Annotated in this window: 54 protein-coding genes and 2 pseudogenes (1 of these 56 cut by a window edge); 42 read left to right on the top strand and 14 right to left on the bottom strand. The window is 65.9% G+C overall.

What is annotated here, in order from left to right:
- From murF to tatC, 22 genes and pseudogenes are all read left to right on the top strand, one after another.
- Positions 1-600, top strand: partial view of a UDP-N-acetylmuramoyl-tripeptide--D-alanyl-D-alanine ligase gene (gene murF / locus Q0R27_RS06475; protein WP_293942503.1) — the final stretch only. Its footprint begins 786 nt before the window's first position; the window shows 600 of its 1,386 coding nt (coding positions 787-1,386); the start codon falls outside the window, past its left edge; the stop codon is at positions 598-600.
- Positions 588-1,658, top strand: coding sequence for a phospho-N-acetylmuramoyl-pentapeptide-transferase (gene mraY, locus Q0R27_RS06470; protein ID WP_293942500.1), 1,071 nt, complete (start codon positions 588-590; stop codon positions 1,656-1,658). The genes murF and mraY overlap by 13 nt, the downstream gene beginning before the upstream one ends.
- Positions 1,655-2,953, top strand: a complete 1,299-nt coding sequence (gene murD, locus Q0R27_RS06465; protein WP_293942498.1) for a UDP-N-acetylmuramoyl-L-alanine--D-glutamate ligase — start codon at positions 1,655-1,657, stop codon at positions 2,951-2,953. The genes mraY and murD overlap by 4 nt, the downstream gene beginning before the upstream one ends.
- Positions 2,950-4,170, top strand: a complete 1,221-nt coding sequence (locus Q0R27_RS06460; RefSeq protein ID WP_293942496.1) for a putative peptidoglycan glycosyltransferase FtsW — start codon at positions 2,950-2,952, stop codon at positions 4,168-4,170. The genes murD and Q0R27_RS06460 overlap by 4 nt, the downstream gene beginning before the upstream one ends.
- Positions 4,170-5,327 carry an undecaprenyldiphospho-muramoylpentapeptide beta-N-acetylglucosaminyltransferase gene (murG, locus tag Q0R27_RS06455; RefSeq protein ID WP_293942540.1) on the top strand — a complete coding sequence of 386 codons (1,158 nt, stop codon included), beginning with the start codon at positions 4,170-4,172 and terminating at the stop codon, positions 5,325-5,327. The genes Q0R27_RS06460 and murG overlap by 1 nt, the downstream gene beginning before the upstream one ends.
- Complete coding sequence (murC, locus tag Q0R27_RS06450; protein ID WP_293942494.1) at positions 5,324-6,736, top strand: UDP-N-acetylmuramate--L-alanine ligase; 1,413 nt, start codon at positions 5,324-5,326, stop codon at positions 6,734-6,736. Before murG ends, murC begins: the two co-directional genes overlap by 4 nt.
- Positions 6,733-7,623, top strand: coding sequence for a UDP-N-acetylmuramate dehydrogenase (gene murB / locus Q0R27_RS06445; RefSeq protein ID WP_293942492.1), 891 nt, complete (start codon positions 6,733-6,735; stop codon positions 7,621-7,623). Before murC ends, murB begins: the two co-directional genes overlap by 4 nt.
- 23 nt (positions 7,624-7,646) lie before the next feature.
- On the top strand, positions 7,647-8,621 hold the full coding sequence (locus Q0R27_RS06440) for a D-alanine--D-alanine ligase (protein ID WP_293942538.1): 975 nt from the start codon (positions 7,647-7,649) through the stop codon (positions 8,619-8,621).
- Positions 8,618-9,592 (top strand): cell division protein FtsQ/DivIB, encoded by a 975-nt coding sequence (locus Q0R27_RS06435; RefSeq protein ID WP_293942490.1) that lies wholly within the window; start codon positions 8,618-8,620, stop codon positions 9,590-9,592. Before Q0R27_RS06440 ends, Q0R27_RS06435 begins: the two co-directional genes overlap by 4 nt.
- 2 nt (positions 9,593-9,594) lie before the next feature.
- Positions 9,595-10,848, top strand: coding sequence for a cell division protein FtsA (ftsA, locus tag Q0R27_RS06430; RefSeq protein ID WP_293942488.1), 1,254 nt, complete (start codon positions 9,595-9,597; stop codon positions 10,846-10,848).
- Between the two features lie 168 nt (positions 10,849-11,016).
- Positions 11,017-12,360 carry a cell division protein FtsZ gene (gene ftsZ, locus Q0R27_RS06425; RefSeq protein WP_293942486.1) on the top strand — a complete coding sequence of 448 codons (1,344 nt, stop codon included), beginning with the start codon at positions 11,017-11,019 and terminating at the stop codon, positions 12,358-12,360.
- Between the two features lie 155 nt (positions 12,361-12,515).
- Positions 12,516-13,778: an SPOR domain-containing protein gene (locus Q0R27_RS06420; protein WP_293942484.1), complete on the top strand. Its 1,263-nt coding sequence runs from the start codon at positions 12,516-12,518 to the stop codon at positions 13,776-13,778.
- Complete coding sequence (locus Q0R27_RS06415; RefSeq protein ID WP_293942482.1) at positions 13,775-14,935, top strand: deoxyguanosinetriphosphate triphosphohydrolase; 1,161 nt, start codon at positions 13,775-13,777, stop codon at positions 14,933-14,935. The genes Q0R27_RS06420 and Q0R27_RS06415 overlap by 4 nt, the downstream gene beginning before the upstream one ends.
- Before the next feature lie 100 nt (positions 14,936-15,035).
- Entirely contained in the window at positions 15,036-16,766 is a 1,731-nt protein-coding gene (argS, locus tag Q0R27_RS06410; RefSeq protein ID WP_293942480.1) for an arginine--tRNA ligase, read from the top strand.
- Positions 16,766-17,506 carry an SPOR domain-containing protein gene (locus tag Q0R27_RS06405; RefSeq protein WP_293942478.1) on the top strand — a complete coding sequence of 247 codons (741 nt, stop codon included), beginning with the start codon at positions 16,766-16,768 and terminating at the stop codon, positions 17,504-17,506. The genes argS and Q0R27_RS06405 overlap by 1 nt, the downstream gene beginning before the upstream one ends.
- A gap of 27 nt (positions 17,507-17,533) precedes the next feature.
- Positions 17,534-18,253: an SPOR domain-containing protein gene (locus Q0R27_RS06400; RefSeq protein WP_293942476.1), complete on the top strand. Its 720-nt coding sequence runs from the start codon at positions 17,534-17,536 to the stop codon at positions 18,251-18,253.
- On the top strand, positions 18,253-19,260 hold the full coding sequence (gene nagZ / locus Q0R27_RS06395) for a beta-N-acetylhexosaminidase (RefSeq protein WP_293942474.1): 1,008 nt from the start codon (positions 18,253-18,255) through the stop codon (positions 19,258-19,260). The genes Q0R27_RS06400 and nagZ overlap by 1 nt, the downstream gene beginning before the upstream one ends.
- An 11-nt stretch (positions 19,261-19,271) precedes the next feature.
- On the top strand, positions 19,272-20,021 hold the full coding sequence (locus Q0R27_RS06390; RefSeq protein WP_293942472.1) for a ScpA family protein: 750 nt from the start codon (positions 19,272-19,274) through the stop codon (positions 20,019-20,021).
- A complete protein-coding gene (gene scpB, locus Q0R27_RS06385) occupies positions 20,021-20,587 on the top strand; it encodes an SMC-Scp complex subunit ScpB (RefSeq protein WP_293942470.1) in 567 nt (188 codons plus the stop codon). The genes Q0R27_RS06390 and scpB overlap by 1 nt, the downstream gene beginning before the upstream one ends.
- 35 nt (positions 20,588-20,622) lie before the next feature.
- Positions 20,623-20,829 (top strand): annotated as a pseudogene (locus tag Q0R27_RS06380) (twin-arginine translocase TatA/TatE family subunit); the annotation flags it as partial.
- 200 nt (positions 20,830-21,029) lie between these two features.
- Positions 21,030-21,440, top strand: a complete 411-nt coding sequence (locus tag Q0R27_RS06375; RefSeq protein ID WP_293942468.1) for a twin-arginine translocase subunit TatB — start codon at positions 21,030-21,032, stop codon at positions 21,438-21,440.
- The gene (gene tatC / locus Q0R27_RS06370; RefSeq protein ID WP_293942466.1) at positions 21,437-22,240 is read left to right on the top strand and encodes a twin-arginine translocase subunit TatC; all 804 of its coding nucleotides are present in this window, start codon (positions 21,437-21,439) and stop codon (positions 22,238-22,240) included. Before Q0R27_RS06375 ends, tatC begins: the two co-directional genes overlap by 4 nt.
- Before the next feature lie 231 nt (positions 22,241-22,471).
- Here tatC and Q0R27_RS06365 read toward each other — a convergent pair whose 3' ends face one another.
- On the bottom strand, positions 22,472-23,998 hold the full coding sequence (locus Q0R27_RS06365; protein ID WP_293942464.1) for a histidine kinase dimerization/phosphoacceptor domain -containing protein: 1,527 nt from the start codon (positions 23,996-23,998) through the stop codon (positions 22,472-22,474).
- A 36-nt stretch (positions 23,999-24,034) separates the two neighbouring features.
- Positions 24,035-24,322: a NepR family anti-sigma factor gene (locus Q0R27_RS06360; RefSeq protein ID WP_293942461.1), complete on the bottom strand. Its 288-nt coding sequence runs from the start codon at positions 24,320-24,322 to the stop codon at positions 24,035-24,037.
- A 267-nt stretch (positions 24,323-24,589) separates the two neighbouring features.
- On the opposite strand from Q0R27_RS06360, the gene Q0R27_RS06355 reads away from it, so the two are divergent.
- The 3 genes from Q0R27_RS06355 to Q0R27_RS06345 all read left to right on the top strand — a co-directional run bounded on the left by Q0R27_RS06355 (position 24,590) and on the right by Q0R27_RS06345 (position 26,479).
- Positions 24,590-25,390, top strand: a complete 801-nt coding sequence (locus Q0R27_RS06355; RefSeq protein ID WP_293942459.1) for a response regulator — start codon at positions 24,590-24,592, stop codon at positions 25,388-25,390.
- Between the two features lie 207 nt (positions 25,391-25,597).
- Positions 25,598-25,735, top strand: a complete 138-nt coding sequence (locus Q0R27_RS06350; protein ID WP_293942457.1) for a hypothetical protein — start codon at positions 25,598-25,600, stop codon at positions 25,733-25,735.
- A 135-nt stretch (positions 25,736-25,870) separates the two neighbouring features.
- Positions 25,871-26,479 (top strand): sigma-70 family RNA polymerase sigma factor, encoded by a 609-nt coding sequence (locus tag Q0R27_RS06345; protein WP_293942536.1) that lies wholly within the window; start codon positions 25,871-25,873, stop codon positions 26,477-26,479.
- An 80-nt stretch (positions 26,480-26,559) separates the two neighbouring features.
- Here the strand turns inward: Q0R27_RS06345 and Q0R27_RS06340 are convergent, their stop codons facing one another.
- Entirely contained in the window at positions 26,560-26,703 is a 144-nt protein-coding gene (locus Q0R27_RS06340) for a hypothetical protein (protein WP_293942455.1), read from the bottom strand.
- Positions 26,704-26,815: 112 nt separating this feature from the next.
- Between Q0R27_RS06340 and Q0R27_RS06335 the strand changes: the two genes are divergently transcribed.
- Together Q0R27_RS06335 and Q0R27_RS06330 are read left to right on the top strand one after the other, a co-directional pair.
- On the top strand, positions 26,816-29,497 hold the full coding sequence (locus Q0R27_RS06335; protein ID WP_293942453.1) for a bifunctional [glutamine synthetase] adenylyltransferase/[glutamine synthetase]-adenylyl-L-tyrosine phosphorylase: 2,682 nt from the start codon (positions 26,816-26,818) through the stop codon (positions 29,495-29,497).
- Complete coding sequence (locus tag Q0R27_RS06330) at positions 29,494-29,937, top strand: peroxiredoxin (RefSeq protein WP_293942451.1); 444 nt, start codon at positions 29,494-29,496, stop codon at positions 29,935-29,937. Before Q0R27_RS06335 ends, Q0R27_RS06330 begins: the two co-directional genes overlap by 4 nt.
- Here the strand turns inward: Q0R27_RS06330 and Q0R27_RS06325 are convergent.
- Positions 29,934-32,150 carry a TonB-dependent receptor gene (locus tag Q0R27_RS06325; RefSeq protein WP_293942448.1) on the bottom strand — a complete coding sequence of 739 codons (2,217 nt, stop codon included), beginning with the start codon at positions 32,148-32,150 and terminating at the stop codon, positions 29,934-29,936. The genes Q0R27_RS06330 and Q0R27_RS06325 overlap by 4 nt on opposite strands.
- Before the next feature lie 252 nt (positions 32,151-32,402).
- On the opposite strand from Q0R27_RS06325, the gene Q0R27_RS06320 reads away from it, so the two are divergent.
- Positions 32,403-32,864, top strand: a complete 462-nt coding sequence (locus tag Q0R27_RS06320) for a hypothetical protein (protein WP_293942446.1) — start codon at positions 32,403-32,405, stop codon at positions 32,862-32,864.
- Between the two features lie 148 nt (positions 32,865-33,012).
- On the opposite strand, the gene Q0R27_RS06315 is transcribed toward Q0R27_RS06320, so the two are convergent.
- From Q0R27_RS06315 to aroQ, 5 genes are all read right to left on the bottom strand, one after another.
- Complete coding sequence (locus tag Q0R27_RS06315; protein ID WP_293942444.1) at positions 33,013-33,435, bottom strand: JAB domain-containing protein; 423 nt, start codon at positions 33,433-33,435, stop codon at positions 33,013-33,015.
- 108 nt (positions 33,436-33,543) lie between these two features.
- On the bottom strand, positions 33,544-34,788 hold the full coding sequence (locus tag Q0R27_RS06310) for an MFS transporter (protein ID WP_293942442.1): 1,245 nt from the start codon (positions 34,786-34,788) through the stop codon (positions 33,544-33,546).
- A 95-nt stretch (positions 34,789-34,883) separates the two neighbouring features.
- Complete coding sequence (gene accC, locus Q0R27_RS06305; protein ID WP_293942440.1) at positions 34,884-36,245, bottom strand: acetyl-CoA carboxylase biotin carboxylase subunit; 1,362 nt, start codon at positions 36,243-36,245, stop codon at positions 34,884-34,886.
- A gap of 1 nt (position 36,246) precedes the next feature.
- Entirely contained in the window at positions 36,247-36,750 is a 504-nt protein-coding gene (accB, locus tag Q0R27_RS06300; protein ID WP_293942438.1) for an acetyl-CoA carboxylase biotin carboxyl carrier protein, read from the bottom strand.
- A gap of 35 nt (positions 36,751-36,785) precedes the next feature.
- The gene (aroQ, locus tag Q0R27_RS06295) at positions 36,786-37,220 is read right to left on the bottom strand and encodes a type II 3-dehydroquinate dehydratase (RefSeq protein ID WP_293942436.1); all 435 of its coding nucleotides are present in this window, start codon (positions 37,218-37,220) and stop codon (positions 36,786-36,788) included.
- A 57-nt stretch (positions 37,221-37,277) separates the two neighbouring features.
- Between aroQ and thiS the strand changes: the two are divergent.
- Positions 37,278-38,289, top strand: a pseudogene (gene thiS, locus Q0R27_RS06290) (sulfur carrier protein ThiS).
- Positions 38,290-38,378: 89 nt separating this feature from the next.
- The gene (locus Q0R27_RS06285; protein ID WP_293942434.1) at positions 38,379-39,023 is read left to right on the top strand and encodes a LuxR C-terminal-related transcriptional regulator; all 645 of its coding nucleotides are present in this window, start codon (positions 38,379-38,381) and stop codon (positions 39,021-39,023) included.
- A gap of 105 nt (positions 39,024-39,128) precedes the next feature.
- On the opposite strand, the gene Q0R27_RS06280 is transcribed toward Q0R27_RS06285, so the two are convergent.
- Both Q0R27_RS06280 and Q0R27_RS06275 read right to left on the bottom strand, forming a co-directional pair.
- Positions 39,129-39,554, bottom strand: a complete 426-nt coding sequence (locus tag Q0R27_RS06280; protein WP_293942432.1) for a fasciclin domain-containing protein — start codon at positions 39,552-39,554, stop codon at positions 39,129-39,131.
- 338 nt (positions 39,555-39,892) lie between these two features.
- Positions 39,893-40,465, bottom strand: a complete 573-nt coding sequence (locus tag Q0R27_RS06275) for a hypothetical protein (protein WP_293942430.1) — start codon at positions 40,463-40,465, stop codon at positions 39,893-39,895.
- A gap of 145 nt (positions 40,466-40,610) precedes the next feature.
- On the opposite strand from Q0R27_RS06275, the gene Q0R27_RS06270 reads away from it, so the two are divergent.
- The 11 genes from Q0R27_RS06270 (at position 40,611) to Q0R27_RS06220 (ending at position 49,074) form a co-directional block, all read left to right on the top strand.
- Complete coding sequence (locus tag Q0R27_RS06270; protein ID WP_293942428.1) at positions 40,611-41,147, top strand: hypothetical protein; 537 nt, start codon at positions 40,611-40,613, stop codon at positions 41,145-41,147.
- A 225-nt stretch (positions 41,148-41,372) separates the two neighbouring features.
- Positions 41,373-41,540 carry a CsbD family protein gene (locus tag Q0R27_RS06265; protein WP_293942425.1) on the top strand — a complete coding sequence of 56 codons (168 nt, stop codon included), beginning with the start codon at positions 41,373-41,375 and terminating at the stop codon, positions 41,538-41,540.
- 77 nt (positions 41,541-41,617) lie between these two features.
- Positions 41,618-42,616 (top strand): NADPH:quinone oxidoreductase family protein, encoded by a 999-nt coding sequence (locus tag Q0R27_RS06260; protein ID WP_293942534.1) that lies wholly within the window; start codon positions 41,618-41,620, stop codon positions 42,614-42,616.
- Between the two features lie 45 nt (positions 42,617-42,661).
- Entirely contained in the window at positions 42,662-42,988 is a 327-nt protein-coding gene (locus Q0R27_RS06255; protein WP_293942422.1) for a DUF1476 domain-containing protein, read from the top strand.
- 2 nt (positions 42,989-42,990) lie between these two features.
- Complete coding sequence (locus Q0R27_RS06250) at positions 42,991-43,236, top strand: BolA family transcriptional regulator (RefSeq protein ID WP_293942419.1); 246 nt, start codon at positions 42,991-42,993, stop codon at positions 43,234-43,236.
- Entirely contained in the window at positions 43,233-43,559 is a 327-nt protein-coding gene (gene grxD, locus Q0R27_RS06245) for a Grx4 family monothiol glutaredoxin (RefSeq protein WP_293942415.1), read from the top strand. The genes Q0R27_RS06250 and grxD overlap by 4 nt, the downstream gene beginning before the upstream one ends.
- A 265-nt stretch (positions 43,560-43,824) precedes the next feature.
- Positions 43,825-45,024, top strand: a complete 1,200-nt coding sequence (locus Q0R27_RS06240) for a glycosyltransferase (protein WP_293942412.1) — start codon at positions 43,825-43,827, stop codon at positions 45,022-45,024.
- The gene (locus Q0R27_RS06235) at positions 45,021-45,899 is read left to right on the top strand and encodes an MBL fold metallo-hydrolase (protein WP_293942409.1); all 879 of its coding nucleotides are present in this window, start codon (positions 45,021-45,023) and stop codon (positions 45,897-45,899) included. The genes Q0R27_RS06240 and Q0R27_RS06235 overlap by 4 nt, the downstream gene beginning before the upstream one ends.
- A complete protein-coding gene (locus Q0R27_RS06230; protein WP_293942406.1) occupies positions 45,881-46,570 on the top strand; it encodes a DUF4230 domain-containing protein in 690 nt (229 codons plus the stop codon). Before Q0R27_RS06235 ends, Q0R27_RS06230 begins: the two co-directional genes overlap by 19 nt.
- A 10-nt stretch (positions 46,571-46,580) precedes the next feature.
- On the top strand, positions 46,581-47,579 hold the full coding sequence (nadA, locus tag Q0R27_RS06225; RefSeq protein WP_293942403.1) for a quinolinate synthase NadA: 999 nt from the start codon (positions 46,581-46,583) through the stop codon (positions 47,577-47,579).
- On the top strand, positions 47,572-49,074 hold the full coding sequence (locus Q0R27_RS06220; protein WP_293942400.1) for a hypothetical protein: 1,503 nt from the start codon (positions 47,572-47,574) through the stop codon (positions 49,072-49,074). The genes nadA and Q0R27_RS06220 overlap by 8 nt, the downstream gene beginning before the upstream one ends.
- Before the next feature lie 20 nt (positions 49,075-49,094).
- Here Q0R27_RS06220 and Q0R27_RS06215 read toward each other — a convergent pair whose 3' ends face one another.
- Entirely contained in the window at positions 49,095-49,490 is a 396-nt protein-coding gene (locus Q0R27_RS06215) for a DUF4112 domain-containing protein (protein ID WP_293942397.1), read from the bottom strand.
- Between the two features lies 1 nt (position 49,491).
- Positions 49,492-50,979, bottom strand: coding sequence for an ABC transporter substrate-binding protein (locus Q0R27_RS06210; RefSeq protein WP_293942394.1), 1,488 nt, complete (start codon positions 50,977-50,979; stop codon positions 49,492-49,494).
- A 114-nt stretch (positions 50,980-51,093) separates the two neighbouring features.
- Between Q0R27_RS06210 and Q0R27_RS06205 the strand changes: the two genes are divergently transcribed.
- The gene (locus Q0R27_RS06205; protein ID WP_293942391.1) at positions 51,094-53,100 is read left to right on the top strand and encodes a transglycosylase domain-containing protein; all 2,007 of its coding nucleotides are present in this window, start codon (positions 51,094-51,096) and stop codon (positions 53,098-53,100) included.
- 107 nt (positions 53,101-53,207) lie between these two features.
- On the opposite strand, the gene Q0R27_RS06200 is transcribed toward Q0R27_RS06205, so the two are convergent.
- A complete protein-coding gene (locus tag Q0R27_RS06200; protein WP_293942388.1) occupies positions 53,208-56,294 on the bottom strand; it encodes an EAL domain-containing protein in 3,087 nt (1,028 codons plus the stop codon).
- Between the last annotated feature and the right edge of the window lie 86 nt (positions 56,295-56,380).

Raw genomic sequence — 56,380 nt, 5'->3', positions numbered from 1 at the left:
ATCACGGCGCGGCTGATGGAAAGTGAGCTGACCTACACCATCAGCCAGCGCGGCGATCATTGGGTGTCGAACTCGCTCGCCGTCCTCGCTGCGGTCGAGGCGGCCGGCGCAGACCTTGCCATCGCCGGGCTGGCGCTGGCCGACATGGGCGGGCTCAAGGGCCGCGGCGAGCGCCACCAGATCAGGCTCGCCGGCGGATCGGCGCTGCTGATCGACGAAAGCTACAATGCCAACTCGGCTTCGATGGAAGCAACGCTGAAGAGTCTCGGCGAGGAGCACGGCGTCCAGCGACGGATCGCGGTGCTTGGCCCGATGCGCGAACTGGGTGGGCAAAGCGAGGCGCTCCACGCCGCGCTTGCCCCCGCGGTAACCGCCGCGAAGGTCGACCGTTTGATCCTCATCGGCGATGAGATGCTTGCCCTCGAGGAAGCGCTCGGCGGCACGATCCCGCTCGAGCGCGTCGCCGATGCCGATGCCGCGACCGCGCTTCTCCTGGCGATCATCGCCCCCGGCGACGCGGTCCTCATCAAGGCATCGAACTCGGTCGGGCTTGCGACACTGGTCGAACGAGTGGCAGGAGAGCAGCCATGCTTTACCTGATCGCCGAACATCTGGGCTTCCCCGGCGCCCTCAACCTCATCCGCTACATCAGCTTCCGCGCCGGCGCGGCCAGCGTCACCTCGCTGGCGATCGGGCTGCTGTTCGGCCCGATGTTCATCCGCTGGCTGCGCTCGAAGCAGGGCAAGGGCCAGCCGATCCGCGCCGACGGACCGCAAAGCCACCTCGCCAAGCGCGGCACCCCGACGATGGGCGGCCTGCTCATCCTCGTCTCGATGATGGTCTCGGTCCTGCTGTGGATGGACCTCGCCAACCCCTATGTCTGGGCGTGCCTGCTGGTGACGGCCGGCTTCGGGCTGATCGGGTTCCTCGACGATTATGACAAGGTCAAGAAGGCGAGCCACAAGGGCCTGTCGGGCAAGACCCGGCTGCTGTTCGAATTCCTCATCGCCGGTTTCGCCACCTGGCTGATGGTCCGCCACCACGGCACGCACCTTTACGTGCCGTTCTACAACGGCCCGGTGATTGATATCGGCTGGGCCTATATCGCGTTCGGGGCGTTCGTGATCGTCGCGTTCGGCAATTCGGTCAATTTGACCGACGGGCTCGACGGGCTGGCAACGATGCCGGTGATCATTGCCGCGCTGGCCTTCTTCCTGATCAGCTACCTTGTCGGCAACGCGAAGTTTGCGGCCTATCTCGGCATTCCGCATGTACCGGGGGCAGGCGACCTCAGCGTGCTGACGCTGGCGATCGTCGGCTCGGGGCTGGCCTTCCTGTGGTTCAATGCGCCGCCTGCGGCGGTGTTCATGGGCGACACCGGAAGCCTCGCGCTGGGCGGGGCATTGGGCGCGATCGCGGTGGCGACGCATCACGAGTTCGTCCTGGCGATCATCGGCGGGCTGTTCGTACTCGAAGCGGTGAGCGTCATCGTCCAGGTGTTCTGGTTCAAGCGAACCGGCAAGCGCGTGTTTCGCATGGCGCCGATCCACCATCATTTCGAACATCTCGGCTGGAGCGAGCCGACGGTGGTGATCCGCTTCTGGATCATCAGCTTCGTCCTCGCGCTGGCCGGGCTTTCGACGCTCAAGCTCAGGTGATCACGGCCAAGGCCTTCGCGGGCAAGCATTACGCGGTGTACGGGCTTGCGCGCAGCGGGCTGGCGACGGTCGAGGCGCTGCTGGCGAGCGGGGCGCGGGTCACGGCGTGGGACGGCAAGGAGGAGGCGCGGGCGGCGTTGCCAGAAGGTGCCAAGCTGGCCGATCTCGATGCGGTCGACCTCGCGCAATTCCACAGCCTCGTTGTGACCCCCGGGCTCCCGCTTAACCGCCACCCCATCGCGGCGCGGGCTCGCGAGGCCGGGGTCGAGATCATCGGCGATATAGAGCTGTTCGCCCGCGCCCGCGCCGAGCTTCCGCCGCACAAGGTCGTCGGAATCACCGGCACCAACGGCAAGTCGACCACTACCGCGCTGGTCCACCACATCCTTGCAACGGCGGGGGTGCCGAGCCTGATGGGCGGCAACTTCGGCCTGCCAATCCTGTCGCGCGATCCGCTGCCGACAGGTGGCGTTTATGTGCTCGAACTGTCGAGCTACCAGATCGACCTGACCTTCAGCCTCGACTGCGATATCGCGGTGCTGCTCAACATCACACCGGATCATCTCGATCGGTATGACGGGTTCGAGGCGTATGTGGCGTCGAAGGCGCGATTATTCGAGATGCAGAACGACCCTGATCATCGCGCAATAATCATCGACGAAGACGATTCCACCCGCGCCATTGCCCTTCGCCTCGACAGACTGGCCCAACATTCGGTCACTGCACGGTCGTACGATATAGATGATCAGGGATTCGGGGACGCGCTTTCGCCTGCCTTGGCTGGCCCGCACAATCGACAAAATGCGTCCGCTGCCTTGTGGGCAGTGGGCACGCTGTTTGACGATGAAGCAGCGCTTGCTGAAGGTTTCCGCACCTACCCCGGCCTTCCCCACCGCATGGAGCGAATTCGCGAGAAGGACGGGGTCGTTTTCGTCAACGACAGCAAGGCCACCAACGCCACCGCCACCGCCCCGGCGCTCGCCGCCTTCCCCGCGATCCGCTGGATCTGCGGGGGGCAGGCCAAGGCCGACCACCTCGACGAATGCGCGCCTTTCTTCAAGAACGTCCGCGAGGCCTACACCATCGGCGAGGCTTCGGATCTGTTCGCCCGCATCCTCGCGCCGCACATCAAGGTCGCCGAGTGCGGCGACCTCGCCCACGCAGTGCTCCGCGCTGCGCATGACGCACAGTCGGGGGAGACGGTCCTGCTCTCGCCCGGCTGCGCCAGTTTCGACCAGTTCAAGGATTATGAAGCGCGCGGCGACGCGTTCCGGACATTAGTGGGGGCGCTATGAACAGCATCATCGCAGGCACGATCAAGGCGCGAAACCTGGTCGATCCCAACCGCTACGGCCGTTCCGACCGCTCGGCGATGGGGCGCTGGTTCTGGGAGATCGACCGGGTCCTGTTGCTGCTCGTCGCGGTGCTGATCGGGATCGGGCTGGTCGCGGTCGCCGCCGCCTCGCCGGCGGTCGCGCAGCGCTATTCGGGCGGCACGTTGCAGCTGTCCTCGCTGCATTATTTTTACCGCCAACTGCTGTGGATCACGATCTCGATGCCGGTCATGATCATCATTTCGATGATGCCGCGCGAGCGTGCACGGCGGCTGTCGCTGGTCGGCGCATTCGTGTGCCTTGTCCTGCTGGTGTTCGTGCCGATCATTGGCCCCGAAGTGAATGGCGCCAGACGCTGGATCGGGGTCGGCATCGCCCAGGTCCAGCCGTCGGAGTTCCTGAAACCGTTCTTCGTCGTCGCGCTCGGCTGGCTCCTGTCGCTGCGCGAAACCGACAAGAGCCTGCCGGTCTTTCCGCTCAGCGCGATCCTCACCGCCGGGGTCGCTGTGATGCTGATGCGCCAGCCCGACTTCGGCTCGACGATCATCTTCGGCGCGGTGTGGGTGGCGATGCTCGCCTTGGGCGGGGTCAAGCTGCGCACGCTCGGCATCCTCGCCGCCGGGGCAGTCGTCGCGGTGGTCATGGCCTACCTGTTCTACTCGGTCGCGACGACGCGGATCGACGCCTTCCTGTTCGGCGAGGGCGACACCTTCCAGGTCGACAATGCGATGCGCACGCTTACCGCCGGCGGATTGTTCGGGATGGGGCCGGGCGGCGGCACCCGCAAGTTCGGGCTGCCCGAGCCGCACACCGACTATATCTTCTCGGTCATCGGCGAGGAGTTCGGGCTGATCGCCTGCCTCGTTATCGCCTGCCTTTACCTCGCGATCGTCGTGCGCGTGCTGGTCAAGCTGCTCGACGAGGAAAATACGTTCGCGATCCTCGCCGCCGCCGGGCTCGTCATCGAGTTCGGACTGCAGGCGCTGATCAACATGGCGGTCAACGTCCAGCTCGCGCCATCGAAGGGGATGACCCTGCCGTTCATCAGCTATGGCGGATCGTCGATGCTGGCCTTGTCGATCGGGATGGGATTGCTGCTCGCCTTCACGCGGCGAAATCCCTATCTGGCGCGCTCCCCCTATGTCGTGAAATGGAGCGGCGATTGCCTTCCGGCCTGATGATATTCCTCGCTGCCGGTGGAACTGGCGGCCACATGATGCCGGCCCATGCGCTGGCGAACGAGCTCCGCGCGCGGGGCCATGCGGTCAAGCTGATCACCGACGAGCGCGGCATGAAGATCCCCGGCCTGTTCGAAGGGATCGAGAAGCACGTCCTTCCCGCCGGGCGGCTCGACGGCGGGTTGTTCGGGATGCTCAAGGCGGGGCGCTCGATCCTTGCCGGACGGCGCCAGGCACGCGCGCTGTACCGCGAATATGATGCCATGGCGGTGGTCGGCTTCGGCGGCTATCCCGCGCTCCCGGCGATGCTCGCGGCGAGCGCGATGCGCGTGCCGACCGTCCTCCATGAACAGAATGCGCTGCTCGGCCGGGTCAACCGGATGATCGCCGGCGATGCGAAGGCGATCGCGACTTCCTACGCCAACGTCGAGCGGTTGAAATCCGCCTATGCCGCGAAGACCGTCCTCGTCGGCAATCCGGTGCGCGAATCGATCTCGCGGCTCGGCGAGGCGCCGTTCCCGCTGTTCGACGAAACCGCGCCGCTCAAGATCCTCGTCACCGGCGGCAGCCAGGGCGCCAGCGTGCTCGGCACCGTCGTGCCCGCCGGCCTAGGCGCGCTGTCGCCGTCGCTCAGGATGCGGCTTCAGGTCGTCCAGCAGTGCCGCCCCGATGACATCGAAGCGGTCCGCGCCCAGTATCGCGAACTCGGCATCCCGGCCGAACTGATGACCTACATCGGCGATATGCCCGACAAGCTCGCCGACGCGCACCTCGTCATTGCCCGCGCCGGCGCATCGACGATTGCCGAACTGACCGCCGCCGGTCGCCCGGCGATCCTCGTCCCCCTGCCGAGCGCCGCCGACGATCACCAGACCGCCAATGCCCGCGAAATGGCGGCGGCAGGCGGCGCGCGGATGGTCGCCCAGGCCGATTTCACTCCCGACACGCTCGCCCGCCAGATCGAGGCGCTCGCCGCCGATCCGCAGGCGCTGGCGAACGCCGCCGCGCGCTCGTTGTCGGTCGGTCGGCCGCACGCCGCGCGCGACCTCGCCGACCTCGTCGAGCGGATTGCCAACGGCGGCGCGCCACTGCTCGTCGGATCGTCGCTTGAAGCGCGCAAGACCTCGCCCGCCCCCACGCAAGGGATGCCGGCATGAAGGCGATGGGCACCGAAATCGGTGTGATCCACTTCGTCGGCATTGGCGGCATCGGCATGTCGGGTATCGCCGAGGTGATGCACCAGCTGGGCTACAAGGTGCAGGGCTCCGACCAGTCCGACGGCTATGTCGTCGAAGGACTGCGCAAGGCCGGAATCCCGGTCACGATCGGCCATTCGCCGGACAATCTCGGCGATGCCAGCGTGGTCGTCTGCTCGACCGCCATCGCGCGCGGCAATCCCGAGGTCGAGGCGGCGATCGAGCGCCGCCTGCCGCTCGTCCGCCGCGCCGAAATGCTCGCCGAATTGATGCGGATGGGGTCGACCATCGCGGTCGCCGGGACCCACGGCAAGACCACGACGACCTCGATGATCGCGGCGATGCTCGATGCTGGCGGGATCGACCCGACGGTGATCAACGGCGGCGTCATCAACGCCTACGGCTCGAACGCGCGATTGGGCAAATCCGACTGGATGGTGGTCGAGGCGGACGAGAGCGACGGCAGCTTCCTGCGGCTCGACGGGACGATCGCGGTCGTCACCAACATCGATCCCGAGCATCTCGACCATTATGGCGACTTCGACGTGGTCAAGGATGCGTTCGTCGAGTTCGTCGAGAATGTGCCGTTCTACGGGCTCGCGGTGCTGTGCGTCGATCATCCCGAGGTGCAGAATCTGCTCAGCCGGATCCGCGACCGGCGGGTCGTGACCTACGGCTTCTCCGCGCTTGCTGACCTGCGCGCCGATAATCTCACGACGGGGCCGGACGGCACGCGGTTCGACGTGATCGTGCTGCAACGCGACGGCTCGCGGCGGACGATTCGCGCGGTCCATATGCCGATGCCCGGGCGTCACAATGTCCAGAACTCGCTCGCCGCGATCGCGGTCGGGCTCGAGCTCGGCATGCCCGACGCGACCATCGCCAACGGCTTCGCGCGATTCCAGGGGGTCAAGCGCCGCTTCACCCGCGTCGGCGAGATCGACGGCACGACGTTCATCGACGATTATGCGCATCACCCGGTCGAGATCCGCGCCGTGCTGTCGGCGGCTCGAGAAGCGACTACGGGCAGGGTGATCGCGGTCGTTCAGCCGCACCGCTACACCCGCCTTCGCGACCTGATGGAGGACTTCCAGAACGCCTTCAACGAGGCCGACGTGGTGTTCGTCGCACCGGTTTATGCAGCGGGCGAGCAGCCGATCGAGGGGGTCGATGCCGCCGCGCTAGCCGAAGGGCTGCGTGCCCACGGCCACCGCGCGGTGCGCACCGTCGCTGATCTCGACGACCTGTGCGGGAGCTTGCGCGACTTGGCCGCGGCGGGCGATCTCGTGATCTGCATGGGGGCCGGCGACATCACCAAATGGGCCGCGTCGCTCGCCGACGGCATTTGCGCGGCGAGGGCGCGGAAATGAGCGTCGCGACCCTGACCATGCGCGGCAAGCTGACTCCGCAGGCGCCCCTCGCGCCGCTGGTGTGGTTCAAGTCGGGCGGTGCGGCGGAGACGCTGTTCGAACCCGCCGACCGCGATGACCTCACCGCTTTCCTTGCCGACCTCGACCCCGCCGTGCCGGTCATGGCGCTTGGCCTCGGCTCGAACATGATCGTCCGCGATGGCGGCGTTCCGGGGGTAACGATCCGGCTCGGCAAGCCGTTCGCCCGGGTCGAGCGGCTCGACGGCACCATCCTGCGCTGCGGCGGCGGAGCGTCGGGCATCCTCGTCTCGTCGACCGCGCGCGACGCCGGCATCGCCGGGCTCGAGTTCCTCCGCGGTATCCCCGGTACGGTCGGCGGCTTCGTCCGCATGAACGGCGGCGCCTATGGCCGCGAGGTCGCCGACATCCTCGTCAGCTCGACGATCGTCCGCCGCGATGGGACGGTCGAGGAATGGCCGCTCGATCGGCTTGGCTACACCTACCGCCACAGCGAGTTGCCCGACGGCGTAGTGGTCATCGCCGCGACCCTGCGCGGCACGCCTGGTGATCCCGCCACGATCGGCGCCGAGATGGAGCGCATCGCCCAAGCGCGCGAAGACTCGCAGCCGCTGCGCAGCCGCACCGGCGGATCGACCTTCAAGAACCCGCCAGGGTACAAGGCATGGGCCTTGATCGACGCCGCCGGGTGCCGCGGGCTCACCGTTGGCGACGCGCAAGTGTCGGAGAAGCATTGCAACTTCCTGCTCAACCTCGGTAGTGCCTCGTCGCAGGAGATCGAGGCGCTGGGCGAGGAAGTCCGGCGCCGCGTGCTCGCCCGGTCGGGCGTCCAGCTCGATTGGGAAATTCAGCGGATCGGGGTGGAGTGAACGTGGCGATACTCGACGGCAACATGGTCGACCGGGATCTTCACATCGTCGTGCTGATGGGCGGCCGGTCGGCCGAACGCACCATTTCACTGATGAGCGGGCAGGGGGTTGCGGCTGCTCTTCGCGAGCGCGGCTTCACCCGCGTGACCGAGCTCGACATGGACCGCGAGGTCGGCGTCCGGCTGTTCGACCTCGACCCCGACGTGGTGTTCAACGCGCTCCACGGCACGCCCGGCGAGGACGGCACGGTGCAGGGCCTGCTCGACCTGATGGCCGTCCCCTACACCCATTCGGGCTGCACCACCTCGGCGATCGCGATCGACAAGCAGCTGACCAAGGCGGTGCTCGTCCCCCACGGCATCCGCATGCCGGCGGGAAAGGTCGTCGACAGCGAGAGCCTCTACACGGGCGACCCGATCGCTCGGCCTTATGTGCTGAAACCGGTCAACGAAGGCTCGTCGGTCGGGGTCGCGATCGTCACCGATGGCGGCAATATGGGCCAGCCCATCGGCCGCGACAGCGAAGGCCCGTGGAAGCATTTCGAACGATTGCTCGCCGAACCGTTCGTACGCGGCAAGGAGCTGACCGTCGCGGTGCTCGGCGGTAAGCCGCTGTGCGTGACCGAGTTGAAACCTCACAATGACTTCTATGATTTCGAGGCCAAATATACCGACGGCGTGACCGAGCACGTCTGCCCGGCCGAGATTCCCGCCGACATCGCCGCGTCGATGATGGACATGGCCGCGCGGAGCCATGCCCTGCTCGGCTGCAAGGGCGCGTCGCGGTCGGACTTCCGCTGGGACGACGAACAGGGCGAGGCGGGGGTCTTCCTGCTGGAGGTCAACACCCAGCCCGGGATGACTCCGCTCAGCCTCGTCCCCGAGCAGGCACGCCATTGCGGCATTTCCTACGGCGAACTGGTCGAGCAGCTGATCGCCGAAGCGCTTGCCGGAGGCGACACCAAGCGCGCCGAAGCAATCGAAGAGACCCGCGCATGAGCGCCGCCGACCGCCGCAGTTCCGGCGCGCGCGGCCGCAAGCCCGTGTCGAAAAGCGTGACGAAGCGGATCGCCGCGCACCTCCCGGTCAAGGAGGCGCAGGCCAATCGGCTCGCGCGCATTGTTTTCGGACTGTTCGTCGTCGCCATCGCCGCGTTGGCAATCGTCGCGATGGGGCTCCCCGCCAGTGCCGGCAATGCGATCGGCCAGGCGCTCGGTCAGGCCGGATTCGCGGTCGATGGCTACCAGATCATCGGCCTCAACAAGATGGAGCGTTCGCTGGTCGATGCGGTCGTCACCGACGAGCTCCACCGCGCCGCCGAAATCGGCTCCGTCAGCGGCAAGCCGGCCGAGGCGCTGGTCGACGTGTCCGCGATCCGCGATCGGTTGCTTCAGTATGGCTGGGTCAAGGATGCGCGCGTGTCGCGGCGGCTACCCAACGGGCTGGTCATCGACATCGTCGAGCGCAAGCCCGCCGCGCTGTGGCAGGACAACCAGCAGCTGTCGCTGATCGACCAGACCGGGGTGGTGCTCGACCGCGTGCCGGTGTCGCAGATGCCCGACCTGCCATTGCTGATCGGCCCCGGCGCGAACCAGCAGGCTGGCGCGCTCGACCGTCTGCTCGCCGACCAGCCGACGTTGAAGCCGCAACTCGCCGCCGCGAGCTGGGTCGGCCGGCGCCGCTGGGACCTGTCGTTCCAGTCGGGCGAGACCGTCGTCCTCCCCGAGGGCGAGGCCGCCGCGAAGGACGCGCTCGAAAAATTCGCCAGGCTCGACAAGTCGGCCGGCCTTCTGGGGCGCGGGCTGAAGCGGTTCGACCTGCGCTTGCCGGGCAAGATGACCGTCCGCCTGGCGCGCGCGCCGGGTGAGGCGATCGCCGTCTCCGAAACCGCGACCAACGCCGCCGGCGCATCGGCCACTTCGTCCGCCCCACCGCCCCCCGCGCCGCCCACCGCCGCAACGAAAGACTGATCTTGTCCGCGACCGACGACCAGCCCCTGTTTACCGCGCTCGACATCGGCTCGTCGAAGGTCAGCGCGATGATCGTGACGCGCGATCCCGACGGACGGCTGCGCGTGCTCGGCACCGGCCAGCGCGAAAGCCGCGGGGTCAAGCGCGGCTACATCACCGACATGGAGGCGAGCGAAGTCGCGGTGCGCGAGGCGGTCGAGCTCGCCGAGCGCATGTCGGGCGTGACGGTCGACGACGTCTGGGCGAGTTTCGGGGCCAAGTCGCTGATCAGCGATCTCGCCAATGTCGAGGTCGAGCTCGGCGGCCATCAGGTCGAGCAGGCCGACATCGATCAATTGCTCGTCGCCGGCCGCAACGCCATCGACCGCACCGGCCAGCTCGTGCTCCACGCCCATCCCGCGCTGTTCACGATTGACCGCAACCAGGGCGTCAAGCAGCCGATCGGGCTGTTCGCCGACCGGCTGGGGGTCGACATCCACGTCGTTGCCGCCGACGCCGCGCCCTTGAAGAACATCGACTATGTCATTCGCTCGGCGCACCTTGGCGTCAACGCGATCATCGCCTCCCCCGTCGCCGCGGCGGTCGCCTGCCTGACCGAGGAAGAGCGCGAGATCGGCGTCGCGCTGATCGAACTGGGCGCCGATGTGACCAACGTCTCGCTCCACCTTGGCGGAATGCTCGTCGGGCTGCGCTCGATCGAGCTTGGCGCGCGGGACATCACCGACGACATCGCCTGCGCCTTCGGCATCCAGCGGCGCGACGCCGAGCGGCTCAAGACCTTTTACGGATCGGCGATGACGTCCCCACGCGACAATCACGAGATGATCGACGCGCGCTCGGTCGGTTCCGACGACCATGCCGAGCCGCTGCGGCTGACCCGGGCGCAGCTGATGACCGTCATCCGCGCGCGGATCGAGACGCTGACCGGCGAGATCGAGCTCGCCCTGAAGGCATTGGGCTTTACCGGCCCGGTCGGGCGCCAGGTGGTGGTGACCGGCGGCGGGTCCGAGCTCAAGAACATCGCCGACTATATGCAGGGCGTGCTCGGCCGTGCGGTCCGGGTCGGGCGGCCGCGCGGGATTACCGGGCTGCCTGAAGCGCACAGCGGTCCGGCCTTCGCGACACTCGTCGGCCTTGCCAACCTTGCTGCCAGCGGCACCGGTGACATCCGCGACATCGCGGTCGGCATGCGCGAGAAAAGGCCCGCGACCGGCCTGGTCGGCAAGCTGATCAGCGCGCTCAAGCAGGGCTATTGATGCAGCCGGGACTCACCAGTGATGCATCGCGGACTCACTAATGTCTCATAATGAATCAGTTGCTTATCTTTTTTGCGTCGCGGACCATTTTTCGCTTGGGGGTGGGAGTCGGTTAGTGCAAGATTCCCGCCCAGAGTTCAATGTGCTGGCAATTTGGGGGTTGATCCTATGAGCATCGATTTCATCCGACCGGAAGTCGACGAGCTTCGTCCGCGGATCACCGTGATCGGCGTCGGCGGAGCCGGCGGCAACGCCATCGCCAACATGATCAAGTCGGACGTGCAGGGGGTCGAGTTCCTCGTCGCCAACACCGACGCGCAGGCGCTCAATGCCAGCGCCGCCGACCGCCGCATCCAGCTTGGCCTCAAGATTACCCAGGGCCTCGGCGCCGGGTCGCGGCCCGAGATCGGCCGCGCCGCCGCCGAAGAGACGCTCGAGGACATCGAACGCGCACTGGACGGCGCGCACATGTGCTTCATCGCCGCGGGCATGGGCGGGGGCACCGGCACCGGTGCTGCCCCGGTCATCGCCAAGGCCGCGCGTGATCGCGGCATCCTGACCGTCGGCGTGGTGACCAAGCCGTTCGCGTTCGAAGGCTCGCGCCGCGGCCGCGCGGCCGACGCCGGGATCGAGGAACTGCAGAAGCATGTCGACACGCTGATTGTCATCCCAAACCAGAACCTGTTCCGCCTTGCCAATGCCGACACGACCTTCAAGCAGGCGTTCGAAATGGCCGACGAAGTGCTCCAGCAGGGCGTGCGCGGGATCACCGACCTGATGGTCATGCCGGGCCTCATCAACCTCGACTTCGCCGACGTCCGCTCGGTGATGGGCGAGATGGGCAAGGCAATGATGGGCACCGGCGAGGCGTCGGGCGACAATCGCGCGATCGAGGCGGCCGAAAAGGCGATCTCGAACCCGCTGCTCGACGGCGTCTCGATGAAGGGTGCCAAGGGCGTCATCATCTCGATCACCGGCGGCGAGGACATGCGTCTGATGGAGGTCGACGAGGCCGCCAGCCACATCAAGGAACTGGTCGACCCCGACGCCAACATCATCTGGGGGTCGGCGTTCAACAATAACATGGAAGGCCGCATCCGCGTCTCGGTCGTCGCCACCGGGATCGAGGCCGACGCCCAAGCCGCGCCCGCGCCGGGCAAGGTGTTCTCCTTCCCGACAAGCCGCGCGCCGGCCGCCGCTCCGGCGTCGGTCGTCGCTGCCGCCAAGCCGCCTGTCGCCGACGAGGCGCCGCTCGATCTGACCGACGAAGCCGGCGACGACGAACTGCTGCTCGACAGCGACGACATCCTGACCAGCCCGGTCGGCGCCGCGCCGATTGCGCCACCGGCCGACGACGGCGAGGCCAAGCGTGAAAGCGGCACCTTGTTCGAGCGCATGTCGAACATCGCTCGCGGCGCGCCCAAGGCGCAAATCGACGAGGGAGAAGCCCCCGGCTTCCGCCGCGATCCGATCGACATCCCGCGCTTCCTCAATCGCCAGAACAACCAGTAGGGGTTCAGGCCACGGATCGATTGAAGGGCGGGGGGCAACCTCCGCCCTTTGTCGTGGGGATCTCTTCCAACCATTCATCCCCTTCACGCAACGCCTTGCCGCTAGGGGCTTTTCAGCAAGGCTCCAGCAAGCTCGGGTACGGCATGGGGAGGATCATGTTGCACCACAATCTCGCGTGGCGGACGTCGCTTGCCGCCGCCGCGCTCCTGTTGGCCGGTCCGGGGCATGCGCAATATATCGACGGGGCTGCGCCGCCACTGCCGGTCGCGCCGCTCGGCGCCGAGGGCCCCGCCGACGCTTTGGCCCGCAATGTCCGGATCCTCGCCCAGAGCCCCCGCGATTACAAAGCGCTGGTCGGCGCTGGCCTGGCCGCACTGGCGACCGGCGATGCCGAGGCGGCAGTCGGCTTTTTTGGGCGTGCCGCCGACGTCTGGCCGACCGCGCCCGCGCCCAAGGCGGGGATGGGCGCCGCGCTCGCGGCGATGGGCGAAGCGGCCCAGGCGCTGCCCGAATTCGACAAGGCCCAACGCGCTGGCGCGGCGGTGGAGAGCTTCGCCGCCGACCGCGGCCTCGCCCGCGACTTGCTCGGCCAGCAGGCGCTTGCCCAAGCCGATTACCGCCTCGGCCTCAACGGCCCCGACGCCGCCGAAGCGCGCCGCCGCCTCGCGCTCAGCCTCGCCATCTCCGGCGACCGCGCGGGCGCGCAGACCGCGCTCGCGCCGCTCCTCCTGCGTCCCGACACCGCCACCAGCCGTACTCGCGCTTTCGTCCTCGCGCTCGGCGGCGATCCCGACGGCGCCGACCGGGCGCTCGATGCTGCCATGCCCGGTCTTTCGAGCCGGCTCGATCCCTTCTTCCGCCGCCTGTCGACGCTTTCTCCCGCGCAAAAAGCGGCCGCGGTCCACCTCGGCATCTTCCCCGGCGATGGCAGTGCCACGCAGGTCGCCGGCGTTACCCCGCCGCCAGCCGCGCCCAGCTATCGCCTCGAGATCCAGCCGGTCACCGGCGATCGCCTCGCCGGGATCGACGCGCTGCTCCGCCAGCCGAGTCAGGCGGCGTCAGCCAGCAGGCCGCCAGCTCCGCCCCCGGCAACCGTCGCGGTCGCCGCTCCGCCACCGACCCAACCAACGCCCCGACCATTCGCGATCAGGCGCGTCTGGGTGCAGCTCGCCAGCGGGACCGACGAGGCCGCGCTCGGCGCGCAGTTCAGCCGCATCGTCGCGCGCAAGCCCGAGCTGTTCACCGGCATCCGCCCGTTCGTTTCCCAGGTCGACGGCAAGACGAAGCTGCTGATCGGTCCGTTCCACAATAGCGACGACAGCGCGACCTTCATCGAGGATCTCGCCGACGCGCGTATTGACGGCTTCACCTGGACCAGCCCAGAGGGGCAACCCGTCAGGAAACTCGATACTCCATGAAACTCGCCGAAACGCTCGCTGCGCACCCATCACGATCGCGCGGCCGGCGTTTCGCCGAACCTGACAGCGCCCCGCGTGGACCGCGGGATGCCTTCCAGCGCGACCGCGACCGGATCGTCCACTCGGTCGCCTTCCGCCGCCTGCGCCACAAGACGCAGGTGTTCATCGCCCCCGACGGCGATCATTTCCGGGTCCGCCTGACCCATTCGATCGAGGTCGCGCAGATCGGCCGCACCATCGCGCGCGTACTCGGCCTCAACGAGGATCTGACCGAGGCGCTGTGCCTTGCCCACGACCTTGGCCACCCGCCGTTCGGGCATGGCGGCGAGGACGCGCTCCAGCGTACCATGGCCGACGCCGGCGGGTTCGACCACAACGCCCATACGCTGCGGCTCGTGACCTGCCTCGAAAGCGTGTATCCCGATTTCGACGGTTTGAACCTGACGTGGGAAACGCTCGAGGGCCTCGCCAAGCACAACGGCCCGGTCGCGTCCGCGCCGTGGGCGCTGGAAGAAGCCAACGCCGGGTTCGACCTCGACCTCGCCAGCTGGCCCAGCCTCGAGGCGCAGGTCGCCGCCATCGCCGACGACATCGCCTACGACAATCACGACATCGACGACGGGCTGCGCTCGGGTATCCTGACGATGGCCGAGTTGCTCGATGTGCCGATCGTCGAGCGCCACTGGGCGGCGATCGCCTCGCGCCATCCCGGCCTCGCTCCCGAGCGCCGCCAGCGCGCCTTGGTCCGCGACATGATCGGGACGATGGTCGGCGATGTCCTCGACGAGACCCGCCGCCGCGTCGCGGAAGCTGGCGTGACGACGATCGACGAGGTCCGGGCCGCCGGCTTCCAGCTGGTCGGCTTCTCGCCTGCCTTTTCCGCCGAGGAGCGCGAGCTCAAACGCTTCCTCTACGACCGCCTCTACAACAGCGCTGCGTTAACCCCAATCCGGATCGAAGCGCAGCGCATCGTCACCGACCTCGCGATCGCTTACCGCGACGGCGGCGTCCAACTCCCGCCCGGCTGGCGGCGCGGCGAGGGGGAGACCGCCCGGCTGCGCGGCATCGCCGACTTCATCGCCGGGATGACCGACCGCTTCGCCATCGCCCGCCACGAGGAGCTGGTCGGCCCGGTGAACCTGCCGGATCGGTTCTGAGAGGCTTCTGCCCGATCAGTGCGGGATGACGAGCGCCCGTGACGTAGCCGCGATGCTGCGCTAGACGCCCGGCCTCCCGCACTTGAACCGGTGATCGATCTTGTCCCTCTATGCCCGCTATTCGCACCTGCTCGATGAGGCGCTGTCCGCGCTCGAAGCCGAGGGCGCGCTGCCCGCCGGGCTCGACCGCAAGAACGTCGCGGTGGAGCCGCCGCGTGACGCGAGCCACGGCGACCTTGCGACCAATGCCGCGATGGTGCTCGCCAAGCCGGCCGGGACCAATCCGCGTAGCCTTGCCGCGCTGATCGCGCCGAAGATCGAGGCGATGCCCGGAGTGACCGCGGTCGAGGTCGCTGGCCCCGGCTTCATCAATCTCCGTTTGACCGAGGCGGCATGGCGCGAAGAACTCACCGCGATCCTCACCGCCGGTGACGACTATGGCCGCTCGACCGTCGGCAACGGCGGGCGGGTCAACGTCGAATATGTCTCGGCCAACCCGACCGGGCCGATGCACATGGGCCATTGCCGCGGCGCGGTCGTCGGCGATGCGCTGGCGTCGCTGCTCGAGGCGGCCGGGTTCGACGTCACCCGCGAATATTATGTCAACGACGCCGGCAGCCAGGTCGACACGCTCGCCCGCTCGGCGCACCTGCGCTACCGCGAGGCGTTGGGCGAGCAGATCGGCGAGATCCCCGAGGGGCTCTATCCGGGCGATTACCTTGTCCCGGTCGGCAACCTGCTCGCCGCCGAATATGGCGATCAATATGCCGCCGCGCCCGAGGGTGAATGGCTGGCCTTGTTCAAACGCCGCACCGTCGCGTCCATGCTCGACCTCATTCGCGCCGATCTGGCGCTGCTTGGCATCCACCACGACGTGTTCGCGTCCGAGATGGAGCTGCACGAGAGCGGGCTCGTCACGCAGGGCATGGCGGCGCTCGAGGGCAAGGGCCTCGTCTACCAGGGCGTGCTTGAGGCACCGAAGGGCGAAACCCCCGATGATTGGGAGCCGATCGAGCTGACCCTGTTCCGCTCGTCGCAGTTCGGCGACGACCAGGACCGGCCGATGAAGAAATCGGACGGTAGCTGGACCTATTTCGGAGCCGACGCCGCCTATCATTTGCAGAAGGCGGCCAAGGCCGACCACCTCGTCAACATCTGGGGCGCCGACCATGCCGGCACGGTCAAGCGCGTCCAGGCGGCGGTTACCGCGCTGACCGACGGGCGGGTCGATCTCGACGTCAAGCTGGTCCAGATGGTCCGCCTGCTGCGCGCCGGCGAGCCGATCAAGATGTCCAAGCGCTCAGGCAATTTCGTTACCCTCGCCGATGTCGTGCGCGAAGTCGGCAAGGACGTCGTGCGCTTCATGATGCTGACCCGCCGCGCTGACGCGCCGCTCGATTTCGATTTCGCCAAGGTGGTCGAGGCGTCGAAGGACAATCCGGTGTTCTACGTCCAATACGCCCATGCGCGGATCGCGTCGCTGCAGCGAAAAGCGGTCGAGGCGGGGATCGACATCGCGGCGCCGGCCGACCTCACCCTGCTCGGCGCCGAGGAGCTCGCCCTCGTCAAGCAGGCGGCGCAATTCCCGCGCATCATCGAGGCGGCGGCGCTGGCCCACGAGCCGCACCGCATCGCCTTCTTCCTGGGTGACCTCGCCGCGGCGTTCCATTCCCTGTGGAACCGCGGCAACGACGATCCGTCGCGCCGCTTTGTGCTGGAAGATCAACCCGCTCTGACCCGCGCCCGGCTTGAGTTGGCGCGCGCACTGGCGCAAGTCATACGCAGCGGACTGGCACTGATGGGAGTCGCCGCCGCCGAGGAAATGCGCTGATGGCGACCACGCCACCGTCCCCCTCTTCGCCGCCGAACGATGACGGCCGCCTGCCGTGGCTCGACGCCGAGCCGGTATCGCCTCGGGTGGCGGTTGGGCCAGCCGCCAAGCCGCTATCTCCCGAATCGGGGCTGATGTGGCCGGTCGCGCTGATGGTCGCGGCGCTGATCGCGGCGGGTGCGTTTATCCTCGGACGCGGGAGCCATGTTGCCTCGCCGCCGCCGGTCCTGCCTACGGCCCTTTCGCCAGCACGTCCGTTGACGCCGGTGCCGGCTCCGACGCTGAAGTCGGCGCAAACCCCTCCCGCGCTCGCCCGGGTTGCGAGCAAGGAAGCACGCATGGCCGCGCCCGCTGCTCCAGGCCGTCACGAAACTCCCACGTTGCACCTTCGTCCCGAGCAGGTCCGCGCGGTCCGCCGCATCGCCAGTTCCGCGCGCGTCCGCGTTCACCGTGATGCCGTGCCGCGCGTCGCTTACTCGCCGCGTGTCGGCCTGCCGGGTCGTGTGGTCCAGCTCGGCGCCTACAACAGCGTCCGCGATGCCGAGGCCGCCGCGGTGAAGTTCCGCTATAAATATCGCGGGCTGCTCGAAGCCCTGCCCAAGGCGGTGCTGCCGTTCCGCCTGAAGGGATCGCGTAAAATGTTCTACCGCGTCCAGTTCGTCACGCCGAGCCAGGCCTATGCCGAGGTAACGTGCCAGCGGCTGCGCGCGGCGAAGAAGACTTGTATCGTCGTATACTGACGCGAAGCCGACAGGGAAGAATCCAAGATGAGTGACCGCCGCGCCGCGTTCGACGAAGAGGGATTGCCGTGGCTCGAGGCGGTGCCCGACGAGGATGGCCCGCGCGGGGTGTCGGCGAAGAAGATGCTCGCCGCTTTGCTGATGGTCGGGCTCGCCGTCGCACTGATCGCGGCGACGGCATTCATCATCGGCCGCCGCGCCGCCGGGCCGACCAGCGGACCCGCTGAGCTGATCAAGGCCGACCCGCGCCCCTACAAGGTCAAGCCGAGCGATCCCGGCGGGCTTGATGTCGCCGGCGACAGCCAGACCGCCTTTGCGACAAGTGCGGGGTCGGACACCGACGCACAGATCGACATGAACGCGGTCACCGAGACGCCGATCGCGCGGCCTGAGACCAGGCCCGAGCCCAAGCCCGAGCCGAAACCCAAGACGCTGCCGCCGAACGAGACCAAGGAGCTCGTGCCCGTCCAACCGGCAACTCCGGCCGAGGCAGCCCCGCAAATCCCTGCCGGCGGCTCGGGGTCGGTCATCCAGCTTGGCGCTTTCTCGTCCAACGTGAAGGCCGAGGCGGCGTGGAAGGCGTTGACCGCGCGCTTCTCTTCGCTTGGTGCCCTGACCAAGATCGTCGTGCCGGTCCCGGGCAGCAAGCTTTACCGTTTGCGTGCCGGTGCGCAGACGGCGGCCGATGCGAAGGCGATGTGCCAGACACTGCGCGTCGCGGGCGAGAATTGCGTGGTGATCGGCTGATGCTCGCTGCGATCCTGAGCCTGTCGGGGCTCGACTTGACCGCCGACGAGGCCAGCCTGTTCCGCGACGCCAGCCCCGCCGGCTACATCCTGTTCGCCCGCAACATTCAGGATCGGGGCCAGCTCAAAGCGCTAACCGACTCGCTGCGCGATCTCCACGACCGCGATGACCTGCCGATCCTGATCGACCAGGAAGGCGGCCGCGTCGCGCGGATGCGCCCGCCCGAATGGCCCGCATTCCCGGCCAACGAGGCGTTCGACCGGCTCTACAGGTTGGCGCCCGCGTCCGCGATCCAGGCCGCCCGCTGGAACGCCCGCGCGATCGCGTTGACGCTCGCCGAGGTCGGGATCACGGTCGACTGCCTGCCGATGCTCGACGTCCGCCAGCCGGGCGCGAGCGACATCGTCGGCGACCGCGCACTGGGCTCGGAGCCGATGCAGGTCGCGGCGCTTGGCCGCGCGCAGCTCGAAGGGCTCGCCTCGGCTGGCGTGGTCGGCGTCATCAAGCATATCCCCGGCCACGGCCGCGCGCTGGTCGACAGCCACCTCGAATTGCCCGTCGTCGACGCCGGCGAGGAAGATCTCGTGATCGACCTCGAACCGTTCGAGCGGCTCGCCGACGCACCCATGGGGATGACCAGCCACATCCTCTACCGCGCGTGGGACGCGACGCTCCCCGCCAGCCAGTCGCCGACCGTGATCAACTCGATCATCCGCCAGCGGATCGGGTTCGGCGGCTTCCTGATGAGCGACGACATTGGCATGGAGGCGCTGAGCGGCGACGTCGGCACCCGCGCCGTGGCGTGCGTCGCGGCGGGTTGCGATGCCGCGCTGCATTGCTCGGGCAAGCTCGACGAAATGATCCGCGTCGCCGAGGCGGTTCCGGCGATGACCGCCGAGGGCGACGCCCGTCTGACGCGCGCCATGGCGACGCGCTTCACCGGCGGCGAGGGGATGACGCTGGCCGAGGCGATCGACACCCGCGACCAGCTCCTGGCGCTCGCCTGACGAATGGTGACGTGACCAGCGAGTTTGCCTTCAGCAACGCCGATGATGGGCTGACGCTCAGCCTCGACGGCTGGGAGGGCCCGCTCGACCTGCTACTGACGCTCGCCCGATCGCAGAAGGTCGACCTTCGCGAAATCTCGATCCTCGCGCTGGTCGAACAATATCTCGCCTATCTCGACGGCGCGAAGGTGCTGCGACTCGAGATCGCCGCCGATTATCTCGTTATGGCGGCATGGCTCGCCTACCTCAAATCCTGCCTGCTGCTGCCCAGGGACGCCGAGGCCGACCCAAGCCCCGAAGAACTCGCCTGGCGGCTCCAGCAGCGCCTCGCCCGGCTCGATGCGATGCGCGACGCCGGGGCGCGGCTGATGGGCCGTGACCGGCTTGGCCGCGACGTGTTCGCGCGCGGCGCGCCCGAAGGCCTGCGGCTCGCACGAAGCGCCGTGTGGCAATCTACCCCGTTCGAGCTGTTCGCCGCCTATGGCCGGGTCAAGGCGCGCACCCAGCCGGCGATGCACATCGTCGCCCACCGCGCGGTGATGGCGATCGAGGAAGCGATCGAGCGGGTCGGGCGGTTGATCGGCGCGGCGCTCGACTGGACCCGGCTCGAAGCGTTCCTGCCGCCCGCGCTCGACCCGCTGTACCGCAAGTCGGCGCTCGCCTCGTCGTTCGTCGCGGCATTGGAGCTGGCGCGGCAGGGGCGGCTCGAACTCGCGCAGGACGAACCGTTCGCGCCGCTCGAACTGAGGGTGATCGCCTGATGGACGATTTCACGCGTGCGGTCGAAGCGGTGCTGTTCGCCTCGGGCGACCCACTCAGCCCCGACGATATCGCGCTTCATGCCGGAGAGGGCGACGTCTCCGCCGCGCTCGCCAGCCTCGCCGAACGTTACACCGGCCACGGCATCGAGCTCGTCGAACGCGGTGGCCGCTGGCATTTCCAGACCGCCCCCGATCTCGCCCACCTGCTCCGCCGCACCCGCGAGGAACCGCGCCGGCTGTCACGCGCGGCGACCGAATGTCTCGCGATCATCGCCTTCCACGAGCCCGTCACCCGCGCGGAAATAGAGGCGATCCGCGGGGTACAAATCTCGAAGGGGACGATCGACGTGCTAATGGAGGCGAGCTGGGTGCGCACCGCCGGGCGCCGAGAAAGCCCCGGCCGGCCGTTGCTCTATGCGACCACCCCGGCCTTCTTGACCCACTTCGGCCTCTCCTCGCGCCGCGACCTGCCGGGGATCGACGATCTCAAGGCCGCCGGGCTGCTCGACCCGCTCGATGAGGCGGCGCTCAGCCTATCGCTGGAAACAGGCGCCGATGAGGACTAAGGTGTGGGCAACGATCCTTTCCCGGAGTGCATATCATGGGCGGTTTCAGCCTCATCCACTGGCTCATCCTCGGAGTCGTCGTCCTCCTCCTGTTCGGCGGCAATCGCTTCAGTTCGATGATGGGCGACGTCGCCAAGGGGCTGAAAAGCTTCAAGCAAGGCATGGCCGACGAGGAATTGGGGCAGGGCAAGGCCGACCCGCGCCTCGCCCCGCCTCCGCAGCAGCTTCCGCCCCAGCAGCCGACCTACGCCCTCCCGCCGCAGGCCTATACCCCGCCGCCCCAGGCCTCCCCGCTCGAGCCGATCGTGCCCAAGGCGCCCAACGCGCATCCTGACCATGTCGAGATGACCCCCGATTCGCCCCCGACCGAGAGTGCCCCGCCATCGCCGCCGCGCGGCGTTCCGCCGAGCGGTGAGCCGACCAACTGAGCACGGCCGCCTGAATGTTCGGAATCGATTCGTCCGAGCTGCTGATCGTCGCGGTCGCGGCGCTGATCTTCATCGGTCCCAAGGATTTGCCGCGGGTGATGATGACCGTCGGTCGCTGGGTCGGTCGCGCGCGGGGTTACGCGCGCCACTTCACCGCGGGCATCGAGAATATTGTTCGCGAGGCCGAGCTCGAGGAGATGGAGAAGAAGTGGCGCGATGAGAATGCGCGGATCATGGCGCAATTCCCGTCGACCGTCAGCTATCCCGAACCGCTCGCCCAGCCGGCGCCGGTCGAGCCGCCCGCAATGTCTGACGCCGCGCCGCCGTACATGATGCCGCTGCCCTCCGAGCGGCCCGTTGCGGCTCCCACCGCCAGTGATGAACCGTCGCTCCCGCTCGACCTGCCGAAGCGCGAGCTGCCATGATCAGCGACCTCGACGACAGCAAGGCGCCGTTGATCGACCATCTGATCGAGCTTCGCCGCCGCCTGCTATGGTGCGTCGCGACGCTGGTCGTCGCGTTCGGCCTGTGCCTCATAATTGCCAGGCCAATCTTCGCCATCCTCGTCCAGCCACTGCTTCGCGCGGGGCAGGGCAAGCTCATCTACACCGACATTTTCGAGGCCTTTTTCGCCGAGGTGAGGGTCGCCTTCTTCGCCGCGCTGATGATCAGCTTTCCGGTCCTCGCCACCCAGATCTGGCGGTTCGTCGCGCCCGGCATGTACGCCAAGGAAAAGCGCGCCTTCCTGCCGTTCCTGCTGATGACCCCGTTCTTCTTCACCGGCGGCGCGGCGTTCGCTTACTTCGTCACCATGCCGTTCGCGCTGCATTACCTGCTCAGCTATCAGGGCAATATCGGCGGGGTCCAACAGGAGGCGCTGCCCGGGGTCGGCAATTATCTGACTTTCGTCACCCGCTTCCTGTTCGGTTTCGGCGTCGCCTTCCTGCTGCCGATCCTGCTGATGATCCTCGAGCGCGCCGGGCTCATCACCCGCGAGCAGCTCAGCAAGTCGCGGCGCTATGCGGTGGTGATCGTGCTGGCGGTGTCGGCGGTGCTGACCCCGCCCGACGCGGTGTCGATGCTGCTGCTCGCGGTGCCGCTTTACGCCCTGTATGAATTCGCGATCGTGGCGATCCGCATCACCCACTGGCGCGCCGCCCGCAAGGCGGTCCCCGAGGTCACTGCCGACGCGGTCGAATTGCCGGCCATCCCTCCCGGCGACTAGCCGAGCTATCTCGCCAAGCACCCGCAAAAAAAGAGCCCGATCTTTCGACCGGGCTCTGGTAAATTTTGGGCCCGGAACCACTACCGGGGGGGGGAGGGTTGGCGGTTCCGGGCCCATTTGATCGGATAGCGAGAGCGGGGGGGCAAAATTCGCTATCCGAGATCTTAAACGTCCTTAATTCGGTCCCGGTTCCGAGCCTTTTTAAAAAAATCGTGGCAGGCCGAAAAAAGTTCAGCCGGGGAAAACCGGCAAGTCGACGCTCATCCGGCCGAGCCGCAAATCGAGCGTCGAACGCAGCTGGCGAGCAAGCCCGGTGATGACCCGCTCGAACTGCACCTTGTCCTTGTCGCCAGCGTCCGCTTCAGTCAGCGCCGAGCTTTCAACCGATAGCCGCGCGGTAAGCTCGCTTGTCCGCCTCAGCGTGATCTCGATCGGCGCGGCGGCCAGCCGCAGCATCGAAAATTCGACCACCTCGGTGACAAGGAAAGCAGCGGCGACCGCCACATCCTGGGTCGTCGCGGCACTATCGACGTCGAGCATGATCGAGGTCTGCCGCGCGCTCTCCGGTGCCGATCCGCGCAGCCCGGCGGACAATTCGGTCAGCAGCGAGCGAAGCGCGATCCCGCGATTGTCCTCACCCTCGGCGAAATGATTGCGGTGGACGACGGCGAGCGCATCGACCCGCCGCGCAATCGCCGCATACGCCGACTTGCCCTCGGGACCGGTGACGTTGCGGCCGTGGATGCTGAGCAGCGACGCAACGACCTGCAAGTTGTTCTTGACCCGGTGGTGGACCTCGCGGACCAGCCGCCGCTGACCCTCGAGCGCCTCGCCCATCTCGCGCTCCGAGCTTTCGATCCGTTCGACCGAGCGGGCGAACGCCTGGCCTAGGCTCTCAATCTCGATCGCGGGTCCGATTCCGCGCGGCAGGGTAAAACCGCCCGCACTCGGGTCATAGGTCGCCACCGCCCGCTCGAGCCGGCGAAGCGGGCGGATCAGCAGCCGCGTTACCAGCAGCCAGCTGATCAGTGCGGCGACGACCCACATGATCACCGGCAGCAGCAGGATCAGCCATTCGCCAGCCGACAAACGCTGCGTCGGCACGGTAACGCGCACCGAAAGCTGGCCGTTCGCGATGTCGTGCATGGTCGCATGGGCCCGGCGGATGCGCTCGTTGCTCTGCTCGCCGATGATCGCGGTGCTGTTGATCCCGTCATCTACCTGCAGACCGACTATATCGGTCGCGACGTCACGCGCCGCGCTGGCGACCTCGGCAAAGGAAATGCGGTTAGTCGCCATCCCGTCAACCACGCCGACCCGGACAAACAGCGCCTTTCCGACTGGGTCGATCCACAGCGCGATTCCACCCGGTGGTGCGAAGCGCGCGCCATTGGGAGCGCGAAACTCCGGCGTGTTGCAATGCTCGCTGCCGTCGGGTCCCTCAATTGAAAAGGTGCGCGATACCGCCGGCGCGATCGCCAGCGACCGCCGTGCTTCCTCGCAGTCATTGGCGTCCGGAGTGGCGAGCGCGCTACTCGCCGCGATTCGCAGGGCAAGCGCGTTGCGCGCAATCAGGCTTTCGATCGCGCGCGAGGCGGCCCGATCCTGTTCCTTGGCGCGCTGGTCGAGGGCGGCGTTGGCGCGATCGATTCCGGTCCGCGCCGTCCAGATCATCGCCAGCCCGATCGGCAGCAAAGCCAGCGATATGAGCAGGAACAGCTTGGCAGCGGTCGGCAACCGGGCGAAGGATGCGGCCATCAGAAGTAGTTCACGGAACGAAGGATAACCGCGTTCCTAGCCGAGCCGGCCAAGCAGATCCTTGAGATCGGCCGGAATATCCTCGCGCAGCGTGTTGTCGTAGACCGACCGCAGCGCGCGACCGACGTCCGTTGGTCGGCGTGGCGGTTTCTTGTTCGGTGCCACCTTGGTCCCCTTTTCGCCGCCCTGGCTTTTATCTTCACCGGCACCCGCGTCGCCAGCGCGCCGGATTTGCGGATCGGCGCCACTTTGCGGATCGGCTTCGTTGCTGCCACTCAACCTCTCGTCCCCCTCGGGCGGGCGACGCTCGCGCGCGCGCTCCATATTTTTTACGCGTCACAGCGAAATCGTCAGAACATCAACAGTGTGTCGCAACTAGGACCGCTCCCGCCCAGCGTCAATTGGCGCAAGGCGGTATTGAATCCCGTGACGGGAAACCAAAGCCGCGCTGCTTTGTTCCACTGTTCGACATGCGCCAAGGGGGCGCTGTTCGCGCGCCTGTCGACCGCGGCCGCGATTTCGCGCACTTGCATCGACGCCAGCCCACGCCCAAAAGGGCCGACGCGTCCCGAAACAGGAGTTCCACCGCCGATGTCGCTTGGTCAAGACCTTGCTCCACACCTTCCGTTCCTGCGCCGCTATGCGCGCGCCCTGACCGGCAGCCAGGCGCACGGCGACGCGTTCGTTCGCGCCACGCTGGAGGCAATCGTCGCCAGCCCCGAGGATTTCCCGCGCGACGTCGATCCGCGCCTCGGCCTCTACCGCACCTTCCACGCGATCTGGTCGAGCGCCAATATCGAAGAGGGCGACGAGCCCGGCGACGGCTACAACAATCCCGAGGGGATCGCCCGCGCGCGCCTGTCGCGGATCACGCCGCTGTCGCGTCAGGCGCTCCTCCTCACCAGCCTGGAGGGCTTTTCGACCGAAGACACCGCCTTCCTGATCGGTTGCGGCCCCGACGACGTCGACAGCCTCGTCACTGAGGCGCTGACCGAGATCGAGCGCCAGACGCTCGCCAACGTGTTGATCATCGAGGATGAACCGATCATCGCGATGGATATCGAAACGATCGTCCGCGACCTTGGCCATAACGTCACTGGCGTCGCTGTCACCCGCGACGAGGCGATCGCGCAGGCGCGCCAGCATCCGCCGGGCCTTGTCCTCGCCGACATCCAACTGGCCGACGATTCCAGCGGCATCGACGCGGTCAAGGACATCCTTGCCGAATTCTCGGTGCCGGTGATCTTCATCACCGCCTTCCCCGAGCGGCTGTTGACCGGCACCCGTCCCGAGCCGACGTTCCTGATCACCAAGCCGTTCCAGCGGTCGACGGTCAAGGCGGCGATCAGTCAGGCGCTGTTCTTCGACGCGGCGACCATTCCGGCGGATTAGACCATGATCGTTTTGGATTGAAATGATCTAAGGCGCGAATAACGGACTAACGGATGATCCAGGGCTGGCTCACCCTATCGGCGTAAGCGCGGAGTGCTTCCGCCGCGACCGATCGGGCTCCAAGGCCACCGCCAACAAAGCGGAACATGGACGTCCAAGCTTCGTTGCCTCTGCGAACCGAACGACTTCGTGGGGACACAGCACAGCATGGCCGAAGAACAGGAACATCTCACCACGACCGAGGCGCGGGCCGGCAGCACACCGGGCGTCGCCCGCAATGTGCTGACCTATGGGCTGATCCTTGTCGTAGCACTGTTTGCGATCATCTTGTTCATCGCCCGTTGAGCTTCTAGGATCCACGGAGCGCTTGGTGACTTACAAAGGCTCGCGAACCCTTGGCCGCGAGCAGCTGATAGGGTGGGGATTGTGACCAGCGACGAAGACGATGACGATTATGTCGAGCCGCCGCGCCCCGAGCCGGTGCCGCTGCCCGATAACGAGTTCAAGGACCAGCTCGGCGCGGTCATCCCGCACTTGCGCGCCTTCGGCCGTTCACTCTCGGGCAGCCGCGATCTCGCCGACGACCTCGTACAGGAAACACTTCTGAAAGCTTGGGCGGCGCGCAAGCGGTTCCAAGCCGGCACCAACATGCGCGCCTGGACTTTCATCATCCTGCGCAACCTGTTCCTGAGCCAGATGCGCCGCGCGCGGTTCAAGGGTGAATGGGACGATATCACCGCAGCCAAGATCCTTGCCGCGCCGGCCAGCCAGGACAAGCATATCGAGCTTGGCGACATGCAGCGCGCGTTGCTTCACTTGCCCCAGCCGCAGCGCGAGGCGCTGATCCTGGTCGGCGCGGGCGGGTTCGCCTATGAAGAAGCAGCCGAAATCTGCGGCTGCGCGGTCGGCACGATCAAGAGCCGCGTCGCGCGCGGACGGGTCGCTCTGGAGGCGCTGCTGACTGGGGGCAAACTGCCGTCGCGCCGACAGCACATCACCGACCCCAACCGCACCGCGCTTCAGACGATCATGAGCCAGGTCGACGAACTCAGCCGCGAACGTGACGCCGTACCCGGCGAGATCGCCTGATTTTGGCCGAGAGCCTGATCGGTTGAGGTGACAGCGCTCCGCTCTTCCGCCCGAAGCGTGAATCAGGCTTTAATCATGGTCTAGCTGAGCCGGGCGAGTAACTCGTCAATGTCGCGCGCGCACGGATCCTGATCCAGCGGCAACGCCTGGAACGCACGGCGCAGGGCAGCGGCGATGCCGGCCTGAGCCGGCGGAAATTCGACCTTGATCATACGACGATTCATCTGATCGGCTTCCGTGCCCTTCAACAAGTGACGTGATCGAGTCATCGCGTCATAAACGGGCGGTGAGCCGGTATGTTTCCCTTATAATCCTATTTGAAGTGGGTTGCGTGGCATGAACGACACGGTTGGCCCGCCCGAACGCACCGCCGCGGTCGCTCGCGCGATCGAATTTGCGCCCTTCCTGCGTGATGCCGCGCGGCTCCTTCCCGAGCTGGTGGCGACCTTCGTCGATGATGGAAGCAACGCGGCAATCGGATTCGCGCTGGCCAGTGGCGAAGGCGAAATCGGAGCCGTCCTTCGCCGCCGCCGCAGGGCGCTGGCGCTCGCCGTCGCGCTCGGCGACCTCGCGGGCGAATTGCCGCTCGAACGGGTCACCGGCGCGCTGTCCGACTTTGCCGACGCCGCGATCGACGCGGCGCTCGTCCAGGCGATCGCCGAGCGCGTGCCGGGCGCCGAGCCGCGCGGCCTTGCGGTGCTCGCGCTGGGCAAGCTCGGCAGCCGCGAACTCAACTACTCGTCCGATGTCGACCTGATCCTGCTGTTCGATCCGCACGCCCTTCCGCGCCGCCCGCGTGACGATCCCGGCGAAAGCGCAGCGCGGATTGCCCGACGGATGGTCGAATTGCTCCAGGCGCGCACCGCCGACGGTTATGTTGCGCGGGTCGACTTGCGCCTTCGCCCGTCGTCCGAAATCACCCCGATCGTCCTGCCAGTCGACGCCGCCATCACCCATTACGAAAGCTCGGCATTGCCGTGGGAACGCGCCGCCTTCATCCGCGCCCGCGCCGCTGCGGGGGACGTCGCGCTCGGTACGCATTTCCTCGATGAAATTCGCCCGTTCGTGTGGCGCCGCGCGCTCGATTATGGAGCAATCGACGAAATCCGGCAGTTGTCGGTCCGCATCCGCGACCATTACGAGAAAGGCCGCTCGATCGGCCCCGGGTTCGACCTGAAGCGCGGCAATGGCGGGATTCGCGAGGTTGAATTTTTCGCCCAGGTCCAGCAGCTGATCCACGGTGGCCGCGACCCGAGCCTGCGCGCCCCCGCCACGATCGATGCGCTCGCCGCGCTGAACCACGCCGGCTGGCTACAGCCCGAAATCGCCGCTGGCCTTGCCGCCGCCTACCGCGCGTTACGCACCACCGAGCACCGGTTGCAGATGGTCAACGACCAGCAGACCCACCGCCTGCCCGCCGATCCGCAGGCGCTCGATGGCGTTGCCCGGCTATCCGGCCTGACCGCCGGCAGCGCGCTGATCGCCAGCCTCGCGCCCCATGTCGCCGCGGTCGGCTTGCAGTTCGATGCCCTGGTCAGCGAAGCTGGTGAGCGGCTCTCGTCCGACCCCCAGCAGCTCCGCGACCAACTGCAGAACATCGGGTTCGCCGACCCCGATACCGCCGCCCGCCGCATCGCCGACTGGCGCTCGGGGCGGGCACGGTCGCTGCGCTCGATCGCCGCGCAAACTGCATTCGAGGCGATGCTGCCGACGCTGATGACCGCAATCGCCGCCGCGGGCGACCCGTCGCACGCGCTCAACCGTCTTGCCGACGTCATCGAGCGGGTGCCGAGCGGGGTCAATCTGTTCCGCCTGCTCGAAGCGCGCCCGGCGCTTGCCCGGCTGCTCGCGCAGATCCTCAGCCACGCTCCGATCCTCGCCGACCAACTCGCCCGGAGGCCCGGTTTGCTCGACGGGCTGGTCGACGATTCGAGCTTCGCCGAGCCGGCCGGCGCCGTCCGCGTCGCCGCCGATCTCGCCGCGGCCATCGCCGGTGGCCCGCTCGACCATTCGCTCGAGATCACGCGGCGGATCGTCAACGAGCGCCGCTTCGCCTACGGTGTCCAGCTCGTTACCGCGCACCGCGATCCGCTAGTCATCTCGCGCGGCTACAGCGACCTTGCCGAGGGCGCGGTAGAGGTTCTCGCCAGCGCCACCCACGACGAGTTCGCCGCAACCCATGGCCGGATCAGGGGTGGTGAATTGGTCATCCTTGGCCTTGGCCGGCTCGGCGGGCGCGCGCTGACCCATGCCTCCGATCTCGATCTCATCTTCCTGTTCGATGCGCCCGCCGGGGCTTCGTCCGACGGCGCCAAGCCACTGACCGCAACCGACTATTACAACCGCCTCGCCAGCCGCATCGTCTCCTCGCTGAGCGTCCCCACCGCCGCCGGCCCGCTGTACGAGGTCGATACGCGTCTCCGTCCGCAAGGCGCCAAGGGCATGCTGGCGGTCCGCTTCGATGCGTTCGGCACCTACCAGCGCGAGGCAGCATGGACGTGGGAACATATGGCCTTGTGCCGTGCGCGGCCGGTCTACGGCAGTGCTGCGGCGCGCGAGCGGGTGGTCAAAATGGTCAACGCGCTCCTCTGTACGCCACGCGACGCGGCGAAGACCCGCACCGACGCGGCTACGATGCGGCTCGACATGGCGCGCCACAAGCCCGCCGCTGGCCCGCTCGACATCAAGCTGGGCAAAGGCGGGCTTGTTGACCTCGAGTTCGCGATCCACACGCTCCAGCTCACGAACGGCGTCGGGCTCGACCCCAGCCTCGAGATTGCGATCGAACAGCTTGCCGATGCGGGCCTGATCGACGCCGCGCTCGACGTCGACATGCGCCTGCTGCTGCGGATGCTCGTCATCCTGCGCCTCGTCGCGCACGGCGGCGAGCCCGCCCCCGCCAGCCGCGCGCTGGTCGCCGAAGCGTGCGGCCAGCCCGATTGGGACGCGCTGCTTGAAGCGCAGGCCGCAGCACGGCAAAGGATCGCTTCATTCTGGCAAGAGGTGAAGCGGTCATGATCGACGAAGGTGATGCGGTTCCGGCGGCGACGCTGCGCTTGAGCGACGGCTCGACCATCGATCTCGAAGCGCCGGGAGCGACCGTGCTCTATTTCTACCCGAAGGACGACACCTCGGGCTGCACCCGCGAAGCGCAGGATTTCACCGAACTCGCCGGTGATTTCGCCACGGCCGGCGCGCGGGTCGTCGGTGTATCGCGCGACGAGATGAAGAAACATGATAAGTTCATCGCCAAATACGACCTCAAGGTCCCGCTCGCCAGCGACGCCGACGGCGCTTTGAGCGAGGCGTTTGGCACCTGGGTCGAAAAGTCGATGTACGGCCGCAAATATATGGGGATGGAGCGCGCCACCTTCCTCATCCGCAACGGCAAGGTCGCCAAGGCGTGGCGCAAGGTCAAGGTCCCGGGCCACGCGGCGGAAGTGTTGAAGGCCGTTTAGAACTTCTTCGAAAGCCCCGCGAAGATGCCCCGCCGCGCGCCATATTGCGGGGCGCCGACGCCGACCCCAGACCCGTCGCGGATGAGATAGGACTTGTCGAACAGGTTCGCGACATCGACCCGCAGCGTCATCCCCTTGAGTGGCCCCGGCCCGGTGAAGTTCTGAGCGATTCCCACGTTCATCGTGAAATAGGCCGGCAGCTTGCCGCCGTTGGGGATGGCGGTGAGCGGGTTGGGATCGTCCTTGCGCAGCCCGCTGCCGTAGATGAAGCTGGCCGTCGGCACGAGCGTTCCCGGGCCATTGCGGATCGTCACGCTGGCCCCGCCCGACGCGGTCCAGTCTTGGCTGTGGTCGGTGAAGATATAGCGGTTGCTGACTTTGGCGAGCTCGTCGGGCGCAAAGAAATATTGGCTCGAATTGATGTTCTTGCCTTTCTCTTGCCCGTGCGCGACATTGGCATAAACGTCGAACGGCCCGCGCGTGTAGTTGCCGCTGAGCTCGATCCCCCATGCATAGCCCTTGGCGTAATTGAACGGCGACAGGACGAGCGCAGAGCCGAACTGGCCCTCGTCGAGCAGGTTGCGCTTGAGCTTGTAATAGCTGTCGAGTCCAAGCTTTAGCCCGCGCGCCGGGTGGATCTCGATCCCGGCGTCGAAATAATGCTCGCGTTCGGCGCGCACCGGGTCGGCGGTCGTGATCTCGCTGGCCTTGGTCGTGCCGTTGAACAGCGCCAGCGTCGGCGCGCCGATCAGTTCTTGCGGCGGCGGCGTAAAGTTGCGCGCATAGCCGGCGTGGAGCGTGACGGCATTGGTCGGTACCCACACCATGTTGACGCGCGGGCTAAGCTGCTGCTCGCGGGTATAGGCGCGCACGATGTCGAAGCGGGCGCCATAGTTGATCGTCAGCTTGGGCGTGACCGACCATTCGTCCTGGAGATAGGCGCCGTACAGCTGGCCGTTGCGCCCGCCGCGATCGGCGATCGAGAAGGGGGCCATGCCGACTAATGGGTTGCCGTCCTCATCGACCGGCAGCACGCGCGAGGTCACCGCCGTGCGCGTGCGCTCATTCTGGAAGAACAGGCCGAAGCGGACGGTGTGGCTGGCGCCGACCTTGGTCGATCCGTCGGCCTGCACCCCAGCGGCAAGGCTCGACAGCCTGGCGGCATCGGCAAAGCCGTTGAAGATGATGTCGCCGTTGTTGGGATCGGGGGTGAAGCGTGTCTGCGAATAGCGCACGAACGGCGCCACCTGGAAATTCAGATTCTCGCCGGCATATTGATAGGCGAGCACGCCATAGTGCGTGACCTCGCGCTGGTTGAGGTCGAGCTTCGCGCTGTCGAAATCGGACACGCCATTGACCGTGAACGCAGGCGACTGACCAGGCACGTTGGGAATCTGAAACCGGCCGATCGAAGTACCGCCGAACGCCGAGATGCGGCTGCTTTCGGAGAGGATGTCCGACAGATAGACGAAGCCCCGGTACTGCTTGGTCTGATCGTGGATCGCATTATTGCTCGCGGTCGGGTTCTCGACCCCAATGTCGTTCTGAAGGTAGGAACCGCTGGCGAAATAGTTGAAGTGGCCTTCGGAGCCATGGATGCTCGCGCTGGGCTGGATCGTGCCGCGGCTGCCGCCATAGACACCGATTTCGCCGCCGTTGGCGAACGCCCCCGACTGCGTCTTGAGGTTAATCACCCCCGACGTGCGATAGCCATATTGCGCGGGCAGCGTGCCGGTGAGCAGGTCGATCGAGCTGGCGATGCGCTGGTCGAAGGTCGCCCCGAAGCCCGAGATACTTTCAGGCACGATGATCCCGTTGAGGCGATACTGGAGATTGCCGTGCTCGTTGCGGACATGGACCGCGCCATAACTGTCCTGGGTCACGCCGGGGGCCTGAAGCAAGGTCGCGGCGAGGCTGAGGTTGGCGCCGCCGGGCTGCTTGTCGAGCGTCGCGCGGCTGAACGAATAGTCGCTCGCGCCCAGCGCCGGCGCGATCGAATCGCGCGCCGTATCGAGCCGCCGCCCGGTCACGACGATCTCGCCCGTGCTGCCAGGCGCGGACGGCGTCGCGGATGCGACCGCGGAAACGGGCGCAACCTCGCCAGTATCTCGCGAATTGCCCACCGGCGGCACAAGGTCGCCGGCCCAGACGGGCGTGGCAGGAAGCAGGGCAACAGCCAGCGCGGCGCAGGACAACAGGGTCGAACGGGTCATGGAACCGGGAAACTCGGGTTAAGCGCCGTGGCGGCGGCAGGAAAGGGCATGACGGAGCGACATGCTCAGTGGTGAGCCCCGTAACAACATATCTTTGCGTCCCGCTACCCATGCCAAGCTGAACCGCCGCTGACATTCGACGAACGGGAGAGATCAGTCGTGATGCGCCAGTCTACCGGCTGTGTTTAAGGCATTGCATTCGCCACGATCCCGGACGCACAACGGCACGTCGCGCAACCGGAGCAATAGCCGATGTCTCAGACCGATGATCAATCCGTCGCCAAGCATCCTGGCGGCCATGTCGCCCACCCGCAGCTGGCGCGTCACAAGGCGCATGGGGTGCACACGACGATGGCCGAGCTCAACGGCTTCAACGGCCGGCTGGCGCTCACCATCACCAATGGCGTGGGCACGATGTGGTGCGCCTATGCCTTCACCGGACTGACGCTGATCAGCCTGCCCGCGGCAATCGCCGCGGGGATTGGCCCGCTGATCTCGTGGATCGCGCAGACGTTCCTGCAGCTGGTGCTGCTGTCGATCATCATGGTCGGGCAGAAGGTCGGCGCGACGGCATCGGACAAGCAGGCGCTGCAGACCTACAAGGACGCCGAGGCGCTGCTCGAGATCAGCGACAATGTCCACCGGCTGATCAAGCTGAACAACCAGATGACCGAGGAGATCCAGCGGTCGCTGGGGGCGGCGAAGAAGGGTTAGGGGCTGCTTGGGGCACTGGCTCGCTGGCGCCCGCCACCCACCATGAACGGCTTGCTGGCGGTTCATCCCCCTTCCGCTCAGGGGGGCGGCAGTTTACTTCGGCCGCCGGATTCTGCTTTCCCCTGACGGGATGATCGAAAGGTGCTTCTTACAGAAGCCCCATCCTGCGGAAACTCGCGCATTCGTCGCCGGCGAAGAGCAGGTGATCGACCAGCGTCAGGCCGATCGCATCGCCCGCAGTCGCCAGGCGGCGAGTGGCGGTGCGGTCGGCGGCGCTCGGGGTAGGGTCGCCGCTGGGGTGGTTGTGCGCCACGATCAGGCCGGCACAGCCGCGCCGCGCGCCTTCGAGGAGGATCGAGCGGAGCGGCCAGTCGATCCCCGCCGCATCGCCATCGTGGCGCGCCAAGTGCAGGCATCGCGCCGATGCGTCGAGGTAGGCGACGAACAGGCGCTCTCGGGCTGGATCGGTGCGGCTGAAGTGGCTCGCGAAGTAGCGCCGCGCCGCGTCGAACCCGGCCAGCGAGGGTTGCTCGGCGGATCGGCTCCAGGGGGTGATCCGTGACAGGAACATCGTGCGGAGTTACGCTCCGGCGATGTCCTTTGCGACGGAATGAGGGTTCAGAACGGGCCAAAGCGGGGTAGATCGGGTCCGAAATGGAGCACACGATATCGCACCGATTCAAGTGGTCGCGTCGTCGTCCAGCACCATCGGCCGCACCGCCGGGATCGCGAACGCCCACCACAGCCCACCGAGCAGCGACACCGCGCCGGCAATGTAGAAGGCGTTGAGATAGCTTCCGGTCGCGTCGACGATCAGGCCGGTCAGGATCGGCCCGACGATCCCCGAGCAATTGCCGATGCCGTTAACGATCCCGACCCAGCTTCCCGCCGCGCGCGGGCCCGCGAACATCTGCGAAATGGCGTAGACGTTCGATCCGCACGGGCCGCCGGCGATCCCCGCGAACAGCAGCCAGAAGGCGATGTGGGCGGTGTCGCCCGCCAATCCGACGCCAAGCACCGCGATTCCCGTCAGGCTGAGTCCGGCGGCCATCAGTCCCTTGCGCAGGCGGCCTTCATCGACCCCGCGTGCCACCAGCCGATCGGACAACCAGCCGAGCAACAGCGCCGAGACCGCCTGGACGAGATAGACGGTGGTCAGCAGGCGGGTCATGTCGCCGACCGCGAGCCCGCGCGTCTTGACCAGGAACAGCGGCAACCAGGCGAGCAGGAAGAAGAACGCATAGGTGTTGGCGAAATGGCCGATGCCCATCGCCCACACCGCTTTCTCGCGCGCGACGCGGCGCAGCGGAACCATCTCGTGAGACGTGCCGCGCTCGCGCCAGTGGGGGCGAGACACCAGCAGCCACGGCACCAGCCAGACAAACGTCGCCAGCCCGAAGATCAGGAACACCGCCCGCCAGCCAAGATGGACCATGATCAGCCCGCCGGCAAAAATCCCCAGAGCGGGGCCGAAATAAAGTGCGGAGGCGATGGTGCTGTTGGCGATGCCGCGGTGCGCGCTGGAAACCTTGGCGGCGATGATCTTCGATGCTGCGGGGAAGGCGACCCCTTCGCCGATGCCGAGCGCGAGTCGGAGCACGACGAGCGAGGCGAGCCCGCCCACGAAGCTGGTCAGCGTGGTCGCCAGCGCCCACAGCGCGAGGCCGGCGGCGACGAGGCGGTAGACGCAAAAGCGGTCGGACAGCCAGCCGACGACGAGCTGGGCGGGGGCGTAGATCCAGGCAAAGGCGGAAACCGCGATGCCGAACCCGGTAGCGGTCAGCGCGAGCTCGGTCTTGAGCCCCGGCGCGGCAATCGCCAGCGCGCCACGATCGACGTAATTGAGCAGCACCAGCAGCGCGAGCGCAACGGTCAGCGCCGCGCCCGTTCCGGCTGCACTTCGCGGGCTCGCCAAGGTCGCCATCTTCTCTCTCCCGCGCCAGCCGTGTCGCCCGGCCTCACGCTTCGGGGCGGAGGCTAGGTTGCGCGGCGGGGGATGTCGATGCTGTTTTTGACGCGCTACTCGGCCGGACCGGTACGCTGCTCTTCGAGCCAGCGTTCGAGCCACTTGATGGTGTAGTCGCCTGACTGGAAGGCGGGGTCGTTGGCGATGCGGACGTGGAGTGGGATGGTCGTCTTCATGCCCTCCACGACGAACTCTTCCAGCGCGCGTTTCAACCGCATGATGCAGCGTTCGCGGGTCGAGCCATAGACGATCAGCTTGCCGATCATGCTGTCATAGTAAGGCGGCACGCGGTAGCCGGCATAAAGCCCGCTATCGACGCGGACGTGCATTCCGCCGGGCGCGACGAAATTCTTCACGAGGCCCGGTGAAGGGGCGAAGGTCTCGGGATCCTCGGCGTTGATGCGGCATTCGATCGCGTGGCCGTGGAGGATGATCTCGTCCTGGGTGCACGACAGGCCGTCCCCCTGGGCCACCCTTATCTGCTCGCGGACGAGGTCGATGCCGCTGATCATCTCGGTGATCGGATGCTCGACCTGGAGCCGGGTGTTCATCTCGATGAAGTAGAATTCGCCATGCTCGTAGAGGAACTCGATCGTGCCGGCGCCGCGATAGTGCATGTCGGCCATCGCCTTGGCGACGATCCCGCCCATGCGTTCGCGCTGCTCGGGCGAGATGACCGGGGAGGGGGCTTCTTCCAGGACTTTCTGGTGGCGGCGCTGGATCGAGCAGTCGCGCTCGCCGAGGTGGATCGCCTTGCCCTTGCCGTCGCCGAACACCTGGAATTCAATGTGGCGCGGGTCGTCGAGATATTTCTCGAGGTAGACCGTGTCATCGCCGAACGCGGCGCGGGCCTCCGAGGCGGCCTGGCTCATCAGGCTTTCGAGCTGGTCCTCGTCGGGCACCACCTTCATTCCGCGCCCGCCGCCGCCCGATGCGGCCTTGATGAGCACTGGATAGCCGACCTGTGCCGCAATTTCCTTCGCTTCGGCGATGGTTTTGAGTGGTCCCGGTGAGCCGGGGACGAGCGGCAGTCCGAGCTTCGCGGCGGTGCGCTTGGCCTCGACCTTGTCGCCCATGATGCGAATATGCTCGGGCTTGGGACCGACCCAGATGATCCCGTGGCTTTCGACGATCTCGGCGAACTGGGCATTCTCGGACAGGAAGCCGTAGCCGGGGTGGATCGCGTCAGCGTGGGTGATCTCGGCCGCCGAGATGATCGCGGGGATGTTGAGATAGCTGTCGGCTGCGGACGGCGGTCCGATGCATACCGTTTCGTCGGCTAGGCGAACGTGCATCGCGTCGCTGTCGGCGGTCGAGTGGACCGCGACGGTCTTGATGCCCATCTCGTGGCACGCGCGGTGGATCCTGAGAGCGATCTCGCCGCGGTTGGCGATGAGCAGCTTGGTGATCGGCATGCTAGTCAATCACCACCAGGGGCTGGTCATATTCGACCGGCTGGGCATCGGCGACGAGCAATTGGCGAACAGTGCCGGCCTTGGGGGCGAGGATCGGGTTCATCACCTTCATCGCCTCGATGATCATCAGTGTATCGCCCGCCTTGACCGCATCGCCCGGCGCCACGAACACTTTGCCGCCCGGCTCGGCCGAGAGGAAGACGGTGCCGACCATCGGCGACTTGACCGCGTCGACCGGAGCGGCAGCGGGGGCGTCGGCGGCCGCGGCCGGTGCCGCCGCCCCCGGAGCGAACAACGGGGCCGGCGAATGGTGCGCGACATGCACCGGCGCTGCCTCGCGCCGCACCCTGATCTTGCGGTTGCCGTCCTCGACCTCGATCTCGGTCAGCTCGTTGGCGGTGAGCAGTTCGGCGAGCTCGCGCACGAGCTTCGCGTCAATCCGCATGCTACTCTCGGCGGGCTTCGTCATCCCGCCATCGGCGGGCTTCGCCTTGTCATCGGCCATCAATGTGTCCCTACGGTAATCAGTCGGCTCCCCTGTCAGAGCCGCGCTGTCGCGTCCAGTGCGAGCGTATAGCTCATCGCCCCAAAGCCGCGGATCGAACCCTTGCACACCGCGCCGACGAAACTCTTGTGACGAAAGTCCTCGCGCGCCTCGGGGTTCGACAGATGCACCTCGATCACCGGCACCGTGATGCTGGCGACCGCGTCGCGCAGCGCGACCGAAGTGTGGGTGAAGCCACCCGGGTTGAGGATCACCGCCTTCGCCCCCACCGCCTGCGCCTCGTGCAGCCAGTCGATCAGCTGTCCTTCATGGTTCGACTGGCGCATATCGACGGTCAAGCCGAGCCGCTCGCCCTGCGCGGTCAGCATCGCGCCGATGTCGTCGAGCGTGTCGCGGCCATAGATGTCGGGTTCGCGCGACCCCAGCAGGTTGAGGTTGGGTCCGTTCACCACGAAGATAGTATCGCTCATCGCCCCGCCGATCGTCAGTTGCGCGTCGGGACTGCGCCACCTATCTCGCCCAAGTCAATGACGATCGATTCCACCCTGTCGCTCCGCATCAACGGCGAGCATCGACGCGTGCCCGAGGGGATGACGCTGGCCGAGCTGGTCAACTCGATCGGGCTCGACCCATTGCGCGTCGCGGTTGAGCGCAATCTCGAGATCGTGCCGCGGTCCACATTCGGGACGCTCCGTGTCGAGGATGGCGACGATTACGAGATCGTCCATTTCGTCGGAGGTGGTTGAGATGAACGCGCACCCGAGTATCCCTGCCGACACATGGACCGTCGCTGGCCGCACCTTCTCGTCGCGGCTGATCGTCGGCACCGGCAAGTACAAGAGTTTCGAGGAGAATGCCGCAGCGGTCGAGGCGTCGGGGGCCGAGATCGTCACGGTCGCCGTTCGGCGGGTCAATGTGACCGATCCGAACGCGCCGCGGCTGAGCGATTTTATCGACCCGACCAAGATCGTCTATCTGCCCAATACCGCGGGTTGCTTCACCGCCGAAGAGGCGATGCGGACTTTGCGGCTGGCGCGCGAGGCGGGCGGGTGGAACCTCGTCAAGCTGGAGGTGCTGGCCGAGGCCAAGACGCTCTATCCCGACATGATCGAAACCATCCGCGCGACCGAGCTTCTCGCGAAGGAAGGGTTCGAGGTGATGGTCTATTGCACCGACGACCCGATCATGACGAAGCGCTGCGAGAATGCCGGGGCGGTCGCGGTGATGCCGCTCGGCGCACCGATCGGCTCGGGGCTCGGGGTACAGAACCCGGTCACGATCCGGCTGATCGTCGAACAGTCGCGGGTCCCGGTGCTGGTCGACGCCGGCGTCGGCACCGCGAGCGACGCCGCGGCGGCGATGGAGCTTGGCTGTGATGGGGTCCTCATGAACACCGCCATCGCCGAGGCGAAGGAGCCGGTGCTGATGGCCCACGCGATGCGCCACGCGGTCGCGGCGGGGCGACTGGCCTATCGCGCGGGGCGGATGGCAAAGCGGCGTTACGCGGATCCGTCGAGCCCGCTGGCAGGGCTCATCTAACGGCGAGCGGTGTCCTCGCGTCCCGTAATCGGTAGCGACGGCCTTAAATCGGGTGCCAGAGCATGCTAACATCGGAATGATGGAGAAGAATGGCCGGACACACCGCTGACATGGTTCCACCAGTTGATCTGTTTGGCGCTAACAATCGCCACGTCCGCCTCGTGACCGACAGCCCGATTCCATCGGTGATCAGCAATCCAAGGTTGCCGGACAATCCGATCGTCGCGTGCAATGCCGCGTTTTGCGAACTGACGGGTTATTCGACCGAGGAAGTGGTTGGGCGGAACTGCCGCTTCCTGTCGGGGCCGGCGACAGAGCCGTGGCTCACGGAGGAAATCCGTCGGGGGGTGCGCGAACATCGGCCGGTGCTCGTCGAGATCCTCAACTACAAGCGCAACGGCCAACCGTTCCGAAACGCGGTCCTCGTCGCGCCGATTTACGACGAGCATGACGCACTGTTGTATTTTCTGGGGTCGCAGGTCGAAATCGACTCCGCTGCATCAGCGCCATCGAGCATGCGCCGAATCCGCGCCGCGGAAATGGTGAAGGCACTATCACCGCGGCAAGGACAGGTGCTTAAGCTGGTCGCCAACGGCCTGCTCAACAAGCAGATCGCGGCCGAACTCGACCTTGCCGAAAAGACCGTCAAGATGCACCGCGCGATCCTCATCAATCGGCTGGGGCTGCATACGACAGCTGACCTCATCCGTCTGGCGGTCGAAGCCGGCCTCTGAGCGTGCTGCTTGCGACTAGGCACGAGCGCCGTATCGCCTGATAAACGAGCACGGTTGAAGTCGATGACCGGGGGCATCGCTGCCCCCGGTCACGCTCTTTGCTAATTAGCCCTTGGGCAACAGCACCGCGTCGATCACGTGAATGACGCCGTTCGAGCATGCGATATCGGCGGTCACCACCTTGGCGCCGTTGACGGTCACACCGTGGGTGCCATCAACATGAACCGTTCCGCCGCCTGCGGTGGTCGGGTCCATGACCTGGCCGGCGACGTCTGTGGCCATTACCTTGCCCGGCAGGACGTGGAGCAGCAGGATCGCGGTCAGCTTGTCCTTGTTCTCGGGCTTGACCAGGGTTTCGACAGTGCCGGCGGGCAGCGCGGCGAACGCGTCGTCCGAAGGAGCGAAGACCGTGAACGGACCCGCGCCCTTCAGCGTGCCGACGAGACCGGCTGCCGTAACAGTGGCAACCAGGGTGGTGAACGAGCCGGCGGCTACGGCCGTATCGACGATGTCATGAGTTGAGTCGGTCATTTTTTGGTCCTTCAAGGGGGGGCAGATCGCTAACGCTGGCCACGATGCCGCAAAGGCCCGCGCATGGCGGACACGACAGAGCATCGTTGTTCCAGATAGAGACGTGACCGTCAGCGAGCGGTGCTTAAACCGCGCGAACCCACTCCCATGGACGTGTATCACGCTCAATACGGGCTTAAAGGCACCTTGAACTCGGGCGGCCCGGGTTTAGCCGGGGAGCCGGATGGCGAAGCGGCCTCCGACCCAATTGCGGACATCGGCGTTTAATAATTTAATCGGCCAGCAAAAAGGGGCCGGCGACAGTGCCGACCCCATGATCTTGTATTTCCGTTAGCGACTTAATGCGTGCGATTTGTCGAGCGGGCGCTCGCCCACTGCTTTTGATTCGCGATCCAAGTATCCCTGGCGGCGAACCATGCCGCGCGCTGTTCGGCCCATTGCTGAGGAGACAGCGACTTCCGGTCCACGAGCCACTGATCGCGCATGGCTTGCCATGATTTCCGATCCACTTTGAAGGTGTCACGCCATGTTTCCATGTCATTCTTTAAAGCCTCGCGAATACGGGCGTCGGTCCCCTTCGGCAGAGCCGCACCGCTTCGAGCCGCTTTGGCGATCGCCAGGGCATCGGCCCGGTGCTGCTGCGCCTGGGCTTGATATTCCGTCGGCGTCAGGTGCTGCTGGGCGGCGAAATCACGGCCGAATTGGCCGCGCTGTGAAGCGAAGTCACCGGCTCGACCGGAGGCGCCCATGCCGCCACTGGCACCCATGCCCTGTCCCATGGCGCTCATTCCGCCACCCATGCCGCCACTGGCACCCATACCTCCACCGCCGCCAGCGTGCTGCGCAGTGGCCGCAGTAGCAAAAGCAAAGATGGCGAAACCGCATGCTGCGGTCAAAAAGGGTTTACGCATAGTTTGTAACCTCCTGTGAATTATAACTAAACAGACTGATCATAGCATGTTTTCTGGTTCGTCGAAAATTAAGCCGGCATTGGGACTTGAGGTGCCCTTTCGTCTACTTCCCGGTGGAAAGCTTCCAGTGCAGCCGCTATGCTGAGTGCCTGTTCTGTTCGCGTTGCGTTGCTTGTGGCGAAACCGGGGGATTTTCATGAGATCGACGTTGAATATCGCAGCTGCAGCCGCGTTGACGCTGCTTGCACCGGTTGCTGCATTGGCTGAGCCGCGGCCCGCGACCAAGGGACCGGTCGACGCGCTCGTATCTTCGCCGGGCAACTTCAAGCTCCTGCTGGACAACGAGCATGTCCGAGTCCTGCAATATACCTTACCGCCCGGCGCCCTCGACCACTGGCACACGCATCCACCGCGCGTCGGCTATGTTCTTTCAGGAGCGAAGATTCGGGTGACCGAAGCCGACGGCAGTCACAAGGATTATGACGAAAAGACCGGCGAGACTTATTGGGACGGCTTTTCGCCGCTTCACGACACGCTCAACCTCGATACCAAGCCCTACATCGCGCTGTTGGTCGAAGTGAAAGGCGCTAGCGCCTCAACGGCCTCCGCGAAGGACGCCGAGCGTCAGGCTGCCCTCGGGTTGGCAACCTTGATGTCGACGCCAAAGCCTGACGCAGAGTGAGCGCAGTGGGTCGCTAATCTTAGCGGCGTAATGGCAGGAATGGGTCGAGGCTGAGTGCGGGTCATGTGTCTCCTCCAGTGGCAGTGAATGCGGTCAATGGTTCGCTCGACCGGCACGTTCCGTTCCCACCATTTCGGCAGCGCAGGGAGTGCATGCGACCGACCGAGCAACTTCGCGGCAAGCAGCTCGTTGATCGGCAACACAAACTTCGCAAGGAGCGAGACGATGGGTGAATTCACCGACAAGATCAAAGGCGCTGTCAACAATGCCGTCGGCAACGCCAAGCAGGAATCGGACAATCCCGAGACCCGCGCAGAGGGCGAGCGCCAGGAACTCAAGGGCGACGTCCAGGAAACCAAGGGCAAGATCAAGGGCGTCATCAACGACCTGTAAGCGCCAGCTATGATTGGGCCGTCTCCGCCCAGGAGGCGGTCCTTTCCTTGCGCGAACCGCGCTTGTACCGCTGGCATATGAAAGCCCTCCTCAGTCATGCCCCCGGCGGCCCAGAAACACTCCGCCTCGACGACCTTCCCGAACCCGAGGCCGGCGCCGGCCAGCTCAAGGTTCGCGTCCATGCCGCGGCGATCAACTACCCCGACGTGCTGATCATCGAAGACAGGTACCAGTTGCGTCCCCCGCGCCCGTTCGCACCGGGGGGCGAGATCGCCGGCGAGGTCAGCGCGGTCGGCGCAGGCGTCGAAGGCTGGTCGGTCGGTGACCGGCTGATTGCGGTGTCGGGCTATGGCGGGCTGGCCCAATCGGTCGCGATCCCGGCGACCTCCGCGTTTCGCCTGCCCGCCAGTCGCAGCTTCGTCGACGGCGCCGCGCTGCTGCTGACCTATGCCACCTCGATCCATGCGCTTTATGACCGTGGCCACCTCGAAGCGGGCCAGACCCTGCTGGTCCTCGGCGCGGCGGGCGGGGTCGGGCTTGCCGCGATCGAGCTTGGCAAGGCGCGCGGCGCGCGGGTGATCGCCGCCGTGTCGAGCGAGGAGAAGGCCGCCGCCGCGACGAAGGCCGGCGCCGATGCAACCCTCGTCTATCCGCGCGGCCCGTTCGACCGTGACGGGCAGAAGGCGCTGTCCGAGCAGTTCAAGGCCGCTGTCGGTCCGAAGGGCGCGGACGTGATCTACGACCCGGTCGGCGGTGACTATGCCGAGCCGGCGTTGCGCGCGATCGCGTGGGGAGGGCGTTACCTCGTCGTCGGCTTCCCCGCGGGCATCCCGAAGCTGCCGCTCAACCTTACCCTGCTCAAAAGCTGCGACGTGTGCGGCGTGTTCTGGGGCGCGTTCGCCGCGCGCGATCCCGCCGCCAACGCCGCCCATGTCGAGACACTGTTCCGGCTGTGGGAAGAAGGCAGGATCGCGCCGGTCGTGAGCGCGACCTATCCGCTCGAACGCGGCGGCGAGGCGATTGCCGCGCTTGCGTCGCGCTCGGTCGTCGGCAAGCTTGTGGTGACGCTGGACTAGCGGCGCGCGCGCTCCTATCTCGCGGATAAGAGAGAAAGGCGCCGCATGACCACCTTCAATGATCGCGAACAGGCGTTCGAGGCGAAGTACGCCCGGGACGAAGAAATGGCGTTCCGCATTCTTGCGCGCCGCAACCGGCTGCTTGGCGAATGGGCAGCGCGGTTGATGGGGCTGACCGAAGTCGAGGGCGAAGCCTATGCGAAGGAGGTCATCCGAGCTGAGTTCGAGGAAGCCGGCGACGAGGACGTCATTCGCAAGCTGCTCGGTGACCTGACCGCCGCAGGGATCGAGATCGACGACGCGAAGATCCGCGAGGCGCTGGCGCACAAGACCGTCGACGCGCGCCGCCAGCTGATCGAATCGAAGAGCTGATCATGGCGATGGCCGCGACCGAGATCGAGGCGCTGATCGTGGCGGCCATTCCCGACGCGGCGGTGGAGATCACCGACCTGCGCGGGGACGGCGACCATTATGCCGCGAAAGTCGTGTCGGCGAGCTTCGCGGGCATGAATCGGGTGCGCCAGCATCAGGCCGTCTACGCCGCGCTGGGGGGGCGCATGGGGGGCGAACTTCACGCCCTGCAACTGACAACGGCCATTCCTTCCGGAGATCATCAATGAGCGACCCCGCAACTGCCCGCATCGACGAGCTGGTCAAGGGCAACGACGTCCTGTTGTTCATGAAAGGCACGCCGCTGTTCCCGCAATGCGGCTTCTCGAGTCGTGCGATCAAGATCCTCGATCATCTCGAGGTGCCGTTCGAGACTGTCGACGTGTTGCAGGACCAGGAGCTTCGCCAGGGGATCAAGGCCTATTCCGACTGGCCGACGGTCCCGCAGCTCTACGTCCACGGCGAATTCGTCGGTGGATCGGACATCATGATGGAAATGTTCGAGAGCGGTGAACTCAAGCAACTGGTCGACGCCGCGCCTGACGCGGCCTGATCCCGACCGATCGGGCTGTGGAGTCACGACGCGTGGCCGCAACGAAAAAGGGACGGTGTCGCGGGACCAGAAACCGCTGCACCGTCCCTTTATGTGGTCGTGGAACCAAGTGGACAGTCTCTACTTTGCACGGGCCGTGCCAATTGTGGGGAATAGCGGAATTCTGCCACTTGTCCCGCACCAAGCAAATCAACCCACGATCGAGCCGTAAAATATCCCGACGATTTTTGGTCGTTTCGGGACATTTGCTCGTAACGGGCCGGGCATGACCCAGCGTCTCTATGCCGACCTCACCCAGAGCTGGTCCGAGAAGGGCGGCGGGGTGCGCGTCTATCTCAATCGCAAGCGGCGCTACATTCTCGAACAAACCGATGATCGCCACCTGCTGATCATCCCTGGCGCCGAAGATGCCGTGGTCGAGGAGGGACGGGCAATCACCATCACGCTCCGCTCGCCGCACGTGCCGGGTATTCCTAACTACCGGCTGCTGCTGCGCAACGGTGCGGTCCGTGCGGCGCTCGAGCGGTTCCGGCCCAACCTGATCGAATGCGAGGATGCGTATAACCTGCCATGGGTGGCGATCGCGCATCGCAATCGCTTTCCGGAGACTGCGCTGGTCGCTTCGTTCATGACTGACTTTCCGACCGCTTACGCTTCGCGAATTGGCGAGCGGCTCGGCGGCCAGTGGCTCGCGACCACCTCGGCGCAGATCGCATACCATTATGTCGCGGCGCTCTATCGCCGGTTCGATCGCGTGGTGGCGCTGAGCGAGCATGGCGGAGCGGACAAGTTGCGCGCGATCGGCGTCGAGCGGGTAAGCGTCGCGCCGCTCGGGGTCGACATCGATGATTTCTCGCCCGACCGGCGCGACGAGGCGCTTCGGCGCGAAGCGGGCGCGGGGCCGGGCCAGCCGCTGCTGATCTACGTCGGACGGCTCGACCGCGAGAAGCGCCCCGAAACGGTGGTCGAGGCATTTCGTCAGCTTCCGGCAAACCTCGGCGCGCGGCTTGTCCTGGTTGGCGCAGGTCCGCTGATCGAGGAGTTTGCCGATGAGCCGGGCGTGCTGTGCACCGGCTTCATCACCGATCGCGGCTTGCTTTCGCGCTGGTTGGCGAGCGCGGACCTTTATGTGTCGGGCATGGCCGACGAGACGTTCGGCATCTCGGTGATAGAGGCGCAGGCCTCGGGCTTGCCTGTCGCAGGGGTCGCGGCGGGGGCGATGATCGACCGGGTTCCCGCGGCGCTCGGGCGGCTCGGGCCGGTCGACGATCCAGCCGCGATGGCTGCCAATATCCGCGCGCTGATCGGGGATCCCGGACTGGCCGAGATGGCGCGCGCCGCACGCGAACATGCCGCCGGGCTCGGCTGGGACACGGCGATGAAGCGCTTGTTTGAGGAAGTATTTCCGACAGCATTCGCCTATCGTCGCGAGGCGATGTCAAAGTCTGCCAAGCGAGGAAAGTGAGCGCGCCGGTGAATCCCCCCGACCTTTCCGACCAGCCCTACGCGCGGATCGAACAGATCGAGCCCGGCGTGGCGCGGTTGCTGGCGCATAATCCGTCGGCGTTCACCTACACGGGCACGCAGAGCTACCTTGTCGGTGGAACGGAAGTCGTCGTGATCGACCCCGGGCCCGACCTTCCCGCGCACATCGATGCGCTGGTCGAGGCGATCGGCGGCCGGCCGGTCGTCGCCATCGCCTGCACCCACACCCACCGTGACCATAGCCCGGCCGCCGCCGCGCTGAAGGCTGCGACCGGCGCGCCGATCATCGGCTGCGCGGCGCTTGCGCTCGACACGGTCGGGCCGCGCGCCGATGCCAGTTTCGACTTCGGCTATGCGCCCGACCGGGTGCTGGGCGACGGCGAGGCGATCGAGGTCGACGGCGGTCGGCTGGTCGCGGTCGCCACGCCGGGGCACACCTCGAACCACCTCTGCTATGAGTTTGGCGATGCGCTGTTCACCGGCGATCATGTCATGGGCTGGTCGACCACCGTCGTGGTCCCGCCCGATGGCGACATGGCCGCCTATATGGCGAGCCTCGACAAGCTGCGGCACCGCAAGGATCGGGTGTTCTATCCCGCGCATGGCCCGGCGGTGACCAAGCCGCAGCAACTCGTCCGCGGGATGATCGGCCATCGAATGCAGCGCGAGAAGCAGATCCTGCGGCTGCTCGGCGAGGGGCGGGATACCATCCCCGACATCGTTGCGGGTGCCTATCCGGGGCTCGACCAGCGGCTGGTCCCGGCGGCGGGCGGGTCGGTGCTGGCGCATCTCGTGGACCTTGAACGGCGCGGGATTGTTCAGACTAACGGAGAGACATGGACCGCCGCCCCCTGAACCCCATCGCGATCGTCGCGATCCTTGCCGCGCTGGTCGTCGGCCTGCTCGTCGGCGGTGGGCTCGACCTCAAGCGCAAGCTGTTCGGCGGCGACGTGACGAGCATCGCTCGCGCCAGCCTCGAATCGATGCGCGCGCAGAACCGGCTGGTGCCGTTCGTCGCGCGCTATGTGTCGGTCGTTACGTCGAAGCAGTCGCAGCTGATGTTCACCTCGGAGCGGACGCTCGTCCTCCCCGGCGACGTGCGCTACGAGCTCGACCTTGCCAAGCTCGGCGAGCGCGACGTGACGTGGGACGACGACACGAAAACCCTGTCGGTCAGGCTCCCCGAGATCGAGATCGCCGGCCCCGAGGTCGATCTGGCGGCGGCGCGCGAATACGGCAGCGGTGGCGTGCTCGGCGCGCTGACCGACAGCCGCACCCAGCTCGATGACGCGAACCGTTCTAAGGCCGTCGCCGACCTCCGCAAACAGGCGCAGGCCGCAACCCCGATGCGGCTCGCCCGCGAGGCGGCGCGTCAAGCCGTCGAGCATAGTTTCGCGCTGCCGCTCCGCGCCGCGGGGATCGCTGACGCCAAAGTAGTTGCACGATTCGCTTCAGATCCGACGAACGACCCGTCTTACATCGATCGCTCGCGCTCTTATAATGAGGTCATGGCCACGGGCCGTTGAGGAGTATCAAGTGACCGTCCACTCCCGCCTACGCGGACCCGACCTGATCGATGAGATCGCGCGCCTCAAGAAGGAGCGCAACGCGGTCATCCTGGCGCATTATTACCAGCGGCCCGAGTTGCAGGACCTCGCCGATTTCGTCGGCGACAGCCTCGACCTGTCGCGCAAGGCCGCGGCGACCGATGCCGACGTCATCGCCTTCTGCGGGGTCCGGTTCATGGCGGAGACGGCGAAGATATTGTCGCCGCAAAAGACTGTCATCCTGCCCGACATGGACGCCGGATGCAGCTTGGAGGACAGCTGCCCGCCCGACCAGTTCAAAGCGTTCCGCGAGGCCCACCCGGACCATATCGCGCTGACCTACATCAATTGCTCGGCCGAGGTGAAGGCGCTCAGTGACATCATCGTCACCTCGTCGTCGGCCGACATCATCCTCAAGCAGATCCCGCTCGACCAGAAGATCATCTTCGGTCCCGACCGGCACCTCGGCGGCTATCTTGCCCGCCGCACCGGTCGAGAGATGCTGCTGTGGCCGGGCATCTGCATCGTCCACCAGGCTTTTTCCGAGACCGAACTGCTGAAGCTAATGGCCGAGAATCCGGGTGCACCGGTCGCCGCGCACCCCGAATGCCCGCCGCAGATCGTCGACCATGCGACGCTGGTCGGGTCGACCAAGGCGATCCTCGACTTCGCGCTGACTTCGCCCGCGCAGACGATCATCGTCGCGACCGAGCCGCACATCATCCACCAGATGGAGAAAGCTGCGCCGCACAAGCGCTTCATCGGCGCGCCCGGCGGCGACGGCAACTGCAATTGCAACATGTGCCCGTACATGGCGCTCAACACGCTGGAAAAGCTGCACGACGCGCTGCGCGACCTCAGGCCGCGGATCGAGCTGTCGACCGACCTCATGGACCGCGCCCGCGTCCCGCTCGAGCGGATGCTCGAGATGGCCGGGCGGACGGTCGGACAGGGTGATGTCGGGGCACCGAAGATCAGCGGTGACTAGTCCGGCGGCGACATTGTTCGCGTCTTTCCCGGCGCGTGAAGGCAGGGGCATCGACCCGGGCAGCTTCGCAGCCCGGCAACTCGCCCTGCTGATGCCGGAAATCGCGGTGATGCTGGCGGTAACCCTGCTGTGCACCGCACTCTATCATCTTGGCGGCGAGTCAGCCGTGAACGTCATCGCCCCCCTGACGATCCTGGTCACGGCAGCGATCGCCAATTTCATGATGGTCAGGCAGGAAAGCAACGCGCTGCTGACGCCGCTCTTCGGATTGCGACTGATCGCGCTGGTAGTGATGGGCGCAGGCAGCCTCTATGATGTGGCCGCACCCGACTTCGTCAGGGAGCGAATTGACTATCTGTTCGTCACTTCTGTCGCCGACGCGGCCAAGGTAAATCTCGTGTGGCTGACCGGGATGGACATGTTGCTCATCGGCGTTGCCGCTGGATTGCGCATTTTCGCTTACCAAGGAGCGCGGCGTCGCCTGTCCAGCCTTGGCGCACATTCTTTCAACGTCGGGCTGATCACATTCCTGGCCGGGTTCTTTGTTACGAGCTTGGCGACAATTGCGGACACATTTGAATTTTCCCGGCGAGTTCCTTCGAGCATCGGCAGCGTTGCCCAGGCCATTGAGTTCACCGGCCTGTTTATTGTCGGGCGAGATTTCGACCGCAACTTGCTGGCGAAGGTCGTGGTGGTGGTCGGTCTGATCGCACTGACTTTCCTGTCACTCATCAGCCTCAACAAGTCCGTGTTACTATATCCCGCGCTCATCGCAGTGCTCGGGATTATTTCGTTTAAAATCAACGTCCGGCGAATTATCATCGGTTCGGCGGTGATCGTCACGCTGTTCGCACTCATCAACCCGGTGACGAACTACACGCGGATCCGAAATCTCCAGGAACACGGACAGTCCGGTCAGGCTTCACTGAGCGAACGTTTGGGTTACGCTCAGGAATACATGAACGGAGAGAAGTTACCCGGAGAAGAGATTCCTGCTATAGCCAGGGTCGACTATGTTATGCCGGCAGCGTTTGTCATCTCTCAGTTTGATAATGGGCTGCCATCGGATGAACTGAAAAACTCCGGCTATATGTTCATTCCGAGATTTTTATGGCAGGACAAACCAATTACATCGAATTCTGGTTTAGTTCTCAGTCAGTTGCTTGGAATTCAATCGGTTAACCAGATCGGCGTCACAACGTTTGCAGATTTGTACTGGAACGCAGGATGGTGGAGTTTGGTGCTGGTGCTGCCATTGGGTATTTATTTTGGAGCGATGACGATCGCTACGCGAAATATACTCGCGGACGGAGACTGGGTTATGTTCCCCTTCGTGCTTTCTATCTTCGCGATGTCACTCAACCTCGATAAGGACTATTTGGCCGCCTTGGTTATCCCGGTCCTTATAAATACCGTATTTTATTATTTATTGCGCATCGCTGGATCACTTTTACCGAGCGCGCGCAGGTCCGCCGTTGGCGAGACAGGACATTGACCGGAATCCGATCAACGTGGCTATCGCTCCGCCGGTGGATGATATCGATCGAGATGGCGCTTGATGCGTCTTAGATTGATGCTGTTCGACCGGTAAAAGAAATCCGGCACCGCGCCGATGAACGGGATCAGCCCGAGCAGGAAATCGAACCCGACCGTTCCCGCCATGCGCGCCATCTTGGTTTTCGACATGCCGAGGTTGCGCGCTTCCCAGATCATGTAGCTGCCGAGCGCCGCCGCCGCGACATCGCCGGCGACGGGCACCAGGTCCAGGATCACGTCGAGCCCGAACTTGCGGTTGGTGCCGGGGATGGTGATCAGCCCCTCGAGCAATTTCTCCATCGCCTCGACGCGTTGGCGGACAGCCCGGGGATCGCTCGATCCCAGCCTGTTTATCCTGGTCAGCGGCTGGGCCATGTCACTCTTTTCCTCTGATGGGCTTGGTGCCCAGCGCAACCAACGTGTGGCGACCGAAACGGTTCTCGCCAAAGCCCGGCGCGTCGGCCGACACCAGGGACCAGCGGATCGGCGCGGCCAGCGGGATCAGCAGATTTTCGGCATCGATCCGCTGTGCCGCCAGCACCAACAACTGGGCGCGCTGCTGGGGCGACATGGTTGTGCGCGCCGCGTCGCTGAGCGCGTCGATGTCCGGATCGCACAAGGGCACACGATCGCACCGCAGACGGCGCACGAACCATGCGGGCGAGCTGGACGGCGCGACCTCATCAATCAGCTTCAGGTCGACCGGGGCGCCTGCAGGAGCGGGGACCAATTTCAGTCCGAGCGGCGCGAGGTCGGCGGCCAGCCGGTTGAACAGCAGTGTCGATCCCGGTCCCGCCGGCAGGCTGATCGTCAGTTCCGGCCGGGGTTTCTTTCCGAACAGGCGGTTCGCGTCGGTGATCAGCGCGGGCCGGCGCTGTGCTAGCGGGACGGCGGCCCAGGCCGGCGGCGCGATGTCGCCAATTCCCTCGAGGCCTGGCTGGAAGAGCGTGGTGCGTGACGTGAGGCCGTCGACGTCGAACGACGAGACCAGCGCGTCCCGGTCGATCGCCCGCGCAATCAGGCTGCGCAGCGCCTTGTCGGCAAGCGGCCCGCCGGCACGACCGGGAACGAGCGCGAACAATCCCGCGACCGGGTCGAAACGCAGCGTGCCGCGGGGTACGCCGATCATCCGGACGACCGGTAGGTCGGAGAAATTCCCGCCGAACACCGCGTCGCCGTCGCCGGCCTTGAAGCGCGCGACTGCCGACGGCGCCGGGAGCCCGGCGAGGTGGACGTCTTCGCGCACCTCCTCGTCGCCATCCGAGCCCGGGGTCATTCGGCGCAAGTGGAGCGGTTCTTCGGGCTTCGATGGCAACAGCATGAAGGGGCCGCTGCCCTCGGTCTCATCGTCGTTCGCGCGGAAAATCGCGAATTCAGGTTGGGCGAGCAGCTGGAGCAGGTTCGGGCGCGGGGCGCTCAGCCTGATTTCGATCACGCGGTCGGTCATCGCGACGATCTCGTCGATCGCCCCGACCGTGTCCTTCAGTGTGTTGAGGCCATTCGAGCGACGTACCCGATTGAGGATCCGCGCCACCTCGCGCCCGTCGATCTTGCGCCCTGACGGCCATTTCCCCGATTCCAGCCGGAAGATGTAGCTGAGGCCGTCGTCGCTGACGTTCCACCGCTCGGCGAGCCCTTGGTCGATCTGGCCGCGCGCGTCGAACCGCACGAGCCCCTGCGCCGCGCTGGCGAGCAAGAGCGCGTCGGCGTTCGACAGCGTTCCCGCCGCCGGGTCGGCGAACTTTGGAGTGTCGCCGATCACCGTGACGTCGATCGAGCCGGTCTTGGCGCGGTGGCAGGCGCCGAGCGCCGCGACCGCGCCAAGCAGGAGCAACGTTGAGGCAAGGCGGGACCGGCGGGGCATCTGACGGGTTTAGCCGCAATGCGCGGTTCATCAACCGTCTGGATATAGCGGACCAACTGTTTTACTGGACTAAGGCAGTGGCACCTGACGGGCGCCGTTCGATCAAGGATGACGATGGCGGACAGCGATCAGATCTGGCGGCGCGGTGGGACCAACGTCGAGGACCTGCCCGATCCGCTCGCGCCTGCGCCGCCGCCGGGCGATGGACGTCCCCCGATCGATCCGGTCGCCCGGGCCGTGCGCCGCCTGCGCCGCCGGCGGGTGCTCAAATACGGCGCCTATGCCTTCTTCGCGCTGTTCCTCATCACCATCCTGTGGCTGGTGATCACCGCGCCCTTGTCGCGGGCGCTCGAACCGTTGCCGGCGCCGGCGATGCTGATCGTCGCCGACAATGGTGAGCCGATCGCGCGGCGCGGCGCGGTCAAGGACGCGCCAGTTGACGTGACGAAGCTGAACCCGCTGACCCCGGCGGCGTTCGTCGCAATCGAGGACCGGCGCTTCTATTCGCACTGGGGGATCGACCCCCGCGGGATCGCGCGCGCGATGGTCGCCAACATCCGGGCTGGCGGCGTGCGCGAGGGCGGGTCGACGATCACCCAGCAGCTCGCCAAGACCAGCTTCCTGTCGTCGGACCGCAGCCTCAAGCGCAAGGCGCAGGAGGTGATCATCGCCTTCTGGCTCGAGGCGTGGCTGACCAAGCAGGAGATTCTCTCACGCTATCTGTCGTCGGTATATTTCGGTGATGGCGTCTATGGCCTGCGCGCCGCCGCGCACCATTATTTCGGGCGCGAGCCGCAGCAGCTGAGCCTTGCGCAATCGGCGATGTTCGCCGGGATGGTCCAGGCGCCGTCACGACTTGCCCCGACGCAGCACCTCGCCGCCGCCCAGGCGCGGAGCCGGCTGGTGCTCGCCGAGATGGTGGAGACCAAGGTCATCACTGCGGGTCGAGCGCGCGCGACCAGGCTCGCGCGTCCGGTCGGGGTCGATAGTCGAGTGCCAACCGGGACCTATTTCGCCGACTGGGTCGCACCCGCTGCGCAGGCCAGTTTCACCGCCGATTACGGCCAGGTGACGGTGCCAACGACGCTCGACCCGGCGCTTCAGCGGCTGGCGATCCGCGCGATCAACGGGTCACCGGTCGGCGATGCGCAGGTCGCGCTGGTCGCGATGCGGCCAACCGGCGAGGTGGTCGCGATGGTCGGCGGCAAGAGCTACCGGGATTCGCCGTTCAACCGCGCGACGCAGGCGCGGCGACAGCCGGGGTCGGCGTTCAAGCTGTTCGTCTACCTCGCCGCGTTGCGCGCCGGCTACACGCCCGACACGATCATCGAGGATACGCCGGTCACCATCGATGGCTGGAAGCCGGTCAACAGCGACGGCGTCTATCGCGGGCGGATCACGATGCGCGAGGCGTTCGCGCGCTCGTCGAACGCGGCGACAGTGCGGCTCGCCGAGCGCGTCGGGCGGGCGAACATCATCCGTGCCGCACGCGAGCTCGGAATCGGCAGCGCGCTCGCCGACCGGCCGAGCCTGTCGCTCGGCGCGTCGGGCACAAGCCTGATCGAGTTGACCTCGGCCTATGCCGCGGTTGCCGGGGGACGCTATCCGGTGAGCCCGCGCGGGCTGCCGGTGAAGGGCGATGCGCCGCGTTCGATGTTCTCGGGCCTGCTCGAGCGCGACGGGCGGCTCGACCCCAACCGAGACTGGGCGCCGATGCTCGACCTGCTGTGGTCGGCGGCCAACGAGGGCACCGGCAAGCGGGCCGCGCTGAGTGTGCCGACGTTTGGCAAGACCGGGACGAGCCAGGACAATCGCGACGCGCTGTTCGTCGGCTTCGCGGGCGACCTGGTGGTCGGGGTGTGGGTCGGTCGGGACGACAACAAGTCGCTCGGGAAGGTCAGTGGCGGGACGCTGCCGGCGGCGATCTGGAAGAGCTTCATGGCGCCGGCGCTGAGCATCGATCGGCGCGCCGGCCCGTTGTTGCCCGAGGCGTTCCACGTGCCGCAGCCGGTCGCGCCACCCGAGCCTAGTGAGTCACCGCTGCCACCCGAGTGGAGCGACGGGACCAAGGTGCTGCGCGACCTCGCCAAGACGATCGACCGGCTGCTCGGGGGACTGTAATCTTCGATCTTTTCGAACTTTGCCCATACCGTGGTCGGGAAGAGCAAATTTACTAATATAGATTAATTATTATGTGAAGAGCGAGCCGACGAATACCGCTTGCGACGTCAACTTTTCGCGGCGGTTGACTTGCGCCTGGCGGGACGAGAGAAATTATCGGTAATCGCTTTTAACTGACGAACCGGAAACTGATTAGCTGAAACTGGAGAATGATTGTCATTCTCGACATTGCAGAAGCGTAGATCGTCGATTTCAACATCGACCAGATCCGCTTTTATTCTGACGGTGTCCCAGCTGTTGAGGAACGAGCGATAAGGCTTTTGAGTGACCGGGTTGGCGAGGAGGTAGGAGCATTTCTCCCATCGCGGCAATTTGCGAATAATCTCGATTGCCTCTCGCGATAGCTCGACGCGTCGTTCCTTGCCGGCCTTTGCCGATGGAATGACCCACACGCCTGCGTCGAGGTCGATCTGATCCCAGCGGGCTTCGAGCAAATCGCGTTGTCGGACCCGGGTGAGGATCAACAGCGCGACGATATGCTTGAGCTGCGGGTTGGCGCTGGCTTCCGCGGCTTCCTTCAACCGACCGATCTCGTCGCGGGTCAACGGGCGTTCGTGGACATCGCGACTGCCACGCGCCGAAGTGACTTGAAGGCCATCGCGAAGGCCATTTACGCACCCCCATTGCATGGCCTGCACATATAATTGCCCTAAGATGGCCTGCAGCCGGGTGACCGTGGACGGCTCAAGATCCTCCTCTTCGGATTTGGTGGCGAGCCAATTCGCGATCATCGACGGTGCCAGTTGATCAGGGCGCATGTGACCGAAACTGGGCAGGATGTGATTGTGCAGGCAGTGCGAATCACTGGCATGCCGGCTAGTGTCGCCGCGCACCTGATCGAGATATTGTTCAGCCAGGACCACGACGGTCGGAAGACCACCAATGCCATCAGTGCCGGGGTTTCCATGACCCGTGCCGCGAGCCAATGCCTGGCGACTCGCGACCGGTCCGGCGCCATTCGCGTCACCGGTCGGAACGGGAGCTCGCGAGGGCGCCAGACCAAGCTTTGAGCGCAGGGACTCCATGGCCGACGAATTGTCTGGCTGGGGAACCGGCGGGCGTTCCACGTTGCCAAAAGCCGGCAGTCCCGCCGTCTGAAGCGTATAGGGAGACACCGGCATGGCGGTCCGCAGTCCGCCACGGCCGTCACTCACCAAGGCCTGTTCAAACACGAGACCCTGCTGGCGATTGCGAGATCGATTGATCGTGGCACAGGCGAGGTGCCCTTCGCCAAAATCAATGATCAGCTGACTGCCAAACGGAACATCATCGAGCCCTTCGACCAGCGCTCCCGTTTCGGACAGATTGCGGATCAGGACCGAACGATAGTGATTGCCGAAAATTGCCCGAACTGTCCGATACATGGAAAGGCGGTCGCTGCGCTGTTTGGTCGGACCGGTCGGAGGAATGATCCACTCGCCCGTCTCAAGCCGTTCCTTCAATTCGTCGGAGGCAATTGCCTGGCTGTAAATATAACCCTGGACGTGACTGACCCGAAGACTCTGGATGAGTGCGAGCTGATCATGAGACTCGATGCCTTCGGCGGTCGTCTCCATTCCCAGCGCTTCGGCCAAGGCGACGATGGCCGCGATGATCGCGCCGTTACGAGACCCGGGAAGCGTTGCCGCTCGCACGAAGCTCTGGTCGATCTTGATCTTGTCGAATGGTGCCGTCCTCAGGTAGCCGAGCGACGAATAACCGGTGCCAAAGTCGTCGAGCGCAAGCCGCACACCGATTTGCTTGAGCGAAGCAAACACCGTGTCGGCCGCCGCCGAATCGCTGAGGAAGACGCCTTCGGTAATCTCCAGCTCGAGCCGATCGGGAGAAAGCCCGGATGAAGCCAGCGCCGATGTCACGATCGACGGCAAGGATCCGCTCGTGAACTGGATCGGCGACACGTTGACCGCGACCCTCAGCTTGCCCGGCCAGCTTGCCGCATCTTCGCATGCCTTGCGCAGGATCCACTCGCCCAATGGGCCGATCAGATTGGCTTCCTCGGCGATCGGAATGAACAGGGCAGGCGAAATTGATCCTCGCTCCGGGTGGTGCCAGCGGACAAGCGCCTCAACGCCCGTCGTCACATTGTTTCTGGCGTTTACGATTGGCTGATAGAAAACGTGAATTTCGCCTTTTTCGAGCGCATCGCGGAGATCCTCTTCAAGCACGCGCTTGTCTTCGGCCGCCTGCAGCAGGTCACTTGAAAAAAAGCTGACACAACCGCGTCCACTGCCTTTGGCCGCGTAAAGCGCGAGATCGGCGTTGCGGATGAGGTCGTCGCTGTTTCGTCCGTCGATCGGGCTCACCGCAATCCCGATCGAGGCGCCGATGATGCACCGGCTGCCTTCGATCGAATAAGGTTGCGACAGGCTTGCAATGATCTTGTTGCCGAGTTGAAGCACGACGTCACGATCACTGCAATCGCGCAGGATCACCTGGAATTCGTCACCGCCAAGCCGGAAGATGCGTTTCTTGTCGCCAACAATTCTGAAGAGCCGATCGGCGACCTGCTTGAGCAGGGCATCACCGGCCGGATGGCCCAACGTGTCATTGACCTGTTTGAATCGATCGAGATCGAGCATCAGCACGGCGCAAGGCCGCTTGTGGATGTCCGTTCCGTTGAGGTTGGCTTCCAGGACTTCCGCCATCCGCAGTCGATTGGGCAGGCCCGTCAACGAATCGTGCATCGCCAATCGCGACGCGCGTTCGGACGATTTACGCTGCTCCGTGATGTCCACACCGCTGCCACGGAAGCCGGTAAACTGGCCTTGCGCGTCGAACTGGGGAGTTCCGGAGACCGACCACAAGCGCGGGTCATGCGCGACCGCGGCCCGCACGATGAGCTTCTCGAATTTGGATTGCTTGGTGAGCATGAACGGCAGGTTCCGACCCGCACCGGTTCCCTCATCCCCCTTGACGAACAGGTCGGCGAGCGGCGCGCCAATCATGGTGTCGGGCTGGTCGGTCAGAAGCGGAACGATCCGGTCGGTCAGATAGGTCAGGCAACCGCTCGCATCGGTCGCCCAAAACCAGCCTTGGCAAGACTCCTCATAGGCTTTCAGGATCAGCGATGCTTCTATCGGGCTAGGGTCAGGACCCATTGATTTGAGAGGCGCGATCTGATTCAGGCTCCGCAAGGAGACGGAGCATGAGCAACCTGTACTGGCTGACGGACGAGCAGATGGCGCGGCTTGAGCCGTATTTTCCCAAGAGTCACGGCAGG

Origin of the sequence: Sphingomonas sp. (assembly GCF_025362505.1) — a bacterium.
Taxonomy (GTDB): domain Bacteria; phylum Pseudomonadota; class Alphaproteobacteria; order Sphingomonadales; family Sphingomonadaceae; genus Sphingomicrobium.
Note: the sequence above shows the minus strand (reverse complement) of the source record. Positions and strands in the feature narration are given on the sequence as shown.

What these genes read in the sequence shown, in the direction of transcription:
- mraY (WP_293942500.1), top strand. Translation starts at nt 588, where the DNA reads ATGCTTTACCTGATCGCCGAACATCTGGGCTTCCCCGGCGCCCTCAAC.
- Q0R27_RS06460 (WP_293942496.1), top strand. Translation starts at nt 2,950, where the DNA reads ATGAACAGCATCATCGCAGGCACGATCAAGGCGCGAAACCTGGTCGAT.
- murG (WP_293942540.1), top strand. Translation starts at nt 4,170, where the DNA reads ATGATATTCCTCGCTGCCGGTGGAACTGGCGGCCACATGATGCCGGCC.
- murC (WP_293942494.1), top strand. Translation starts at nt 5,324, where the DNA reads ATGAAGGCGATGGGCACCGAAATCGGTGTGATCCACTTCGTCGGCATT.
- murB (WP_293942492.1), top strand. Translation starts at nt 6,733, where the DNA reads ATGAGCGTCGCGACCCTGACCATGCGCGGCAAGCTGACTCCGCAGGCG.
- Q0R27_RS06440 (WP_293942538.1), top strand. Translation starts at nt 7,647, where the DNA reads ATGGTCGACCGGGATCTTCACATCGTCGTGCTGATGGGCGGCCGGTCG.
- Q0R27_RS06435 (WP_293942490.1), top strand. Translation starts at nt 8,618, where the DNA reads ATGAGCGCCGCCGACCGCCGCAGTTCCGGCGCGCGCGGCCGCAAGCCC.
- ftsZ (WP_293942486.1), top strand. Translation starts at nt 11,017, where the DNA reads ATGAGCATCGATTTCATCCGACCGGAAGTCGACGAGCTTCGTCCGCGG.
- Q0R27_RS06420 (WP_293942484.1), top strand. Translation starts at nt 12,516, where the DNA reads ATGTTGCACCACAATCTCGCGTGGCGGACGTCGCTTGCCGCCGCCGCG.
- Q0R27_RS06415 (WP_293942482.1), top strand. Translation starts at nt 13,775, where the DNA reads ATGAAACTCGCCGAAACGCTCGCTGCGCACCCATCACGATCGCGCGGC.
- Q0R27_RS06405 (WP_293942478.1), top strand. Translation starts at nt 16,766, where the DNA reads ATGGCGACCACGCCACCGTCCCCCTCTTCGCCGCCGAACGATGACGGC.
- Q0R27_RS06400 (WP_293942476.1), top strand. Translation starts at nt 17,534, where the DNA reads ATGAGTGACCGCCGCGCCGCGTTCGACGAAGAGGGATTGCCGTGGCTC.
- nagZ (WP_293942474.1), top strand. Translation starts at nt 18,253, where the DNA reads ATGCTCGCTGCGATCCTGAGCCTGTCGGGGCTCGACTTGACCGCCGAC.
- scpB (WP_293942470.1), top strand. Translation starts at nt 20,021, where the DNA reads ATGGACGATTTCACGCGTGCGGTCGAAGCGGTGCTGTTCGCCTCGGGC.
- Q0R27_RS06375 (WP_293942468.1), top strand. Translation starts at nt 21,030, where the DNA reads ATGTTCGGAATCGATTCGTCCGAGCTGCTGATCGTCGCGGTCGCGGCG.
- tatC (WP_293942466.1), top strand. Translation starts at nt 21,437, where the DNA reads ATGATCAGCGACCTCGACGACAGCAAGGCGCCGTTGATCGACCATCTG.
- Q0R27_RS06365 (WP_293942464.1), bottom strand. Translation starts at nt 23,998, where the DNA reads ATGGCCGCATCCTTCGCCCGGTTGCCGACCGCTGCCAAGCTGTTCCTG.
- Q0R27_RS06360 (WP_293942461.1), bottom strand. Translation starts at nt 24,322, where the DNA reads ATGGAGCGCGCGCGCGAGCGTCGCCCGCCCGAGGGGGACGAGAGGTTG.
- Q0R27_RS06355 (WP_293942459.1), top strand. Translation starts at nt 24,590, where the DNA reads ATGTCGCTTGGTCAAGACCTTGCTCCACACCTTCCGTTCCTGCGCCGC.
- Q0R27_RS06350 (WP_293942457.1), top strand. Translation starts at nt 25,598, where the DNA reads ATGGCCGAAGAACAGGAACATCTCACCACGACCGAGGCGCGGGCCGGC.
- Q0R27_RS06340 (WP_293942455.1), bottom strand. Translation starts at nt 26,703, where the DNA reads ATGAATCGTCGTATGATCAAGGTCGAATTTCCGCCGGCTCAGGCCGGC.
- Q0R27_RS06335 (WP_293942453.1), top strand. Translation starts at nt 26,816, where the DNA reads ATGAACGACACGGTTGGCCCGCCCGAACGCACCGCCGCGGTCGCTCGC.
- Q0R27_RS06330 (WP_293942451.1), top strand. Translation starts at nt 29,494, where the DNA reads ATGATCGACGAAGGTGATGCGGTTCCGGCGGCGACGCTGCGCTTGAGC.
- Q0R27_RS06325 (WP_293942448.1), bottom strand. Translation starts at nt 32,150, where the DNA reads ATGACCCGTTCGACCCTGTTGTCCTGCGCCGCGCTGGCTGTTGCCCTG.
- Q0R27_RS06320 (WP_293942446.1), top strand. Translation starts at nt 32,403, where the DNA reads ATGTCTCAGACCGATGATCAATCCGTCGCCAAGCATCCTGGCGGCCAT.
- Q0R27_RS06315 (WP_293942444.1), bottom strand. Translation starts at nt 33,435, where the DNA reads ATGTTCCTGTCACGGATCACCCCCTGGAGCCGATCCGCCGAGCAACCC.
- Q0R27_RS06310 (WP_293942442.1), bottom strand. Translation starts at nt 34,788, where the DNA reads ATGGCGACCTTGGCGAGCCCGCGAAGTGCAGCCGGAACGGGCGCGGCG.
- accC (WP_293942440.1), bottom strand. Translation starts at nt 36,245, where the DNA reads ATGCCGATCACCAAGCTGCTCATCGCCAACCGCGGCGAGATCGCTCTC.
- accB (WP_293942438.1), bottom strand. Translation starts at nt 36,750, where the DNA reads ATGGCCGATGACAAGGCGAAGCCCGCCGATGGCGGGATGACGAAGCCC.
- aroQ (WP_293942436.1), bottom strand. Translation starts at nt 37,220, where the DNA reads ATGAGCGATACTATCTTCGTGGTGAACGGACCCAACCTCAACCTGCTG.
- Q0R27_RS06285 (WP_293942434.1), top strand. Translation starts at nt 38,379, where the DNA reads ATGGCCGGACACACCGCTGACATGGTTCCACCAGTTGATCTGTTTGGC.
- Q0R27_RS06280 (WP_293942432.1), bottom strand. Translation starts at nt 39,554, where the DNA reads ATGACCGACTCAACTCATGACATCGTCGATACGGCCGTAGCCGCCGGC.
- Q0R27_RS06275 (WP_293942430.1), bottom strand. Translation starts at nt 40,465, where the DNA reads ATGCGTAAACCCTTTTTGACCGCAGCATGCGGTTTCGCCATCTTTGCT.
- Q0R27_RS06265 (WP_293942425.1), top strand. Translation starts at nt 41,373, where the DNA reads ATGGGTGAATTCACCGACAAGATCAAAGGCGCTGTCAACAATGCCGTC.
- Q0R27_RS06260 (WP_293942534.1), top strand. Translation starts at nt 41,618, where the DNA reads ATGAAAGCCCTCCTCAGTCATGCCCCCGGCGGCCCAGAAACACTCCGC.
- Q0R27_RS06255 (WP_293942422.1), top strand. Translation starts at nt 42,662, where the DNA reads ATGACCACCTTCAATGATCGCGAACAGGCGTTCGAGGCGAAGTACGCC.
- Q0R27_RS06250 (WP_293942419.1), top strand. Translation starts at nt 42,991, where the DNA reads ATGGCGATGGCCGCGACCGAGATCGAGGCGCTGATCGTGGCGGCCATT.
- grxD (WP_293942415.1), top strand. Translation starts at nt 43,233, where the DNA reads ATGAGCGACCCCGCAACTGCCCGCATCGACGAGCTGGTCAAGGGCAAC.
- Q0R27_RS06240 (WP_293942412.1), top strand. Translation starts at nt 43,825, where the DNA reads ATGACCCAGCGTCTCTATGCCGACCTCACCCAGAGCTGGTCCGAGAAG.
- Q0R27_RS06230 (WP_293942406.1), top strand. Translation starts at nt 45,881, where the DNA reads ATGGACCGCCGCCCCCTGAACCCCATCGCGATCGTCGCGATCCTTGCC.
- Q0R27_RS06215 (WP_293942397.1), bottom strand. Translation starts at nt 49,490, where the DNA reads ATGGCCCAGCCGCTGACCAGGATAAACAGGCTGGGATCGAGCGATCCC.
- Q0R27_RS06210 (WP_293942394.1), bottom strand. Translation starts at nt 50,979, where the DNA reads ATGCCCCGCCGGTCCCGCCTTGCCTCAACGTTGCTCCTGCTTGGCGCG.
- Q0R27_RS06205 (WP_293942391.1), top strand. Translation starts at nt 51,094, where the DNA reads ATGGCGGACAGCGATCAGATCTGGCGGCGCGGTGGGACCAACGTCGAG.